Raw genomic sequence first — 55,349 nt, 5'->3', positions numbered from 1 at the left:
ATCGAGCTATGCAGTGGAGTACGCATCGACCGTTCGTACCGCCGGCCGCTCTCGATCGCCGGCGTCTGCGCCGGGCCGCGCTGCGTTACGCGGCGCACGGATGGGCGGTCACCCCGGGTGCGCGACTGACCGGTCACCGCTTCGCGTGCGGCCGTCCCGGCTGCCCGATCATGGCGTGCCACCCGGCGCTCGAGTCCTGGGAGGACACCGCGAGCGCCGACCCGGCCCAGGTGCGGGCCTGGTGGCGTCGCCGGCCGCACAGTGTGCTGCTGGTGACCGGCCGGACCTTCGACGCCCTGGAGGTGCCGGCCCGGCTCGGGCTGCGGGTGCTGGGCGCCGTCCGCCTCAACCGGCGGGCCGAGGCCTGCGGGCCGGTCGGCGTCACCGCCGCCGGCCGCTGGACGTTCCTGGTCGCGCCCGGGACGCCGCTGCGGTCCGAACTGGATCACCGGCTCGATGTCGTCCGCCACGGACTCGGCTCGTGGATCCCGGCCGCGCCCAGCCGGATGCCCGAGGGGCCGGTGCGCTGGGCGGTGCCGCCCGAGCGGACCCACTGGCAACTGCCCGCCGCCGAGGTGGTGCAGGACCTGCTGACCGACGCCCTCGGCACGGTCCGCGAGCCGCGGCTCACCGTGCCCCGGCAGCTGTCGACCGCGCGGCGCGGCGGGTGACGCGGGCGCTGTTGTTCGCCCGGCCACCGAGACGCGGCTGGATGTGGACGGCATATCGAATGACAACGTAGTGCTTCACAGCGTGACGGTCGAGTCACTCAAACGGATGAACTCTTCTTGGGGCGGGCCCGCACATGGATGCGGGCCCCCTGCCGGTCGAAGATCGACAGGAACTCGACCGCCTGGCCCTCGGCGCTGCCGAACCAGTGCGGCACCCGGGTGTCGAACTCGGCCGCCTCGCCCGCCGGCAGCACCAGGTCGTGCTCGCCGAGGACGAGGCGCAGCCGGCCGCTCATGACATAGAGCCACTCGTAGCCCTCGTGCGTCTTGGGATCGGGCTCCGGCGGGCGGCCGGCCTCGATGATGTGCTTGAACGCCTGCGGGCCGCCGGGATTGCGGGTCAGCGGCAGGATCGTCTGGCCGAAGCGGTGGATCGGACGGGCGTACACCCGGGGATCGCCCGTCGGCGGCGCGCCGACCAGCTCGTCGAGGGGCACGTGATAGGCCCGGGCCAGCGGCAGGAGCAGCTCGAGGGTGGCCTTGCGCTGCCCCGACTCGAGCCGCGAGAGCGTGCTCACCGAGATGCCGGTGGTGTCGGCCAGCGCGGTGAGCGTGATGCCGGCGTCGCGCCGCAACGCCCGCAGCCTCGGCCCGACCTCCCGCAGAACGTCCTCGTTGTTTGCCATCATGGCAAAGAAGTTTCTCAAATCCGGGGAATCGTGGCCACCATGAGGACATGACTCATGACGTGATTGTGATCGGCGGCGGACCGGCCGGGCTCAGCGGCGCGGTGGCCCTCGGGCGGGCGTTGCGCTCGGTGCTGGTGATCGACTCCGGCCAGGGCCGGAACGCCCCGGCCGAGGGCATCCACAACTACCTGACCCGCGACGGGATGAGCCCCGCGGAGTTCCGCGCGGCCGGGCGGGCCGAGGTGGAACGGTACGGCGGACAGGTGATCGAGGGCGAGGTGGTCTCGGCCGCGCCCGGCTTCGAGGTCGCTCTGGCCGACGGCTCGGTCCACCACGCCCGGCGGCTGCTGGTGACCGCGGGCGTCGTCGACCTGCTGCCCGAGGTGCCCGGGCTGGCCGAGCGCTGGGGCTCGACCGTGCTGCACTGCCCGTACTGCCACGGCTACGAGGTCCGCGGCCGGGCGATCGGGGTGATCGGGGCGCCGGACGACCCCAAGAACGACGACAAGGTGCGGCTGTGGAGCCAGTGGAGCCCGGACGTCCGCCTGCTCACCCTGGACGAGATCGCCGCGGTCGAGGACGGCGGCGTCCGGATGACCGACGGCCGTCTGGTGCCCCGCGACTATCTGGTCGTCACCACCCGGCTCGAGGCGCGGGCGGGGTTCCTGACGTCGCTCGGGCTCGAGGCGGTCGAGCACCCGATGGGCGTCGGCACCTACGTGCCCGCGGTCGACCCGACCGGGCGTACCGCGGTGGACGGCGTCTGGGTGGCCGGCAACATCGCCGACCCGATGGGGCAGGTGGTCACCTCGGCCGCCGCCGGTCTGATGGCGGGCGCGATGATCAACGTTGACCTGTTGCCGCCGGCTCCCGACAAGCCGTGATCACCTTGCCGCCGGCTCCCGGCAAGCCGTGATCACCTTGCCGCCAGCTCCCGATAAGCCGTGATGACCGCGGCCGTCCGCTCGGCCAGCTCGGGGCCGGAACCGGCTCCCGGCGCGGCGTGCTGGTCGGCCAGGCCGGTCAGCACGAGCTCGGCCTGCCGGGCGGTCTCGCCGATCTCGCGCTCCCGCAGGAACGCCTCGCCGGCCAGCGCGGTCCGGTCCAGGCTGCGCAGGATGCGGTTGGTCCGCACCCCGGTCTCTCGCCACAGCTGATCGGCGCGCTCGCGCTGGGCCACCAGGGCGTGCACGGCCGGGCTGTCGGCGGGGACGTCCTGCCGGCGTACGCCGGCGAGCTCGGCCCGCAGCCGGCGCAGCTCCTGCCGGCGCACCAGCAGGGCGCCCAGGTCGTCGAGGGCACCGGTCAGCGACCGGTCGGCCAGGTCGGGGTCGATCATGCCGGGGAGGGCGGGCCAGGTGCGGCGGATGCGACGGGAGACGCCGACGGCCCGCTGGAGGACGGCGCGCTCCTCGTCGGTGTGGAGCACGTGCACGCCGTCGCCGGCCGGGATCTCGAACGAGGCGGTCCGTGCGGCGCGGTCCTGGCGGTACCAGCGGGTGGCCACGACGGCGACGGAGGCGGCGACGGACAGCCACCACGGCACGCCGGCGGCGTAGAGAGCAGCGGAGACGAAGATCAACGAGAGGCTCAGGCGGGAGGCCGAGGCCAGGCGCGCCTCGCGGCTGACACCGCTCGGCTCGGTGGGGACGACCTCGGTGACCGACCCGGTGCGATGCCGGACGGCCCGGCCGGTGCGCAACCTCAGGGCGTACGGGGAAAGAACGGTCTTTTCGGCATCCATGCCGATGTACAGCTCCGCCGGCATGCGCCCTCCGCCTTCCGATCACGTTGCGGTCGCAGGGCGGGCCCGATCGCCGGGGGGATGCCGACCGGGGCCCGCCCACCGGCGGGACATCCCGCCGGCACTCTCAGCAATCGGTGATCGGAGGGCCGGGTTGAGAATCCGCTCGGGTGCGAACCGGGTGCCTCGGGCGCGTCTTCTCGGGAAGTCGTTGTAGCCTCGCCGCGTGGATCTGGTCGATCTGGTGCTGCGCAAGTTCGACGGGCGGCCGCATCGGCAGGTGACGGCCCGGCTGCTCGGCGAGGACGCGTACGGCATCTGGCTGGCCACCCCGCGCGGCACCACCGTCACCTACCACTACGGCACCCGGCCGACCGGGCGCACCAAGGTGTCGGCCGTTCGGTTGCTGCCGGCCGGGAAGTGGTGGATGGCCATGTTCCTGGCCGAGCCCGCGAAGCGGGAGGTCTACTGCGACGTGATCACGCCGTTGCGGTGGACCGGCGACGCCGAGATCACCGTGATCGACCTCGACATCGACGTCGTCCGCTACCGCGACCGCCGGGTCGAGGTGGAGGACGAGGATGAGTTCGAGCAGCACCGCCACCAGCTGGGCTATCCACCCGAGATCGTCGCCGGGGCGCTGGGCGGCGGGACCGAGCTGCGCGAGGCGCTCGTCCGTGACGACGAGCCGTTCGCCACGCACTACCGCAGGTGGCTGGCCCAGGTCTGAGCCGCCGGTGCGTAGGGTGAGCCGGTGACCGATCCCGTCCGGAAAGCCATCGCGCAGGAACGACACCGGGTGGCCGACCTGATCGACTCGTTGAGCCCGGCCCAGCTGGCCACGCCCAGCCTCTGCGGCGCGTGGACCGTCCAGCAGGTCGCCGGGCATCTGGTGGCCGCGGTCGGGACCCCGCCCGGCGCGATGCTCTCGGCGATGGTCCGCAGTGGATTCCGCCTCCACCGGGCCAATGCCCGGCTGGCCGTCACGACCGCCGCACAACCCGCGGCCGCGCTGGCCGACGCGCTGCGCCGTCACGCGACGGCCGGCTTCCGCCCGCCGATCGTGGGCTACCCGGGGCAGCTCACCGACCTCCAGGTGCACGGGCAGGACATGCGGCGGCCGCTCGGGCTGCCGCACGGGCTCGGCCTCGACCACCTGCGGATGTCGCTGGACTTCCTCACCGGGGGCCGGGCGGTCGGCTTCACGCCGCGCCGGCGGCTGGCCGGGCTGCGCCTCGAGGCGACCGATCTGGACTGGGCGTACGGGGCCGGCGCGGTGGTCAGCGGGCCGGCCGAGGCGCTGATGATGGCGGTGACGGGACGCGGTTCCGTGCTCGGCGAGATCGACGGCCCGGGCGTCCGCGTGCTGGCCGCCCGGATCCCCTGAGACCGCCCGTCCGCCACCGCCGAAAACTGTCGGAGGGTGGCCCTAGGGTCACGGCCATGAATGACACCGCCCTCCAGTCATCCCCCATCACCCTCGACCGCCGGCTCGTGCTCGGCGAGATCGATTACCAGGTCACCGCCTTTCCCACCGACGATCACCGCATCGACCTCTGCATCGTCAGCAGCGACGGCGACGGTCACGTGGTGAGCGAGATCAGCGGCGGCATCTCCCCGGCCGACCTGCCCACGCTCACCGATGTCCTCACCTCGACCCTGGCCGGCCTGACCGCCATGACCCGGGCCCGGCCGGCCCCGGTTCCCGCCGATCCCCCGCCCGACCGGCACGACCGCCACCCCAACCAGGGCGCCCGCTGGAGCCCGGCCGACGACGCACGCCTGATCGAGCGCCATCGGGCCGGCGCGCGCCGGCGCGACCTGGTGGCCGAGTTCGGCCGCAGCGCCGGCGGCATCCGGGCCCGGCTCGAGCTCCTCGGCGAGCTGTCACCCACCGGCGGTCCGCGGCCCGCGGGCACGGCCGGCGCCGGTGGCCCGGCCACCGATTCGCAGCCGGCCACCCTGGCGGCCCCGTCCGAGGCCGCCGGCTGAAAAGGTCGGTGGGGCCGGGCGCGGTGCACGCGCCCGGCTCCACCGGCGCCACCACATCCGGGGCGGGCTGTCGGCCAACAGCCGTCCCCGCGGGGTGACGCGCCGGCGCGGTGACCGGTCGCCGGCGGGCGTGGTGCCCGCAAACGGTCGTTGCGCCGGCGCCGTCTCTCGCGGCCCTATCGGCCGCCGGCCGGCTGTGTTTCGGCCGGCTGTGTTTCGGTCGGCTGTGTTTCGGCCGGCGGTGTTTCGGCCGGGTCTGTGCCGGTCGGGATCAGGCCTTGGCGTGGGCCGGCCAGGCATGCCTCGACCCGGAGGATCTGCCCGTGGGTGAACATCACCATCGCCGCGTCGTCGGTGTAGTCCATGTAGTTCACAAACATGTCGCCGTCCGGCCCGTTGTTGCAGGTGATCGACGGGAAGGCCGGCGTGCCGAAGTTCTGGCCGGCCTGGTTGGGGGTGTCCGACACAAAATCGGTGCCGCTGCAGCCCGTGCCGTCGTCGCCGCCGATGTGGAAGAGGTTGAGCCAGTGGCCGATCTCGTGGGTGGTGGTCCGCCCGAGGTTGAAGGGCGCGGCCGCCGTACCGGTCGTGCCGAAACCGGTGTGGGTGATCACCACACCGTCGGTGGCCGGCGGCCCGCCGGGAAACTGTGCGTAACCGAGCAGACCGCCGCCGAGCTGGCAGACCCAGACGTTGAGATACCGGTCGGCCGGCCAGGCGTCGGCGCCGCCGCGGGCGGTGAACTTCACCGCCTCGTCGTCCGAGAAGGAGCGCTCGCCGGTCCGCCGCCGGGTGACGCCGTCGGTCGGGTTGCCCTGCGGGTCGACGCTCGCCCGGCGGAACTCGAGACGGGCGTCGGCGACCAGGCCCTGCCACACCTTCGGCACATTCTTGACGTCGGCGTTGATCGCGCGGAAATCCTCGTTGAGCACGGCGATCTGACTGTCGATCTGCTCCGCCGAGACGTTCTGCTCGTCGGTGCTGTGGACGACGTGGACCACCACCGGCACGATCACGACCTCGGTCCGCGAGGGCTGATCCTGCCCGGTGGCGTAGGCGAAGGCGAGGTTCTCGATGGCGGCCCGGTTGAGACGGTAGTTCAAGCTTTCGTTGAGCAGCCGGCGGTGCACGTCCTCGCTGCCGCAGCGGCGCCGTGCCGGTGTCTCGACGATGTCGGCGGTGTCCATCGGGCCTCATCTCCTCGCGCTATTTGCGGATCTTCAGCACCTGCTCGTCGTGCGCGACGATGTGCAGCACGCGGGTCCCGGCGCCGGCCCGGACGCGGACGGCGTCTCCCTCTCCCCGCTCCCAGCTGCCCCGGCTGGCGGTGGCCCGGTCGGCCGCCCCGGCGGCGTATTCGACATAGCCCCCGCCCGGCCGCAGCTCGAAGCTGGGCCGCGGCGCCCGGCTGGGCGGGAACGGAAAGTCGGCGGGCCGATAGACGGCCTGGTCGGCGGTGTCCTCCTCGAAGGACCGATACCACCGCCGCAACAGATCCGGCGATATCTCGGGCATCCGGCATCCTTCCGGCGGTGCTTCACGTGTGCTTGTGTGGAGGCCAGGGTGACAGCATCACCGCTGGTGACGCGGCAAGGGTCCGTGATCCGACACGACCGGCGGACGAACGTCCGATGACCCTTGCCGAGGGCCGGGCGCACCCTCGGACGATGAGCTGGCACCGCACCGCCCACCGGCTCGACGCGATCAACACCTTTCGTTTCCCGGCGCTCGTCCGCCAGCGCTTCGCGTCCGAGCACGACACGTTGTCCCAGGCCGGTCTCGACCAGATCGAGTCGGCGACCCGCCAGTGGTTCCGCCTGACCGCCCGCCACCCCCGGGCCCGCCCGGCCATGCCGTCGTCGGCGGCGCACGCCCTGTGGCGCGAGCTGTCCCGGCAGTCCACCGACTACGCCGCTTTCACCACGCGGGCGTTCGGCCGCCCGTTCCCGCCCGCCGACGACCGCCCGCCGGCCGGGCTGGCCGAGACGTTGAAGCTGGCCCGCGAGGACGAGGGCGGCGGACCGGCCACGCTGCCGCTGCTGTTCCGCGTCGACCAGCAGGTGGCGTTCCCCGGCGGCCACCGCTATCTGGCCGACTGCGGCGGCCGCGGCACGTGCCACGACCTGCCCGGCGCCCTGTGCCTGCAACACGCCGGAGGCACCGGCCGCCTCATCCGCGGCCGCAACACCTACGGCCCGCTCCCTCCCGGCAGTTCCTCTCCCGGCGGCGGCTGCGGAGGTGGTTGCGGGGGTGGCGGCATGTGACTCGACACCGGGCGAAAACCGATTGAGTCCGGTGCGACGATCTAGCGCATGAACAAGATTCCTACGCTGTTCCTGCGGGACCCCGACAACCGGAAGCGCCTGCTGGACGAGGTGCACCCCGGCTGCCGATGGGTTCTTGACGGTGAAGGAGTCGCGACCCGCAAATACGACGGCACCTGCGTGCTTCTCGACGAGGACGGCGTGTGGTGGGCCCGGCGCGAGGTGCGGCCCGCGCGCACCCGGCCGCCGGGCTACCGCGCCGTGATGACCGACGAGGTCACCGGCAAGACTGTGGGCTGGGAGCCGATCGCGCAGTCGGCCTACGCCCGCTACCACGACGAGGCGCTGGCCACCGAGCGCCGCGCGTTCAAGCCGGGCACCTACGAGCTGATCGGGGTCAAGGTCAACGGCAACCCCGAGGGCGTACGCGGTCACGCCCTCGTCGCCCACGCCGAGGCCGACCGCTTCGACGTGCCCCGCGACTTCGCCGCCCTGCGCGACTGGCTGCTGGCCCACCCCCAGTACGAAGGCATCGTCTGGCATCACCCGGACGGCCGCCGGGCCAAGCTCAAGCACCGCGATTTCGCCCAGGCCGCGATACTCACGGTGTGAACCTTTCCGCCCGCCCGCAGTTCGCCCGCACCATCCTGGCCGGCTACATCGGCGGCTCCCTCCTCACCGACGGAGTCGCCGACGTAGCCGGCGGCGACCCGTGGGGCTGGCTCTGGGTGACCTTCGGCGCCGCCGCCTTCGTCTTCCTCCTGCAGCACCTACGCGAGCAGGCCCTACGAGGCATGAACCGCCCCGGCGCCGCCTGGTCCCGCACCGACACCGCCAACGTCGCCTTCCTGGCCGCGCTGACCGCTCTGATCCTGATCAACACCCGCGCCGACAACACCATCCAGCCCGCCGAGGCCGCAGCCTGCTACACAGTGGCCGCCATCTACATAGCCTTGATTCTCGACTTCGCCCTACAACGCCGCCAGACCCTGCAAACCTCCGCGCCCCAAAGCGCCCCGCTCCCGTCCTGACCTGCGCCCATCCCGCCCGCCCGGCAGCGCACCAGCCGGCCCTCCGAACGCCATAAGCGAAGGCCGTCGTGGCTCAGCGCTCCGGGACGCAGCGCGGATTCCAGCGCGTCGGCGCAGGGAGGGCACTCCCCATTCGACGGCTCGACGGCTCGACGGCTCGACGGCTCGACGGCTCGACGGCTCGACGGCTCGACGGCTCGACGGCGAAGCCTGCGGCCCGAACAAGCGCGAGTCTCAGCACAACGCACAGACCAGGGCGCGGCTCGACACGAAAGCGCGCCGGCCAAGCGAGGCTCAGCACGCGAGCGCGGCGAAAGTGCGCCGACCATGTGTCGGTCATTGCCAAGGGTGCCGAGGGCCGACGCGAGCCGCGAGCGGACCACTCACCGCGCACTCGCACCGTGGGGTTTCCGGGGGCTCGGCCCCCGGAGCAGGAATGACGAGGCGACACGTCCGCGCACTCCGCGGACACAGTGAGCCCCGACTCGTGGGCGCGGTAGGTTTCGAACCTACGACCCCTCGCTTGTAAGGCGAGTGCTCTCCCACTGAGCTACGCGCCCGGCTTCGGCTGCGCCGGAGTGGTCATCGTACCTTGCCCGATCTCGCCCTCCGCGAGGTGTGAGACCGGCCTGGAGTGGTGAGCTCCCAGCGGAGATCGGCCGCCGGCGCGGAGGCTCAGGCCGGCAGGGCGTCCAGGGCGGCACGCCAGGCTTTTTGGTCTCGGGGCTCACCCGGGCCCTGCATCTCGGCGAAGCGGATCACGCCGTCGCGGTCGATGAGGAACGTGCCTCGGTTGGCCATGCCGCCTTCGGTGTGGAAGACGTCGTAGGCCTGGGCGACCTCGCCGTGCGGCCAGAAGTCGGCCAGCAGGGGGAAGTCGAAGCCCTCCTGCGTCGCCCAGACCTTGTGGGCGTAGACCGAGTCGACGCTCACCGCCAGAACCTGGACCGCGTCGTTCTGGTAGTCGGTCTGGTTGTCGCGGATCTCGGTCAGCTCGCCCTGGCAGGTGCCCGTGAACGTGAACGGGTAGAACACCAGCAGCACCGCCTTGCGACCGCGGAAGTCGGTCAGGCGTACGACCTGGTTGTTCTGGTCTTTCAGGGCGAACTCGGGCGCTGTGGCACCGACGGCGAGCGGCATGGGCACAACCCTAACCGGGTCGGCGTCCTGACGGACGCCGACCGGTGGTGGAGGGCAGTGAGCTACTTCTTCTTGTTGCCCCTGGGGGAAACCAACCGGGCACCGGTCCAGTCCTTGCCCGCGTTGACCGTCGAGGTCTGCTGCAGGCCGGCCGTGGGGGCCGACTCGCTGATCTCGCTCGGTTCGACGTGGTTGTCCCGGCCCGCCTTGGGGGTCAGCAGCCACACCACGCCGTTGTCGGCGAGGGGGCCCAGGGCGTCGGTGAGAATTTCGAAAAGGTCACCGTCACCGTCGCGGTACCACAACAGCACCGCGTCGACGACCTCGTCGGTGTCTTCGTCGACCAACTCGCCGACACGTTCGGTCAGGGCGTCACGGAGGGCCTCGTCGACATCGTCGTCGTAGCCCATCTCCATGACCACCATGTTCGGCTCGAAGCCGAACCGGTCCGCCAGGCTGCGTACGCCGTCGGCCTGACCAGCGGTCGCGCTCACTGTCTAAGTCCTCCTAGCTGTCGATTCGGGGATAAACCTTGGGGTAGTCCACACACTCCCGGCCCCCAGCGCAAGTGGCGCACCGGGTGTGTGGCAATTTACCGTGCCAGCAGGGCGTGGGCACCCTGTGTGATGGCATCTTCCCCTACCAGCACATGCTCTGCTGCCGGACCCAGCGGAATCAGTGAATCGGCCGATGCGATACGGCGGGCCGCTCCGACGAAACCACCGTCCACCAGGGCCGCCAGCACTCCTTCGCCGACGCCGCCGGATCGGCGCGTCTCGTCGACGATGAGCACCCGGCCGGTCGCGGCCGCTTCGCGGACCAGATCGTTGACCGGCAACGGGTTCAGCCAGCGGAGGTCCACTACTCGGGATCCGTAGCCCTGCTCGGCCAGCCGGGCCGCGACCCGCAGCGACATGCGCAGACCGTTGCCGTACGTGATGATGGTCAGATCCGTGGCGTTGCCGACGGGGTAGGTGCGGGCGCGGCCGATCGGCACGTGCTCGCCGGCCCAGGCGCCGGGGCCCGAGTACGGCGCCAGCCATTCGTTGTCGCCCTGCTGGTAGAGGTCGCGGGTGTGGTAGAGCGCGATCGGCTCGAGGAAGACGCAGACCGTGCCGTCGGCCGCCGCCGAGGCCAGACAGGACCGCAGCATCGGCGCCGCGTCACCGGGCCGGCTGGGCACGGCCAGCACCAGGCCGGGGATGTCACGCAGCACAGCGACCGAGTTGTCGTTGTGGAAGTGGCCGCCGAAGGCCTGCTGGTAGGCGAGCCCGGCGACGCGCACGACCATCGGGTTGCGGTAGGCCCCGGACGAGAAGAACGACATCGTGGCCGCCTCGCCCCGCAGCTGGTCCTCGGCGTTGTGCAAGTAGGCCAGGTATTGGATCTCGGGCACGGGGAGCCGCCCGTCGAGCCCGGCCCCCAGGGCGAGCCCCAGGATCGTCGTCTCGTCGAGCAGGGTGTCGAAGACCCGCTCCTCGCCGAACCGCTCCTGCAGGTGTTTGGTGACGCCGTAGACGCCGCCCTTGCGCCCCACGTCCTCCCCGAAGACCTGCACGCCCGGGTGGTAGGCCAGCGCGTCGGTCAGCGTCGCGTTGATCGTCTGGGCCAGGGTGAGCGGCCCGGACTGCTCGGGCAGCTTGCCGCCGAAGGCCCGGGAACGGGCAGCGGCGCCGGGGCCGAGGGCGCGCGAGGCGACCTCGGTGATCTCGTGGGCGGCGCGCAGCGGGCGGCGCGGGGCGAGCGGGGCGACGATCTCGGCGACGGTGGCGAGTTTGGGCTCGCCGAGCACCTCCTCGGCCACTTTGCGCACCTGCCAGCCGACCTCGTCGTACCGGGTGACCACCTCGTCCGGCCCCAGCAGACCGGCCTCGACGAGCAGCCGGGCCGTGCCGATGAGCGGGTCGCGGCCCAGGTCATGGCCGATCTCCTCAGCGGAGCGGTAGGCGACCTCGGCGTCCGCCCCGGCGTGTCCCATGAGCCGTACGGTGGACAGGTGGAGCACGGCCGGCCGGCGCTCCCGCCGCACGTAGCCCACGGCCTCGGTCGCCGCGTCGTAGGTGGCGGCCAGATCACAGCCGTCGGCCGCGCTGTACCGTAGTCCGGGACGCGACCCGAGCATGGCCGCCAGCCATCCGTCGGGCGTGGGCACGCTGATCCCCAGGCCGTTGTCCTCGCAGATCAGGAGCAAAGGCAGCCGTACGCCGGAGTGCTCGAACCAGCCGGCGGCGTTCAGCGCCGCCGTGGCCGTGGCGTGGTTGGCCGAGGCATCGCCGAACGACGCCACGGCGATCGCGTCGCGCACCCACCGGCTGTCCGGGCGCGGCCGCGACAGCGAGAAGGCCAGCCCGACCGCCCGGGGCAGGTGGGAGGCCACCGTGGAGGTGGTCGGGATGATGTTGAGGTCGGCCCCGCCGAAAACCTTGTGTCGGCCGCCGGCGATCGGCTCGCGGGCCGAGGCGACCACGCCGCGCAACACGTCGCGGGCGGCGTCGGTCAGGTTTTTGGCCCGCGCGCAGAAGAACGCGGCCGACCGGTAGTGCAGCAGGGCGGGGTCGGTGGGCAGCAGCGCGGCGGCGACGGCCGCGTTGCCCTCGTGACCGGACGATCCGATGGTGTAAAAGCCCTCGTTGAAGCTGCGCAGCCAGCGGGCCGCGAGGTCGAGGTGCCGGCTGGCCAGCTGGGCGTCGAAGAGCTCGAGGGCCCGGGCGCCGGTGAGCGCCGAGCCGTCGCGGACGGGGTCGCCGGGGGCGCGGCGGTCGCTGGGCGGGGCGAACGCCGACACCGCTTCGCGGAAGCGCTCGTCGAGGTTCTGCGGGGTGGTCACCAGACCAGCATTACCGACCGGGGCGAGCCCCGCCATGCCGGAATCGGCCCGGCCGCCGGTCGGTGGCCTTTGACGTGCGGCGATCACCGAATACACGGAACGGGCCGGACGGGAGATCCCGTCCGGCCCGGACTGTGCTGGCGCTACCGGCTCAGAGGCTGGGCTGCACCGTGGTGCTCACTGTCTTCCACCGGACGACGCCGGTGTTGCCGTACAGGCCACCCGCGACAATCGTGCGGGCCGAGCCGACGGCCACCCCGCTGATCGTCACTGGCACGCTGAACGCGCCATTCGCATTGGTCACCGCGGTGGCCAGCGAGTGGGGTCCCGGATAGATGCCGATGGTGATCGCCGTGTTCGGGGCGAACCCGGTGCCCGAGACTGTCGTCGTGGCCCCCAGCCGCACCGGCGACCCGGCCGAACTGGTCAAGGCACCCACCGTGGCCGGCACTGTGGAAGGCATCGCCGGGGCAACGGCCGTGACCGCCACGACCGGAGCGCTGCTACCCGGCGTCGATACCGCACCGTGGATGCCGTTGGCCACGACGGTGACCGTGTATGTCGTACCCGCCGTGACGCCGGTGATGGTGCACGAGGAGGCGCTGGCCCCTACGGAACACGTCAGCGGCGACGTGCCGCCGGTCGCCGTGGCCGTGAAGCCCGAGACCCCGCTGCCGGCGTTGCCGGCCGTCCACGAGACCCCGAGAGTCAACGCGCCGGCGACGGCCCGCACCTCTGTCGGCGCCTGCGGAGCCACGCTGGGCGTGACGTCGACCGCCGTGCTCGGCGCTGAGTAGCCGCTGGCTGCCCGGCCCTGAGCAGTCACAGTGACTTTGTACGGCGTCCCGTTCGTCAGTCCCGAGATCGGGCAGGTCAGCTCGGTCGTGAAGCAGAGTCGCGATCCGATCGATCCGCTACTGGGTGTCGCCGTGACGGTATAACCGACCACACCGTCGCCGAGGAAGGCCGGAGCCGTCCAGGTGACGGTTGCCCCGCCGTTGCCGCCGGTGGCAAGCACTTCCCTCGGGCTGGACGGCGCACCCGCGGTGGGCCGCACCCGGGCGGACTGCGCGCTGACCGGCGACGTGCCGAGGTCGCCGGTTCCGACGGCGACAACGGTGACCCGGTACGACGTCAGATTGTCCAGCCCGGTGATGACACACTCGGTGGACGTGCTCGTGCAGTACGCACCACCCGGCGTGGCCACGGCCCGGTAGGACGCGACCCGGTCGGCCCCGTACTGAGGAGCGGCCCAGGAGACGGCGATCTGCTGGTTACCGGCGGCCACGTCGACGCTGCCGGGCCGGCCGGGGGCCTGCGGAACGATCATTTCCGAAACCGGGCTGAACGCCGAGTCCCCGGCGCCGGTCACGCCGTTCGCCTGCACCCGGAACCGGTACGGCTCGGTGGCCGTGAGGCCAGTGACCGCGCAAGAGGTGGCACTGCTGCCTGCTGCGACGGCACAACCGTGGCGTCCGGGCACCGACTCGACGGTGTACCCGGCGATGCCGGCGCCGGCGCTGGGTGCGGTCCAGCTCACGACCACGGCGGTGGAGCTGCTCCCAGGCACGACCGTCGGCCGCTCCGGAGCGTCCGGCACACCCACCAGGATCGGCTGGGCCGAACTGCCCCCCGAGACGGTCCGATCGGCCGTGCCGATCGAGGTGACCGCGAAGGTGTACTCGTCGCCGCTGGTCAGGCCGGTGAAGATGCAGCTCAGGCCGGACACGTTGGTGCAGTTCTGGGGCGTGACGAGCGCGGGACTCGAGGTCACCGTGTAGCCGACGACCGGACCACCGGTGGCCGGGGCGGTCCACGTGACCCGCACCGCGTTCGCGCCGGCCAGCGTGACAGTCGGGGTGCCCGGCGCCTCGGGAGCACGCATGTCGACCACGTCGCTGACACCGCTGTCGGCCGTCGCGCCGCCGATCCCCTTGGCGGTCACCACGAACGTGTACGTCTCGGTGAGGCTGAGCCCACCGAAGTCACAGGTCAGGAGGCTGACGTCTTCGCAGGCGAAGGCCGTGATCGCGTTGTTCGGGTCGCCCTCCGCATAGGCGCTGACGGTGTAACCGGCCACGGGTCCTGCACCGGCCGGAGGAGCCTTCCAGGTCAGCTTGACCGTGCCGGTCCCGGCGTTCGTGTCCACCGCGGTGATCTCAGCGGTGGGGGTTCCCGGAGCGTTGGGCTTGTTCGGAATCACCGACTCGCTCGTCGCCGGTGCACCGTCGCCGAGATCGTTCTCACCAGTGACGGTGAAGGTGTAGTGCGCCGTCGTGGTCAGATTGGTGAACGGGCACTCCAAGTCGTCCGCCGGCGTGACCTCGCAGTCCGGCCGGCTCACTCCGCCATCGGTCGAATTCGCCTCGACCGTGTACTTGGTGACCACTACGCCTTCCGGCGCCTCCGGCCAGGTCACAGTCACGTTGCCCGGGATCGAGGTGACCTCGGCGTTCACGCTGGCCGGGGCGAGCGGCTTGCCCGGAACAAGCGGGTCGCTCGGCTGCGAATTCTTGTCGCCGGCGTCGTTGGAGGCGACCACCGTGAAGGTGTATGTCTTGTCCGGGCTGAGCGCGGTGACGTCGCACTCCGTCTCGTTGGCCAAAGCCTCACAGTCGGTGCCCGGCAACGCTCCGGGGTCGGCCGAAGTGGCCGTCACGGTGAAGCCGTCGATCGCACCACCTGTGGTCGTGGCAGTCCAGGACACCGTGGCCTTGCCCTCCGCGTCGCTCAGCGCGACGCCCACGCCGGTCGGAGCGCTCGGAACGTCCGGCACGATGGCCGCGGTTGGGCTTGCCGACGAAGAGCCGGCCGCATTCTTGGCCGTCACTACGAACCGGTACTGCTTGTCCTTCTCAATGCCCTCTGAAAGCGTGCACTCGGTCTGGCTCGCCGTGCGAGTGCAGAGGGTCGCCGGGGTGCCGCCGTTCGGCGACGTGCCAGTGACCTCGAAGCTGTCGGCCGTGCCGCGGTCGATAGGGGCTGACCACCTGACCTTGACCGAGCCGGGCGCGTCCGTGACCAGGGCGGCAGTGACGCCGGTCGGCTCGCCGGGCGCGTCCGGGATGAGCGCATCGGTCGGGTCCGACAGGACGCCCGGGCCCAGCACGTTGACGGCCTGCACCGTGAAGGCGTATTCCTCGTCCAGGTCCAGCGCCAGCATCGTGCAGCTCAGCGCCTCGCCGGGAGCAACTGTGACGGTGCAATCTTCATTGCTCGGTGCGTTGCCACCGTTACCTGTGTCTGAGCTCACCACGTAGCTGGTGGGCGTGCCACCGCCGGTCGGCGCGGACCAGGTCACCTTGATCCGGCCGGGCGTATTCGGGACCAGCTCGGCCTCGACGTCGGCCGGGATGCCGACCACATCGGGGACGATCGGATCGGTCGCGTCGGCCGGGACCGTGCCCAGGTCGTTCTTCGCAGCCACGACGAACGTGTACGTCTTGTCAGAGTCGAGAGTGGTGAAGTCCGCCGTGAGCAGGTTGCCGGCTATCTCCACCACCGCCGGAGGCGTCAGATCGTCGGTCGAAGAGGTCGTGATGATGTATTTGTCCACCGCGGCACCCAAGGGAGCCGTCCAGTCCAGGGTCACGTCGCCAGGGCTATTTAGAGTCACCGTCACCCCGGTCGGCTTGCCGGGCTCGCCCGGCACGATCGCCGGCGTGGCGGCCGCCGAAGTCGTGTCCACTAGGTTCTCCGCGACGACCGTGAACTGGTAGGTCTTGGTCGCTTGCATGCCGCTGAAGGCGCACTCGAACACGGTGGGGCCGACCTCGCACGGGTTTACCGTGGGCAGCGTTCCGCTGTCTGACGTCGTGGCCGTCACTTTGTAGCCCGCGACCGGGCCACCGCCGATCGGCGGACCCCAGGTCACCAACACGCTGCCCTCCGTGGCGCCGATTGCCGCGACGACGTTGTCCGGCGTGCCCGGTGCCGCAGGGATGATCGGATCGCTGTCGGCGGAGGCCGTCGCGCCGAGGTCACCGACCGCGGAGACGGTGAACTTGTACTCGACGGACGGCGTCAGACCGGTGATCTCGCACTCGGGAGCGGTGAGGCTCGTACCGCACAAGGGGTCCTTCGAGCCCAGCGCACCAGCGCTCTGCGGGGCGACCGTTACCGCGTAGTTGGTGACCGTGCCGCCGCCGGATCCCGGGTTCCAGGTCAGCTTCACCGCGCCCGAGGTGCCCTCGACCAAGCTCACTGCGGGCTTCGACGGCTCGGCCGGAAGCTGCGAGATGACCGGGGGCGCACTCCAGCCCGATGTCCTCGCGCCGGCCGTGTTGGTGGCCGTCACATTGAACTGGTAGGACTTGCCGTCCTGCAGACCCGTGAAGTCGCAACTGAAGACGTCCCCCGCCACCTCGCAGGGTGGCGTCGGCGTCGCTGCCCCGAGGTCCGGAGAGAACCAGTCCACCGTGTAGGTGTCCACGTCTCCACCGCTTGCCGGCGGGTCCCAGTAGACCGTAGCCGCGCCGGCGGCGGTCAGCTCCACGCCCGGCGCGTCAGGCACAGCCGGCATACCCGGAATGACCGGGTCGGATGGATCGCTGGCCACGGAGGGTGAAGCCACCACCTCGCCTCTGGCCTTCACCGTGAACGTGTAGGACTTGGCCGGGTTCAGGTTGGTGACCTGGCAGGACGTGTCATTCGCGCCGACGGTGCAACCGGTGGACGTGACGCCGTCGGCCAGAGAGTAGACGGTGAAGCCTGTGATCGTCGGACCACCGACGGGCTTCACCCAGGACACAGTCACCTTGTCCTCGTCGTCGACGGTCAGGGTGGGCTTGCCCGGAGCGGTCGGCACCCCCGCGATCTTCGCGGTGGACGATGGGCTCAGCGTCGAGCTTCCACTGCTGACGGTGCCGTTGGTGACGCCGATGGCGGTCACCCGGAACGAGTAAGACGTCCCCGGGGTCAGGTTGTCGTATTCACACGACGTACCGATCACCAGGTCCGCGCAGGTTCCGGTCAGCCCCGTGGCCGACGGCGTGACCCGGTAAGCGGAAATCGAGGAGCTGTTGCTCGGCGCCGCCCAGGTCACGGCCATCTTGGTCGGGTCGGATCCGTAAGTCACCGTGGGCGCCGCCGGAGTGACCGGCGGTCCCGGCCGGGCGGTCGCTGTCGCAACCGAAGGATCCGAGCAGTCAGTGTCGTTGCCGACATTCGGGCAGACGATGACGCTCGCCGTGTACTCGAGGTTCGAGGTGAGACCGCTGAAGGTACAGGTGTTCGTCGGCGCGTTGACGTTGCATGTGCCGCCACCGTTGTCGAGAGTCACCCGATACCTTGTGACCGTTCCGCCCGGCGTCTGCGGCGCGGTCCAGTTGACCACGAGTTGCTTGCGCCCGGGCAGTGCCGTCACGTTCTCCGGCGGCGCCAAGGCCGCCGCGGCCGGCAATGGATTCGCTAGGACCGTCCCGGCGGACACCAGGACGGCCGCGGCCGTCATGGCCCATCTCGAGATTCTCCGCCGTTGTCGCGGCGCCCTTGCTTGCACTGCACACCCCCGCGTTTCGATACCGCTTGCCTTCCAACAAGGTAGTCATTTCAGGGGTAAATGAGGCTGAAACGGGCCAATAGGGCTTCACCCGGAGGGCGCCTGGTGCTAGAGCGGCTGGCAGACTCCACCCATGCGCTCTGAAGTGATCACGTTCCGGACCGGTAACCGTCCTGTCGTGCGGGACATCACCGCAGAGGCGGCCAGGTTCGTCGAGTCCGAAGCGGACGGGCTCCTGAACGTCTTCGTGCCGCACGCCACGGCCGGCCTCGCGATCATCGAGACCGGCGCCGGCTCGGACGAGGATCTGCTGGCCGCGATCGACGAGCTCCTACCCACCCAGGACAAGTGGCGGCATCGGCACGGGTCGAAGGGGCACGGCCGCGATCATGTGTTGCCGGCCTGGATCCCGCCGTTCGCGTCACTGCCCGTCATCGACGGCCGCATCGCGTTCGGGACCTGGCAGTCCATCTGCCTGGTGGACACCAACGGGGACAATCCGGAGCGCCAAGTAAGGTTCACGTTCCTGCCCGGTTAAATTCGGCCTGCCCGGCTGAGCGGGATGAGGTTACTGGTCAGTACGTGTGGCACGGATCGCGTACCCGGACGGTAGGCGTGACGATGCGCACGGCGAAGGGGCAGGATGGAGTTACACCCGCGCGACTCACACAATGGGCCGCTCGGTTCCGACACCCGACCAAGAGGAATGCCTGTGGCCACGGAGCGCAAGCGCCCGGTGATCAGTGACGGCCTGCCGAGCCAGCTTCCGGACATCGACCCCGAAGAAACCAATGAGTGGGTCGAGTCGCTCGACGGAGTCATCGACGAACGCGGCGCCAAGAGAGCCCGTTACGTTATGTTGCGCCTGCTCGAACGGGCCCGGGAGCGACAGGTCGGCGTCCCGCCCCTGACCTCCACGGACTACATCAACACGATCCCGCCCGAGCAGGAACCCTGGTTCCCCGGCGACGAGTTCGTGGAGCGCCGCATCCGGGCCTACATCCGGTGGAACGCGGCCATGCTCGTGCACCGCGCCCAGCGGCCCGAGATCGGCGTGGGTGGCCACATCTCGACGTACGCGTCGAGCGCCAGCCTCTACGAGGTCGGCATGAACCACTTCTTCCGCGGCAAGGACCACCCGGGCGGCGGCGACCACATCTTCTACCAGGGGCACGCCTCCCCCGGCATGTACGCGCGGGCCTACCTCGAGGGCCGGCTGACCACCGACCAGCTCGACGGCTTCCGCCAGGAGCTGTCGCACGCGCCCAACAGCCTGCCGTCCTACCCGCACCCGCGGCTGATGCCCAACTTCTGGGAGTTCCCCACGGTCAGCATGGGTCTCGGCCCGCTGAACGCGATCTACCAGGCCCGCTACAACCGCTACCTGCAGAACCGCGGCATCAAGGACACCAGCCAGCAGCACGTCTGGGCGTTCCTGGGCGACGGCGAGATGGACGAGGTCGAGTCGCTCGGCGCGATCGGCCTGGCCGCCCGCGAGGAGCTCGACAACCTCACCTTCGTCATCAACTGCAACCTGCAGCGTCTCGACGGCCCGGTCCGGGGCAACGGCAAGGTCATCCAGGAGCTGGAGTCGTTCTTCCGCGGCGCCGGCTGGAACGTCATCAAGGTCGTCTGGGGCCGCGAGTGGGACCCGCTGCTCGCCGCGGACACCGACGGCGCGCTGGTCAACCTCATGAACGTGACGCCCGACGGTGACTACCAGACCTACAAGGGCGAGTCCGGGGCGTACGTCCGGGAGAACTTCTTCGGCCGTGACCCGCGCACCCGCAAGCTGGTCGAGGGCATGACCGACGACGAGGTCTGGAACCTCAAGCGCGGCGGCCACGACTACAAGAAGCTGTACGCGGCCTACAAGGCGGCGACCGAGCACACCGGCCAGCCCACCGTGATCCTGGCCAAGACGATCAAGGGCTGGACGCTGGGTTCGCACTTCGAGGCGCGCAACGCCACCCACCAGATGAAGAAGCTGACGCTGGACGACCTCAAGGGCTTCCGCGACCGCCTCTACCTGGACATCAGCGACAAGCAGCTCGAGGACAACCCGTACCTTCCGCCGTATTTCCACCCCGGTGAGAAGTCCGACGAGATGCAGTACATGCTCGAGCGCCGGCGTGAGCTGGGCGGCTCGATCCCGTCGCGGCGCACCAAGGCCAAGTCGCTGAAGATCCCCGACTCGAAGGCCTTCGGCGACGTCAAGCGGGGCAGCGGCAAGCAGAAGATCGCCACCACCATGGCCTTCGTCCGCCTGCTCAAGGACCTGATGAAGGACAAGGAGTTCGGCGCCCGGTGGGTGCCGATCATCCCGGACGAGGCCCGCACGTTCGGCATGGACTCGCTCTTCCCGACCAAGAAGATCTACTCGCCGCACGGCCAGACCTACACGTCGGTCGACCGCGAGCTCTTCCTGTCGTACAAGGAGGCGACCAACGGCCAGATCCTGCACGAGGGGATCAACGAGGCCGGGTCGACCGCGAGCTTCATCGCCGCCGGCACCTCGTACGCCACGCACGACGAGCCGATGATCCCGCTCTACATCTTCTACTCGATGTTCGGGTTCCAGCGCACGGCCGACGAGCTGTGGGCGGCGGCCGACCAGATGACCCGCGGCTTCCTGCTCGGGGCCACCGCCGGGCGCACCACCCTCAACGGTGAGGGCCTGCAGCACGAGGACGGCCACTCGTTGCTGATCGCGGCGACGAACCCGGCCGTGGTGGCCTACGACCCGGCGTTCGCGTTCGAGATCGCGCACATCGTCGAGGACGGCCTGCACCGCATGTACGGCGAGAAGCAGGAGAACATCTTCTACTACCTCACCGTCTACAACGAGCCGGCCGTGCAGCCCGCCGAGCCCGCCGACCTCGACCGGGAGGGCCTGCTCAAGGGCATCTACCGGTACGCGCCGGCGGCCGAGAGCAGCGGCCCGAAGGCTCAGCTGCTGGCCTCCGGCACCGGTCTGGCCTGGGCGCTCAAGGCCCAGAACCTGCTCGCCCAGGACTGGGGTGTGAGCGCCGACGTCTGGTCGGTCACCTCGTGGACCGAGCTGCGCCGCGACGCGGTCGAGGCCGAGGAGCACAACCTGCTGCACGTCGGCGACGAGCCCCGCAAGCCCTACATCCAGCAGAAGCTGGAAGGCACCGAGGGCCCGGTCATCGCGGTGAGCGACTTCATGCGGGCCGTACCCGACCTCATCTCGCGCTGGGTGCCGAACGCCTACACGTCGCTGGGCACCGACGGCTTCGGCATGAGCGACACCCGGCACGCGCTGCGGCGGCACTTCAACGTCGACGCCGAGTCGGTCGTCGTGGCCACGCTGCGCCAGCTGGCCCTGCGCGGCAAGGTGCCGTCGCACGTGCCGGCCGAGGCGGCCAAGAAGTACGCGATCGACGACGTCAACGCGGCACCGGTCGGCGAGACCGGCGGCGACAGCTGAGTCAGACGCCGGATCCGCCCGCCCGGGCGGGTCCGGCGCTCCCGGTCCCCGTCCCGGATGACCGGGCGAGCTTTTCGAGGTGGGCGTCGAGCCGATCGAAGCGCCGGTCCCAGAAGACGCGGTAGTGGTTCATCCACTCGCTGGCCGCGCGCAGCGGCTCGGCCTCCAGCGTGCACGGCCGCCACTGGGCCTGCCGCCCCCGGGAGATCAACCCGGCCCGTTCGAGGACCTTGAGGTGTTTGGAGACGGCCGGCAACGTCATGGCGAACGGCTCGGCGATCTCGTTGACCGTGGCCGGCCCCTCGGCCAGCCGGGCCAGGATGGCCCGGCGGGTGGGATCGGCGAGCGCCGCGAAGACGACGCTCAGCTGATCCGTGGCCACCGGGGCCATCAGGCGGGGACGTAGGTGACCACGTCGACGCCCGTCTTGGTCTGCCAGGTGCCGGTGAGCGACAGGGCGATCCGGGTGCCCTCGGCCCAGAGCTTGCGGCCCTCACCCTGCACGACCGGGAAGACCATGATGCGGTACTCGTCGATCAGGTTGTGCCGGGTCAGATAGTTGACCAGGTCGGCGCTGCCGTTGATGAGCAGCGACGCGGGTCCGGCCTTGAGCTCGCGCACGGCGTCGGCGACCTCACCGGGCAGGAACGTCGCGTTCCACTCCGGCTCGGTGAGCGTGGTGGTGGCCACGTGCTTGGGCATCGCGTTCATCTTCACGCCGAAGTGGCCGGTCTCGGCCTCCATCTGCGGCCAGGCGGCCTTGAACCCCTCGTACGTCTTGCGGCCGAGCAGCAGCGCGTCGGCCTCACGAAGATTCGCGTCCTGCCAACCGGCCAGTTCGTCGTTGAAATACGGCCCGCTCCAGCCCGGCTCCTCGAAGACGCCGTCGAGAGTCACATATTCAACTGCCACGATCCTGCCCATGTCCCCGGCTCCCAGCTCGATGTTTTACCAAATGGTTAATTAGCTGAGGGGTAAATTACGGCTACGCTGTGCGGCTGTCAAGCCACGCAGGGTCTGGACCCGGCCTGTCCACTTTCCGTAAGCTCCGGGGCAAGGGGCCTTCCCGAGGGGACAGCGATCCTCTAATCTCCGAGGAAATTTCGCTTTTCGAGGAGGCCGGATGGCCGTCGCTCATGGAGTTCCGGTCCTCGCCACTCCGGTCGATCCGGTGCGTCGTTCGTGGATCGGTCTGCTCTTCGCGGCCAATCTCGGTCTCTGGATGGCCTATTTCACGCCGATCCAGATCCTGCTCCCCCTGCAGGTCGCCGAGCTCGCCCCGCAGAACAAAGAGCTCTGGCTGGGCGTGGTCACCGGCATCGGCGCGGTCGTCGCGATCGTCGTCAATCCCTTGGCCGGGGCACTGTCCGACCGCACCCGCCTCAAGCTGCTCGGCCGCCCGTACGGCCGTCGCCACGTCTGGACCCTGGCCGGCTGCATGGTCTCGGTGCTCTCCATCGCCGTGCTGGCCGAGGCACCCAACCTGCTGACCGTGACACTGGCCTGGTGCTTCGTCACCGTCGGGATCAACACGATGCTGGCCTCGCTGACCGCGGCGGTGCCCGACCGCGTCCCGGTCGTGCAGCGTGGCCTGGTCTCCGGCTGGATCGGCATGCCGCAGGCGCTCGGCCTGGTGATCGGGGCCATCCTGGTCACCGCCGTCTTCACCGACATCGGTACGGGCTACATCGCGCTCGGGCTGGGCCTGGTCGTCCTCACCACCCCGTTCGCGCTGCTCACGCAGGACGATCCACTCCCGCCGGGGCACCCGGTCAAGGTCCGCTGGAAGATCGACCTGCGCGGCAAACCCGACTACCTCTGGGCCTGGGGCACCCGTTTCCTGGTCCAGCTCGGCAACGCGCTCGGCACGCTCTACCTGCTCTACTTCCTCACCGACGCGGTCAAGCTCGAGGATCCGGACACCGGCCTGCTCTACATGATCCTGCTCTACACGGTGGGCATGATCGGCACGGCGATGCTCGGCGGCTGGCTCTCCGACCGCCTCGGCCGCCGCAAGATCTTCGTGGTCTGGTCGGGGGTGCTGATCACGATCGCCGCGACCCTGCTGGCGATCTGGCCCACCTGGGGAGTCTCGATGGTCGCGGCGCTGCTGTTCGGCGCCGGTTACGGGGTCTATCTGGCCGTCGACACCGCACTGATCACCCAGGTGCTGCCGTCCGACGGTGACCGCGCCCGCGATCTGGGCGTGGTGAACATCGCCAGTGCCGCCCCGCAGGCGCTCGGCCCCCTGCTGGCCGCCCCGATCGTGACTCATCTGGGCGGCTATCCGGCGCTGTTCGGCCTCACCGGCATCGTCACCCTGGCCGGAGCGGTGGCGGTGCTGAAAATCCGTTCAGTGGCCTAGGTACCCTTGACGGGTGACTGTTCGAGTACGCTTCGCCCCCTCCCCGACCGGGATGTTCCACGTCGGCGGCGCCCGTTCCGCACTGCAGAACTGGATCTACGCCAAGCAGCACGACGGCGTCTTCGTCCTGCGCATCGAGGACACCGACGCCGCCCGTAACCGTCCCGAGTGGACCGAGGGCATTCTCTCGGCGCTCGACTGGATCGGTATCGAACGGGGATCGTACGAGGGTCCGTACTATCAGTCCTCCTACGCCCAGGACCACACCGCCGCCGCCACCCGCCTCTACGGCGAGGGCAAGGCCTACTACTGCGACTGCAAGCGTGAGGACGTCATCGCCCGCACGGGCAACCAGCACACCGGCTACGACGGCTTCTGCCGCGACCGGGGCCTCGGGCCGGGCGAGGGGCGCGCGCTGCGCTTCCGCACGCCTGACGAGGGCGAGACCGTGGTGGAGGACCTCGTCCGCGGCAAGCCCACGTTCGAGAACAAACTGATCGAGGACTTCGTCATCGCCCGCAGCGACGGCTCCCCGCTGTTCCTGCTGGCCAATGTCGTCGACGACATGACCATGGGCATCACCCACGTGATCCGGGCCGAGGAGCACCTGCCCAACACGCCGAAGCAGCAGATGCTGTGGGAGGCGCTGGGCCACACGCCGCCGATCTGGGCCCACGTGCCGGTCATCGTCAACGAGAAGCGGCAGAAACTGTCCAAGCGCCGCGACAAGGTGGCTCTGGAGAGCTACCGCGACGAGGGCTACCTGGCCGCCGCGATGAAGAACTACCTGATGCTGCTCGGCTGGGCGCCCAGCGGCGACCGGGAGATCGTCCCGTGGCAGGTCGTCGAGGACGAGTACCGGCTCGAGGACGTCAACCACGCGTCCGCCTTCTTCGACATCAAGAAGCTGCGGGCCTTCAACGGCGACTACATCCGGGCTCTCTCGACCGAGGAGTTCATCCAGCTCTGCACGCCGTGGCTGAGCGGCACCGACACCATCCCGGCCCCGCCGTGGAGCCCGGCCGCCTTCGACGTCGACGTGTTCACCGCTGTCGCGCCGCTGGCGCAGACCCGCATCGCGGTGCTGTCCGAGATCGTGGAGTACGTCGACTTCTTCTTCCTCGACGAGCCGCCCTTCGACGAGGCGTCGTGGGCCAAGGCCATGAAGGAGGGGGCCGGCGACATCTTGGACGCCACCGTGACCGCGTTCGAGGCGCTCGAGGAGTGGGCGGCCGAGCCGCTCAAGGGCGCGCTCGAGGCGGTCGGCCTGGCCCGTGAGCTCAAGCTGGGCAAGACCCAGGCTCCCGTACGCGTCGCGGTGACCGGCCGGTCGGTCGGGCTGCCGCTGTTCGAGTCGATCGAGGTGCTCGGGCGGGAGCGCACGCTGGCCCGGCTCCGGGCCGCCCGGGAGCGCCTGAACGCCTGAAACATCCCTGTTTATCGCATAGGGGGCCCGGTCGGCCATTCGCCCGCCGCCGTAACGGTGGTGAAATCCGCTGAGCGGGTGACCGGGCCCCCCAAGCCTTGCGGGCAGTAGGTACTATTCGGCCCGCTGATCAACGGCCGTCGTCGTGTCGAACGTCATCCCCCAGATGGCACCAATTCGTCCGGCCCGAGATGCGCCCGGGCGTCCGCTCGGGAAGGCTGAAGGCCTGGGTCGCCCCACGACTGACTGTCGCGGGTGCGGTCAGCGGTGCGCGAAGCCATGTCCACCACGGGGCGGGGAGGCCGGACGATGGTTCGAGGGGCGATGACACGGTTGGTGTCGGCAGCGGGGGCGTTGGCAGTCGGTGCCGTGCTCGCGATCGGGCTCGCGCCCAGCGCCGCCCAGGCCGCACCGAAACCGGCCCCCAAGCCGACCAACGTCCAGATCGCCGGCAAGGGCATCGACAAGACGATCGTCATCACCGTGATCGAGAGCAAGCGGCTCTTCGGCAGCCTGCTGAGCGAGGTCAACTGGATGGCGTCGGCGCGGTCGCAGACCACGGCGCTCAAGGCCGACAAACTCGGCCCCAAATACACGGTCACCGTGCTGGCCAACAAGACGGCCCTGCAGACCTACGAGCTCTTCCCGATGGCGGCCGGTGGCCCGCGGGCGCACCGCCCGGTCAAGCAGCCCGGCAACAAGAAGGCCGTCGACGGCTGGTTCTACGGCCGGCTGACGATGCCCGAGACTCTGCGGGTCAGCGGCGTGCCGCTCAAGGCGAAGCCCGACGTCGTCGGCGGGGGCATCGGCGGCGGTGTCGGCGAGGATCTGGACACGACCGCCGAGAAGGCGGCCGGGGCCGGCGAGGTCCTGGGCGAGATGCGCCGGCTCTTCCTGCTCAACGGTGGCGTGCTGATGATCATTCTGGTCGGCCTGGCCGGCATCGCGTTCCTGATCCGCCGCCGGGTCTGAGGCCTGCGCCTCGCCTCGCTCCCCCGCGATCGGCAGGACGGACCTCAGTCGACGGGCGTCGGGAAGTCCGGGCACCCGTCGTCGCAGTCCTCACCGGCGTCGAAGGCGTCCAGCACCCGCTCGTCGGTGGCCACCTGCTCGACCTGCGCGCCGGTCAGCGCCGGCCGGCCACGCTGGGCGCCGGCATCGACCTCCCCCGCGGCCAGCACGGCCAGCACCTGATCCTCGCCGTTGCGCCGGGTGACGGTCTGCCGCACCTGCCGGTCCGGATCGCTCACGTCGTCATAGCGGACGAACTCCAGGCCACCCGTCCGGTCCGGCCGCGCGCACGCCTCCGGGTCGGCCGCCACGGGAAAACACCACTTCTTGCGTACGTCGAAAACGGCCACCCGGACCGTGCCGCGCGACCGCCCCTGGGCGTCGGCGATCCGGTACTGCCGCCAGCCGTCGCCCCGCCGCGCGGACGCGGGCACGATCCGCAGCCGGCGGCCCTCGAGCAGCGGCTCGACGACCGTGCGGACCCCGTCGGTCACCGGCGCCGGGGCCGGCACCCCGCTGGGCATCGGCGGTGCCGTGGCCGCGACGACGTCCCCGGGGTCGGCGGTGCCGGGCGAGATGGTGGCCGGCGGCGAGCTCAGCAGGGTGGCGGTCAGCGCGTAGCCGAGCACGACGATCAGGCCCGCGGTGCCGGCCCCGGCCAGCAGCACCGCCTGGGTCCGGCGCCGGCGCAACCGGGCAGCCCGGCGGAAGACCTCGTCGACCTCGTCGCCCAGCGGAGGCTCGCCCTCCAGCACGTGCTCGAGCAGCCGGTTCAGCGGCGCGCTCATCCGGCCATCGCTGCCTCGGACTCGCCGAGCATCTTCTCCAGCGCCGCCAGCCCGGCCCGCTCGTAGGCGGCCACCTGCTCCTCGTCGAGGTCCAGCATCGCGCCGGTGGCGTCCACGTCGAAGCCGTCCCAGTGGCGCAGCACCAGAACGGCCCGGCAGCGCGGCGTCAGCTTGTGCAGGGCGTCGAGCAGCAGGATCGACTCGGCCTCGACGCCGGCCGCACCGGGCGAGGCCACGAAGACGTGCTCGCGGCGGCGGTTGCGGCGGCGGCAGGCCTCCATGAGGTCGGCGTAGGCGTAGACGTCCGGGTCGGCCACCACACCACGCCGGCTGTCGGTCACCATGCGGGCCAGGGTGGCGCGGGTCAGCTCGGTGGCCATCCGCCAGTCGCCGCACATCAGGAACGCCGAGCGGCGCAGCTGAGGCAGACGGCTGGTCACGAAGTCGCGCAGGGCCGTGTCGTTCTCGCCGGACATAGGCCCTTTATAGGTCCCGGAATCCCCTCTTCGGTGCCGAACGGCGTTACGCCACCCGGACGGCGGCCTCCACCAGGCGTACCAGGTCGGAAAGGTCGTCCTCGAACTCGTCGTCACCCGGCCCGGGGGTCGCCGGGGCGGGCAGGCCGCCGGTGACCTCGCCGGTGACGTAGCCCAGCAGGAAGGCCAGAATCATCCGGGCCAGGCGCGGGACGTGCTCGCCGGGCACGTCGGCGTCGTGCAGGATCCCGCGCAGCGCGGCGGTCAGCCACGAGGTCGAGGCGCCGGCCGCCGAGCGGTTGAGCAGCAGCGGGAACGCGCCCGGATGACGAGCGGCCAGCCCGCGCACGGCTCGTCCCAGGGCCCGCAGGCGGCGCCGCCAGTCCGGCTCGCCCCCGTTGTCGCCGACGTCGTCCCCGAGTTCCAGGTTGAGCAGGTCGACCAGACCGTCGAGCAGGGCGTCCTTGCCGCCGACGTACGGGTAGAGGGCCATCGAGGTGAGCCCGACCCGCTCGGCCACCGCCCGCATCGACATGGCGGCGAGCCCGCGCTCGTCGACGAGAGCCAGCGCCTGGTCGAGGATCTGCCGTCTCTTGTCGTCCACCGGTTCACCGTTCCGGCTCCGGGCCCCGGCCGATGAGGACGCGCCCGGGAGCGGGCGCCCGGCTCACCCGACCGGGGTACTCAGCATGCGGTCAGCACCAACGGCCCGGCGGCCGGCCGCGGCCGGCCGCACGGCGGCGGGGTCGGACGGCGCCGTGCAGGTGACCACCGGCCCAGCCGTGCAGTTCGGTGCGGCAGCCGCCCCGGCTCGGCCCCGGGTCGTCCTGGATCATCGGAGCCGGAAGCTCCTCCACTGCCGGCACGGCGATCGCGGGAACCGGCAGCGTCTCGGCCGGCTGCGCGGGCTCGTTCTCCCGTTCCGTCATCTCGCCTCCCCTCAAGCTGTCGCGGTCTTTCATCGGCAATTCGTGGCCCGCCCTTACCCCGGACGGGTGCGAGTCTGCCGACGCTAGGACGACACCCTGCCAGGTCACCGACCGAAATCACGGCAGGGGCGCACCGCTACACCGGACTAAGAGCCCAAATCGGTATAAAACTCACCCGCTCCACGCTCGTGGCACGCTAAGGACGTGTCAGAGACCGCACGGGCCGGTGCCGCGAAGCCGCCTCCGGCCGCCACCCTGCGCCGGATCGAGCGGCACGCCGGCGCGCTGGCCACCTCGGCCGTCGCCCGGATGGACGAGACGCTGCCCTGGTTCCGCGCGCTGCCGGCCGACCAGCGGTCCTGGGTCATGCTCGTCGCCCAGGCCGGCGTCCGGTCCCTGGTCGAGTGGCTGCGCTCGGGCGGCGTGGTCGCCGAGACCACCCAGGAGATCTCCGACGACGTCTTCGCCGCGGCCCCCCGCGCCCTGGCCCGGTCACTCACGCTGACCCAGACCGTGCAACTGATCAAGGTGACCATCGACGTCGCCGAGACCGAGGTGGCCGCCCTGGCCGCACCGGGCGAGGAGGAGCCGCTGCTGCAGGCCATCCTCAAGTTCTCGCGGGAGATCGCGTTCTCGGCGGCCCGGGTCTATGCCCGCGCGGCCGAGTCGCGCGGCGCCTGGGACGCCCGCCTGCAGGCCCTGCTGGTCGACGCGCTGCTGCGGGGCGACTCGTCCGACGTGCTGGCCAGCCGGGCCGCCGCGCTGGGCTGGGCCGACGCGCCGCCGGTGGCCGTGGTGGTCGGCCGCTCGCCGGGCGGCGACATCACCGCCGTGCTGCACGCGGTCTACCGGGCGGCTCGCCGCGCCCGCATCGAGGTGATCGGCGGCGTGCACGGCGACCGCCTGGTCGTGGTCATGGGCGGCGCGACCGACCCGGTGGCCACGGCCGAGACGCTGGCGGCCAGCTTCGGCGACGGCCCGATCGTGGTCGGCCCGGCCGTGCCGTCGCTCGACCAGGCCACCGAGTCGGCCCGCGCGGCCCTGGCCGGGTTCCGGGCGGCGCCCGCCTGGCCCGGCGCCCCCAACCCGGTGGCGGCCGACGACCTGCTGCCCGAGCGGGCCCTGGCGGGCGACATGGAGGCCCGTCGGACGTTGCGGCACGACGCGTACGGGGCACTGGTCCGGGCCGGCAGCGGCCTGATCGAGACCCTGGACGCCTTCTTCGCCTCCGGCGGCGTCCTGGAGAGCGCGGCCCGCGAGCTCTACGTGCACCCGAACACGATCCGCTACCGCCTCAAGCGGGTCACCGAAGTGACCGGCCTGTCGCCGCTGGACGGGCGCGACGCGTTCGCGCTGCGCATCGCTCTGACCGTGGGCCGGCTCGATCCTGCGACGTAACTCACGGATTCCGATGAAAGATCGTTCAGGTTCCGAAGCCCCCTCGAAACGGGACTATCTGGGGCGATTCGCGGGCACGTTTGTAGGATTCCTCCAAACGCTGTCGTAGGGTTTGGTGGCCGCCGTCAACCCCGCAATCGCGACCGATCCGGAAGAGTCGAGGACGTGCTCGCCGTACTCTCCCCCGGCCAGGGTTCCCAGAAGCCCGGCTTCCTGTCCCCCTGGCTCGATCTGCCCGGCGCCGAGGCCAAGTTGCGCTGGTGGTCGGCTCTGGCCGGCGTCGACCTGGTGCACCTCGGCACCGCGGCCGACGCCGACGAGATCAAGGACACCGCCCGCACCCAGCCCCTGCTGGTCGCCGCGTCGCTGCTCGCCGCGAGTGAGCTGCCGCTGAGCGGCGTCGACGTGGTCGCCGGGCACAGCGTCGGCGAGCTGGGCGCCACCGCCATCGCCGGGGTGCTGCCCGCCGAGGCCGCGATCGCGCTGGCCGGCGTGCGGGGCCGCGAGATGGCCGCCGCCTGCGCCCTCGAGCCGACCGGCATGAGCGCCGTGCTGGGCGGCGACCCCGACGAGGTGCTGGCCGCGATCGAGAAGCACGGGCTGCACCCGGCCAACTTCAACGCCACCGGTCAGGTCGTCGCGGCGGGCTCGCTCGACGGGCTGGCCGCCCTGGCCGAGGAGCCCCCGGCCAAGGCCCGGGTCCGGGCCCTCGAGGTGGCCGGGGCCTTCCATACGCCCTACATGGCGCCCGCCGAGGCCGCGCTGTCCGCGCTGGCCGGCGGCGTCACCGTGGCCGACCCGGTCCGCACCCTGCTGTCCGACCTCGACGGCACCGCCGTCGCCGGTGGCCGCGACATGGTCGAGCGCCTGGTCCGCCAGGTGACCGCGCCGGTCCGCTGGGACCTGGTGATGCGGACGCTGGCCGGCCTCGGCGTCACCGGGGTGCTCGAACTCCCGCCCGCCGGCACCCTGGCCGGCCTGGTCAAGCGCGAGCTCAAGGGCGATGGGGCCCCCGAGATCGTCACCCTCAACACGCCGGACGACCTGCCCGCCGCCCAGGATCTGATCGCCCGGCACGGTGGACACCCGATCGAAGGAGCAACACGATGACCGCGGGCACCCGCATTCTTGCGATGGGGCACTATCAGCCCTCGCGCGTCGTCACCAACGACGACCTGGCGTCGACGATCGACACCAACGACGAGTGGATCAAGAGCCGGGTCGGCATCGCCGAGCGGCGCATCGCCGACGGCGAGTCGGTGGCCGACATGGCCACGTTCGCCGCCGAGAAGGCGCTGGCCGCCTCGGGCCTGACCGCCGCCGACATCGACCTGGTCACCGTGGCCACCTGCTCGGCGATCGACCGCTGCCCCAACGTGGCCACCCGGGTCGCGGCCCGCCTCGGCATCACCGCCCCGGCCGCCTACGACCTCAACACGGCCTGCTCCGGCTTCTCGTACGCCCTGGGCACGGCCGACCACGCCATCCGGGCCGGCGCCTCGCGCAACGCCCTGGTCATCGGGGCCGAGAAGCTGTCGGACGTCACCGACTGGACCAACCGCACCACCGCCGTCCTGTTCGGCGACGGCGCCGGCGCCGCGATCGTCACCGGTGTGGCCGACGGCGAGCAGCCCGGCATCGGCCCGGTGCTGTGGGGCTCGGCCCCCGACAAGGGCGACGCGCTGCGCATCGAGGGCTGGCAGCCCTACATCGAGCAGGACGGCCAGACGGTCTTCCGCTGGGCCACCACCGCGCTCGCCCCGTTCGCGCTCGAGACCTGCGAGAAGGCCGGCATCAAGCCCTCCGAGCTGGCCGCCTTCGTGCCCCACCAGGCCAACACCCGGATCATCGACGGCATCGTCAAGCGGCTCGGCCTGGGCCCCGAGGTCGTCGTGGCCAAGGACATCGTGCACTCCGGCAACACCTCCGCGGCCAGTGTGCCGCTGGCCCTGTCCAAGATGATCGAGAGCGGCGAGGTGGCCTCCGGCGCCCCGGTCCTGCTCTTCGGCTTCGGCGGCGGCCTCACCTACGCCGGCCAGGTCATTCGCTGTCCGTAAGCGTCTACCGGCCGGAACAGTCCCCACCATTGAGAGGAACTACCAGTAATGGCTACTCGCGAAGAGATCACCTCGGGCCTCGCCGAAATCCTCGAGGAGGTCGCCGGGGTGAACCCGGATGACGTCGCCGAGGAGAAGTCCTTCACCGACGACCTGGACGTCGACTCGCTCTCCATGGTCGAGGTCGTGGTGGCCGCCGAGGAGAAGTTCGGCGTCAAGATCCCCGACAACGAGGTCCAGAACCTCAAGACCGTCGGCGACGCCGTGACCTACATCGAGGCGAACCACTGACATGAGCAACGTCGACGTCGTCGTCACCGGGCTCGGCGCGACCACCCCGTTGGGCGGGGACGTCGCGTCCACCTGGGACGCCTTGCTCGCCGGCCGCTCCGGGGTGGGACGCCTCACCCTGGAGTGGGCCGAGCAGCTCACAGTGAAGATCGGGGCCCAGCTCAAGGTCGACCCGTCCGAGGTCATCGAGCGGGTGCGGATGCGCCGGCTCGACCGCTCCGAGGCGATCGCGCTGATCGCCGCGAAGCAGGCCTGGGCCGACGCCGGCCTCGAGGATGCCGGTCTCGACAAGGAGCGCCTGGCCGTCAGCTTCGGCAGCGGCATAGGGGGTGCGCTCACGCTGCTCAACCAGGACGACATCCTCGAGGAGTCGGGGCAGCGTAAGGTCAGCCCGCACACGGTGCCGATGCTCATGCCCAACGGCCCCGCGGCCTGGGTCGGCATCGAGCTCGGCGCGCAGGCCGGGGTGCACGCCATGGCCAGCGCCTGCGCGACCGGCGCCGAGGCCATGTCGCTGGGCCTCGACATCATCCGGTCCGGCCGGGCCGACGTGGTCGTCGCCGGCGGCACCGAAGCGGTGATCCACCCGCTGCCGTACGCGGGGTTCGCCAACATGCGGGCCATGTCGACCCGCAACGACGAGCCGGAGAAGGCCTCCCGCCCGTGGGACAAGGGCCGCGACGGCTTCGTGTTCGGCGAGGGCGCGGGCGCGCTGGTGCTCGAGCGGGCCGACCACGCCCAGGCCCGCGGCGCGCGGATCTACGCGCGTCTGGCCGGGGCCGGCATCACGTCGGACGGCTACGACATCGTGCAGCCGGACCCGGAGTGCAAGGGCGGCGCCCGAGCGATGGCCAAGGCGATCCGCGACGCCGGGCTCACCGGCGCCGACATCGTTCACGTCAACGCGCACGCCACCTCGACCCCGGTCGGCGACATGGGCGAGATCATCGGCATCAAGTCGGCGATCGGCACCCACCCGGTGATCACCTCGACCAAGTCGATGTCCGGCCACCTGCTGGGCGCGGCCGGGGCGCTCGAGTCGATCGCCACCATCCTGGCCATCCGGGACAGCGTGGTTCCCCCCACGATCAACCTGGACGACCCGGACGACAAGCTCGACCTCGACGTGGCGGCGCACAAGGCCCGCCAGCTCGACATCCCCGCCGCCATGAACAATTCGTTCGGCTTCGGCGGTCACAACGTGGCGCTGGTCTTCACCCGCGCCTGAGCCGCACCATCGAGGGCCCGGTCGCTTCGCGCGGCCGGGCCTTTCGGCTCTCCGACAGACAAGGACGGGCGCGAGCCGCCCGGTCACCACGGAGCGCGGGCGGCCGGTCACGACGGAGCGCGGGCCGCCCGGTCACCACGGAGCGCGGGCGCAGGCCGCCCGGACACGACGGAGCGCAGGCGCAGGCCGCCCGGTCACTACTGAGCGTCAGCAGGCCGTACGAGGCAGGCCGGTGACCGCCACCGGGGACTTGCCGGGGGCCTTGGCCCGGCCGGCCAGCACGGCGGCCAGGGCGGTCAGCGAGAGCTTGCTGGACGAATACGTGGCGACCAGCACCGGCGACTTGGCCGAGGCCAGCAGGTGCGGGGTGTCCATCATGACCGTGACCCGGGCGGCCGGGTCGAGGTCGACGGACTTGTCCCCGTACCCGACGAGCCGGACCACCGTCCCACCCGCCGCCCGTACCTGGACGCCCTGAGCCTGCAGCGCGCGGACCAGGTTGACCCGCGCCACCTCGCGTCCGCCGGACGCGGTGACCGTGACCGGGCCGGTCAGCAGCGGCCCCGAGCAGGGCCCGCGCAGCACGGTGATCGAGGCCGCGTCGAGGGCCCCGACCGCCTTTTGGTGCTCGGGTGAGCCGACCACGGCCAGCTCGGGCCGGGGGGCCGGGGCGGTGCGGAACTTCAGGGTGAGGATGCGGGTGACCGCCTCGAGCAGGCGCTCCTTCGTGAGCGAGCCGTCCTTGAGCGCGGCCAGGATGCCGTCGCGGGCGCCGCCGATGCTGGGAGGCATGAGCAGCATGTCGTTGCCGGCGTTGAGGGCGCGCACCGCGGCCTCGCCGGGCGCCCACTTCATCGCGGGCGGCATGTTCATCGCGTCGGTCATCGCCACGCCGTTGAACTTCAGCTGCCCGCGGAGCACGTCGGTCATGATCTTTTTGGAGAAGGTGGCCGGCACGCCCTTGTCCAGCGCCTGCAGGTCGAGGTGGCCGGACATGACCACACCCGCCCCCGCGCCCACGCCGGACCGGAAGGGCGGCAGGTCCTGGGTCGTCCAGGCGGCCTTGCTCTGGGCCACCACCGGAAGGCCCTCGTGGCTGTCACCGCTGGTGTGCCCGTGGCCCGGGAAGTGCTTGAGGCCGGCCGCCACGCCGGCGCCCTCGAGCCCGCGGACGGCCGCGGCGACCTGCTGGGAGTTCGCCCCGGGGTCGGAGCCGAAGGCGCGCGAGCCGATCACCGTGTTGGCCGGCGGGCCGAGCGTGTCGGCGACCGGCGCGAAGTCCACCGTGATACCCATCGCGGCCAGTTCCCGGCCGGCCGCCCGCCAGGCCGCCTCGGTCAGCTTCGGCTGCGCCGCGGCGCCCGCCCCCATCGCCGACGGCAGCATGGTGACGCCCTCGGTGATGCGCGTGACCACCCCGTACTCCTGGTCGGTGCCGATCATCAGCGGGACCCCGCCGGGCAGGGCGAGCGCGGCCGCCTGGAGGCCGTCGGTGAGCTCGCGCACCTGCTTCGGGTTCTCGACGTTCGTGGTGGGGTTGGTGGCGCCGGTCGGGTCCTTCGCGGTGAAGCCGACGAGGATCAGGCCGCCCAGGTGATATTTGGCGATCATCTCGGCCGGTGTGCTCACCCCGGCCAGGCTCTGATTGCCGGCCGCCGAGCCTTTGTCGACGGCCGTGGCGGAGCTGCCGTAGGCGTACGGCATCAGCACCTGACCGGCCAGGTCGGCGTCGCTCATGGCGGCCACAGCGGCGGCGGCCCGCGCCGACGGATCACCCGCCGGGCTCGGGCTGCCGGTCGAGGCGGCGATCGAGGGCGGCGGCGCGGCCGGGGCGCTCGCCACCGGGCCGGGCTCGTCGTCCGAGCCGCACGCGGTCACTGTGAACAGCAAGGATGCGACCAGGGCGGCGCGCACGACCGCCGACTTCTTCACGCCCGCCGGATTCATCACGCCCGCCATCGAATCAGGACACGGGCGACCCGGCACCCCGGGGGCCCGGATCACACCCGTACGGCGTGGCGAGCACACCGGGGCCACCGAAGTGGATCATGATCAGGACGCGGTCAGCCGACCCGGGTCAGCAGCGTCACCGGGGCGCCGTCGCCGGCGTACCGGTACGGCTCCAGCTCGGCGTCCCAGGCCGTGCCGAGCGCTTTCTCCAGGGCGTGCGAGAGCGCCTCCGGCGCCCGCGCGGAGGCCATGATGGAGCGCAGCCTGTCCTCGCCGATCTGGATGTCGCCCGACGCGCCCATGATCCCGTGAAAGAGGCCGCGACCGGGAACGTGCATGAAACGCTCGCCGTCGACGCCCGGACTCGGTTCCTCGGTCACCTCGAAACGGATCATGGGCCACTGCCGTAGGGCAGCAGCCAGCTCGGCGCCAGTACCGGCGCGTCCGGTCCAGCTGCACTCGGCGCGCCGCATGCCGGGATCGACCGGCTGCGCCGTCCAGTGCAGGGTGACCGGCGCGGTCAGTACGCGCGCGATCGCCCACTCGACGTGCTGGCACACGGCGAGTGGAGTCGAGTGGACGTATACGACGCCACACGTTGGCACGGTGACCTCCCGGAGACCGAGGTGCGTCTTCCCCTACGACCTCGACCGCGGTTGATCGTGTCCCATGATGCCGGTTGGTACGGATGGTGCGCCAGAGAATCGGCAACATCGACATCGGCTCGGCCGTAGTGGCACACCCTGACCAACGCTTCAACCTGCTCGGACGGCACGGTCCCGCAGACATCGTGTAGAGTTACGAGGGCCTTTTTTCTGCTTTTCTCAAGGAGTCCCGCCGTGGCGAGCAACACCTCAAAGACCGCCCGCGCATCAGTCCGCGCGGGCCAGGGATCCGGCGGCGCGCTCAGCGTGCTCGGCGAGTACAAGTACGTCATCCCGCTCGCCCAGGGTCGCTTCGCGTATGTGCGGAACCTGACCAATGGCAAGACCGCGCACCTCAAGACCGACTCGGACGCCTTCGTCGAGGAGATCCGCGTGCTGGCGGCCGCCGGCCACGGCACCAAGATCCGGGCCGAGCTGTCCGCTCTCGACGAGGCTCACCCGCAGGACGGCTGGGGCGCAACCGAGAAGCGCCTCGCCGACGCCGGCGTCTTCGAGGGCTGAGCGTTCCCTCACCGACAGGCGCCTGCCGGCCTCCGGGTCGGCGGGCGCCTTTTCGCACGCTCCGAAGATCGGCGCATGGAGATCAACGGGGCATCTTCACGACTTAACGGACGATCAGGGCAGTAGGTCGACCAGGCCCGTGTCGAGGTCGTAGACGGCCCCCACGATGCCGGCCCGCCCGGTGGTCACCGCGTCGGCCACCACGTCGACGGCCTGCAGGCGGCGCACTGTGCGCCCCACGTGGGCCCGCATCGCCTTCTCCGGAGCGTCGGCATCCTCGACTCCCACGGCGCGGACGGCCGGGGCGATCTCGTCGACCAGGTAGCCGATGTCGCCGGCCGGCACCTCGCCCGCCCGCAGGGCGGCAACCGTGGCTTTCACGGCCCCGCAGCGCTTGTGGCCCAGCACCATGATCAGCGGCACGCCCAGCTCGGCGACCGCGAAGCCGACCGAGCCCAGCACCGCGCGGTCGACCACGTGCGCGCCCGAGCGCACCACGCAGATCGACCCGAAAGTCTGGTCGAAGATCGCCTCGAGCGGCACCCGCGAGTCGATGCACCCGAGGACCACGGCGTGCGGCTGCTGGCGGCCGGAGGCCGCGGCGGCCGCCGACACCTGATGCCCGTGCTCGGGGCGGCCGCTGACGAACCGTTTGTTTCCCGCGATCAGCTCGGCCAGAGCTTCGTCGGCATTCGCGATCGGCACGGAGGGCCCCGTCGACGGGTCGGTCGTCATACGAGTGATTCTCACCCAATTCGGTCCCATGGACAGCGAGTGCGAGCCAACTCACGTTCAGCTAGCCACTTTCCGCCCTGGCGGCCCCTGTGGGCCGAATCTCCCAGTGGCTTTTCGGGTGATCGCGAGTGATGCTTATTACCCGTGGGTACAACGGGGTCGTGCGGATCTCGGAGGTGCCCATGTCGGAGTTCACTCTTTCCGACGGCGTCGGGTTGCACGTCGACGTGCACGGCCCGGCGGACGCGCCGGTCACGGTGGTGCTGATGCACGGCTGGTGCCAGGACAGACGGACGTGGCAGCGCCAGGTCGCCGCCCTCCGGGTGCTCGGCGTCCGCCGCCCCCGCGTGATCGCTTACGACGCCCGCGGCCACGGCCGCTCGGGCGCCACCCGGCTCGCCGGCGCCACCCTGGGCCGGCTCGGCGACGACCTGGCCGAGGTGCTGCGCCACTACGCCCCCACCGGCCCGATCGTGCTCGGCGGCCACTCGCTGGGCGGCATGACGATCATGGAATTCGCGCACGCCCACCCCGAGCTCTTCGCCGAACGGGTGGCCGGCCTGCTCTTCGTCTCCACCACCGCTGAGGGCCACACGCACACCCAGTACGGCCTGCCGACCCGGCTCGCGGCCCTGCTCCGGGCCGGCGAGACCGTCGGGGCGGGCCTGCTGGCCCGATCCGGGCCGTGGTGCCCACACCGGGCGCTGGCCCCTGTCCTGCGGCCGGCGGTGCGCTGGCTGCTCTTCGGCGACGAATACGACGAGGCCGACCTCGACCTGGCCATGCACGCCTTCGGCCGGGCCCCGCTGCGCTCGATCGGCGCCTTCCGCCCCTCGATCGGCGCCCAGCAGCGCCTGGACACCCTGGCCCAGCTCGGCGACGTGCCGGCCGCGGTGCTGGTCGGCCGGCGCGACCGCCTCACCCCACCAGCGTGCGCCGAGTCGATCGCTCAGGCCCTGCCCTACGCCGACCTGAACGTCCTGCCCGGCGCCGGTCACATGCTGCCGCTGGAGCGGCCGCACGAGGTCTCGGCCGCGCTGACCGCCATCGTCGAGCGCGTCACCCCGGCCAAGAGCCGCCGCCGGACCAGGACGCGGTCGGCCGCCCAGCTCAAGAAGGCGGCGTAGCGGACCTCAGTCGGTCAGCGACTTGCCCAGGGCGTCCATCAGATACTCCGTGCCGGCCCGGCGCTGCTCCGGCTTGTCCAGGCCGTCCAGATAGACGCCCTGCTCGGTGATCGCGAAGTCGGTGCCGCCGGACGCGCCGGGCCGGAACTCCACGGTCACCACCGAGACCGAGATGCGGACGCCGTTCAGGGCCATCTCGTACGTGTAGACCAGGCGCTCGGCCGGGACGATCTCGGTGTAGGTGGCGGCGAAGCCGTACCGGTTGCCGTCGGGCGACACCGTCGTGGCCGTCTCCCGGCCGCCCTCGCTGAAGTCGAAGGAGACGCCCTCCTGGGTGGCCGCCGGGTCGGGCGAGCCGAACCATCGGGCCTTGGCCTCCGGATCGGCGAAGGCCCGGAACACCCGGTCCGGCGTGGCCGCGAAGTGGCGCTCGATCCGGAACGTGTCGTGCTGGGCTGTGCGGGTGGTCATGAGTCTTCTCCTTGCAGGAAGTCGTCGAGGCGGTCGAGGCGGCTCATCCATCCGGCCCGGCGGTCGGCGATCCACTGCTCGGCGGCGGTCAGCGCGGCCGGCTCGAGGTAGCACGTGCGCACCCGGCCGGTCTTCTGCGAGCGCACCAGCCCGCTCTCCTCGAGCACGCGCAGGTGCTGCAGGACCGCCGGCAGCGACATGACCAGCGGCTCGGCCAGTTGTTTGACCGTGGCCGGGCCGTGGCTGAGCCGGTCGACCATGCTGCGGCGGTTGCCGTCGGCGAGGGCCGCGTACATCAGATCGAGCGGGGACGAATGGTTAAGCACCTGCTTAAGTATTGGGTCAATCACGCCGATGTCAAGGCCGGGTGAGACGCGACCGCCTCGGGAGGAGTAGGTTCGAGTGCTCCCTTTGTGCGAGCACGCTGCCCGAACGCGTGCACCGGGGGCCGGAAAGAGAGATTCACTTCAGTTGAGCGACGCCACCGTTCTTCAGCAGGAGATCGCGGTCGAGCAGCAGCACGTCGACCGCGTCTATGCCCGGCTCGCCGAGCTCCGCCGCGACGCCTCACGCGCCGAGAAGGAGGGCTATCAGCTCGCCGGGGTGGGCACGTTCGGTGCCCTGGTCGAGCGGGACGCGATGGTCTTCCATGCCGCCCGCCGCCGGCACGCCCTCGACACCGAGTACGAGGGCCTGGTCTTCGGCCGCCTCGACCTGGGCACGGGGGCCACCCACTACGTCGGCCGCATGGGCATCCGCGACGACAGCTCGCAGCCGCTGGTCGTGGACTGGCGCGCGCCGGCCGCCGCCGCCTTCTACCGCGCCACCCCGGCCGACCCGCTCGGCGTCGTCCGGCGCCGGATGATCCAGTCGAGCCGCGAGCGGGTCACCGGCATCGAGGACGACCTGCTCGACCCGGAGGCGGCACCGCCCGACATGCGGGTCGTGGGTGACGGCGCCCTGCTGGCCAGCCTGTCCAAGGCCACCGGGCACGGCATGCGCGACATCGTCTCGACGATCCAGCGGGAGCAGGACGACGCGATCCGCTCCCCCGCCTCCGGGGTGACCATCGTCACCGGCGGCCCGGGCACCGGCAAGACCGCGGTCGCCCTGCACCGGGCGGCCTACCTGCTCTACTCCGACCGCAGCCGGTTCGCCGGCGGCGGCATCCTGGTGGTCGGGCCGTCCGGCGTCTTCGTCGGCTACATCGCGACCGTGCTGCCCTCCCTCGGCGAGGACAGCGCCACCCTGCGCTCGCTCGGCTCGATGGTGCCCGGTTTCGACGCCACCCGGGTCGACTCGACCGACGTCGCCGCGATCAAGGGCTCGCTGCGCATGCGGCGGGTGCTCGAGCGCGCCTCGCACGACGCCGTGCCCGGCGCCCCGAGCGAGCTGCGCCTGCTCTACCGCGGCACGCTGCTCAAGCTCGACGCGGCCGACCTCGACCGCATCCGGCGCGCGGCCCTGCCCCGCGGTGCCCGGCGCAACGAGGTCCGCGGCGCCGGCTTCGACCGCCTGTTCGACGCGCTCTGGGCCCAGGCCCGGCAGCACAAGGTCAGCGGCCTGCCCGAGAAGCGCGAGTTCGAGGCGGAGCTGGCCGACCGGAACGACTTCCGCGCGTTCCTCAAGGCCTGGTGGCCGCGGTTCACGCCGATGCGGGTGCTGCGGTGGCTGGCCGATCCGGCCCGCCTCCGGGCGTACACAAATGGTCTGCTCTCCAAGGACGAGATCGGGCGCCTGCAGGGGTCGTTCGACCGGCTGGCCGACCAGGGCCCGACGATCGCCGACGTGGCCCTGCTCGACGAGCTGGACGAGCTGATGGGCCGTCCCCGGCAGCCGCAGCGCAAGTCGAAGAACCCGTTCCACGTGCGCGACGGCGTCCAGGAGGTCAGCACGTTCGCCGACCGCCAGGCGGCCCAGCGGGTCCAGCACGCGCAGCGCGAGGAGGACTACCGCGATTACGCGCACGTGGTGGTGGACGAGTCGCAGGACGTCTCGCCGATGCAGTGGCGCATGATCGGGCGCCGCGGCTCGTACGCGTCCTGGACGATCGTCGGCGACCCGGCGCAGACCGCCTGGTCGGGCGACCCGGAGGAGCTCGACCGGGCCCGGGAGCGCGCGCTCGGCTCCCGTAAGCGCAACAGCTACGCGCTGACCACCAACTACCGGAACTCGTCGGAGATCTTCGAGGTGGCCGCCTCGGTGATCCGGGTGATCATGCCGGATCTGCCGCTGCCGACCGCCGTACGCAGCACCGGGGTGGACCCGGTCGACCTGGTGACCGACGCGGCCAGGCTGCCCGGCCTGGTGCGCGAGATGACCGAGAAGCAGCTGACCGACGTCGACGGGACGATCGGGGTGATCACTCCGGTGGCGCGTCGTGACGAGATGGCCGGCTGGGTGGCCGGCCTGCCGGAACGGGTCCAGGTGGTCACGGCGCTGGAGGCCAAGGGCATGGAGTACGACGCGGTGGTGCTGGTCGAGCCGAACTCCCTGACCAGGGATCCGGCCGGCATTCGCACCCTCTACGTCGCGCTCTCCCGGGCCACCCAGCGCCTGACCACCATCGGAACCGATCGGGACTGGCGCCCCTAGGGGATGGGCACGGCCACGGCGTTGTAAGCAGTGGTCGGCGTGGGCGTGGTCGTGAAGCGGGCGTTCGGCAGGTAGAACCGCTTGCCGTACTCCGCGATCGTGGTCGGCACGTCGAACGAGGCGCTGCCGGTCCGCGAGACGACCAGGCCCACGGTGGCCTTGTGGTCCAGCGCGACCTTGGCGATCACGTTGAGCCGGTTCTGCACCACATAGAGCGTGCGGCCCTTCAGCCACAGGCCGTCGCCGTTCACGACTGTCTCGGCGCCGAGCTTGATCTCGGTGCTGCGGCCGTCGTAACCGACCCGGAAGAGCTTGCCGAGGTTGGACTGCACGACGATCAGGCCGCGGCCGTCGGGCGTACGGGAGATGCCGTTGGCGTTGTTGCCCTCGGCGTATTCGATGTCACCGCTGAGCGGCACGGCGACCGCCTGGGCCGGGAGGCTGCCCTTCTTGCCGAGCGGCAGCTTCCAGAGCACCGGGTTGGCCGAGTCGGTGAACCAGGCGGCGTCGCGGGTGAGCACGACGTCGTTGATGAACCAGGCCGAGGTGCCCGGGGCCTTGAGCGTGTAGGACTTCAGGATCCGGCCGCTGCGCAGGTCGATCACGCGGGCGCTGCCCGCGCTGCCGCCGGCCACGAACAGCCGGTGGTCGTCGATTTTGAGGCCGAGTGACGGGTTGCCGGCGCCCGGGCCCTGGCTGAACACCGAGCCCTGACCGGTGCGCAGGCTGACCCGGTAGATGTCGCCGTCGACGCGGGAGCCGAAGTAGGCGTACGGCTTCTCCCCGATGGCGATGCCCTCGGGCTGGAAGCCGGCCGGCAGCGCCAGTGCGGCGGGCCATCGCTGAGCGGAATGGGCCGAGGCCGGTGCGGCGCCGGCCACCACGGCGAGGACAGTGGAGATGACAATCGCGAGAGTACGTCTGGACACGGATTTCCTTTCCAGGCGGAACGTGCTGTCAGTCACTCCATACCCCGGTTTCGACAGCTGAGTTCAACTTGCACACATAGCGATGTACGCATACATTGGCCGGGGCGCGCAGCTCGGACGGAAGGTTGAGACATGGGAGCCGGGCACGACCACGGAGGGCAGGCGCTGCGAGCGGGAGCCAAGCACCGCAAGCGGCTCTGGTGGGCGGCCGGCCTGCTCGCCGGCTTCATGATCGTCGAGGCGGTCGCCGCCCTGGCCACCGGCTCACTGGCCCTGCTCTCCGACGCCGGGCACATGTTCACCGATGTGCTCGGCATCGCGATGGCCCTGGCCGCCATCACCGCGGCCGGGCGCGCCGCCACCGACTCGCAGCGCACCTTCGGGCTCTACCGCCTCGAGGTGCTCGCCGCGCTGGCCAACGCCGTCCTGCTGACCGGGGTGGCCGGCTTCGTGGTCGTGCAGGCGCTGCGGCGTTTCACCGACCCGCCCGACGTGCCGGCCGGCTCGATGCTGATCGTCGCCGTCGGCGGTCTGATCATCAACCTGATCGCCTTCGGCCTGCTGCGCGGCGGGGCCAAGGAGAGCATCAACGTGCGCGGGGCCTACCTCGAGGTGGTGGGTGACCTGCTCGGGTCGGTCGGCGTCATCGTGGCGGCGGCGATCATCGGGTTCACCGGCTGGGCGTACGCGGATCCGATCGTCGCCGTGATCGTCGCGCTGATGATCCTGCCCCGCACCTTCGCCCTGGGGCGTTCGGCCGTCCGCATCCTCGTGCAGGCCGCCCCCGAGCACCTCGACATCACCCAGGTCCGCGCCCGGCTGGCCGCCGTCCCGGGTGTCTGCGACGTGCACGACCTGCACGTGTGGACGCTCACCTCGGGCATGGACGTGGCGTCGGCCCACCTGAGCCTGGAGCCCAAGGCCGAGCTGGGCACCGTGCTCTCCACCGCCCGTGAGGCGCTGCACGACGACTTCGACATCGACCACGCCACCCTTCAGGTCGAGCCGGTGGCGGCGGCCGGAGGGTGTTCTCCCGCCGGGTGGTGAGCCCGCGTCCGACTATGGCGATCATCACACCTCAGGGTGCACGATGATCACACCGGTCACCGCGTGTGCCGACTTCCGTCCGGGTCTCGGCTTCCTCTCTACGCTTGGTGACCATGTCATCACGGGAGGACACCAGCATGACCACCGTCATCCACCAGCCGAGGGTCGCGTGGGACGCCGCCCGCGCGTTCGTGCGAGCCGCGGGCAGCGCACACTCCGAGGCCTTCGCCGCGCGCGTGCTGAGCCGGCTGGGCAGCGAGATGTACGGCCACTTCGCCGACACCCGCCAGCGGCTGCTCACCGCCCTGGTCGAGACCGGCGGCGACCGGTTTGCGTCCGACCTCGAGGCGGGCAAGTGGCGGATCCGCATGGAGGAGATGCTGCGGACCAAGCCGGAGCTCACCGGGGCCGTGATCGAGCTGACCGGCGAGGGATTCGAGGTCTGACGGCTTTTGCGGTAATCCGCCCCTAACGGGCGCCCAGCGATAACAATGCCCTATATGGGCGACGCTCGGGTGATGGTCTTTGCGCCGGCACCGCAACTCACGGTGACCATTGAACAGCAACACAACCAGCCGGAACTGCACGTCCACCCGGGCGGTCAGGGCATCTGGCAGGCCCGCATGATCACCTCGCTCGGCGCCGAGGTGACCCTGTGCACCGCGGTCGGCGGTGAGGTGGGCCGCGTGCTCAAGCCGCTGCTCGACTTCAAGGGCGTTCAGCTGCGCACCATCCCCCGCGAGAGCGGCAGCGGCTGGTATGTGCACGACCGCCGCAACGGCAACCGGCAGGAGCTCGCCGAGCAGCCGGGAGCGCCGTTCACCCGGCACGAGCTGGACGAGCTCTACAACCTGGCCCTGGCCGAGGGCCTGCGCTGCGGCAACGCGATCCTGAGCGGCCCGGCGCACCCGTCGGTGATCCGCGCCGAGGTCTACGGCCGGCTCGCCCACGACCTGCGCGCCCACGGCTGCCGGGTGATCGCCGACCTGTCCGGCGACCACCTCAAGGCGGTGCTGGAGGCCGGGCTCGACGTGGTCAAGGTGAGCCACGAGGAGCTGCTCCGGGACGGTGTGATCAAGGACGACTCGGAGAAGACCCTCACCGAGGCGCTGATCAAGCTGCACGAGAGCGGGGCCGAGATGGCGCTGCTGTCGCGGGCCGACGCGGGCGCGCTCGCCCTGTTCAACGAACAGATCTACCGGGTCGGCATCCCGAAGCTCACCATCGCCGACCACCGTGGCGCCGGGGACTCGATGACCGCCGGGGTCGCCGCCGTGCTGGCCAAGGGCGGCGAGATGACGCAGGCGGTCCGCACCGGGGCCGCCGCCGGCGCGCTCAACGTGACCCGGCACGGGCTCGGCACCGGGCACATGGACGCCGTCCAGGTGCTCACCGAGCGGGTCAAGCTCACCCCGATCAAGAAGGCGCGATGACAAGAATCCTGGTCACCAACGACGACGGCATCGACGCTCCGGGCCTGCGCTGGCTGGCGCGGGCGGCGGCCCGGGACGGACACGAGGTCGTGGTCGCCGCGCCCGTCACCGAGGCGAGCGGCAGCAGCGCCGCGATGACCGCGGTGGAGGAGCACGGCAAGATCATCCTGCACAAGCGCGAGCTGCCCCAGGCCAAGCACATCCCGGCCTACGCGGTGGCCGCCTCCCCCGCGTACATCGTGCTGCTCGCCCTGCGGGAGGCCTTCGGCGAGCCGCCGGAGATGATCCTCTCGGGCATCAACCGCGGGGCCAACGCGGGCGCCGCGGTCGTGCACTCGGGCACGGTCGGGGCCACCCTCACCGGGTCGTACGCGGGGCTGCACGGGCTGGCTGTCTCGCTGGACGTGCTCTCGCCGCGGGTCTCCTCGGCTCGCAGCGGCGGGGCCGCGCTGGCCGCCCTCGACCACGACGAGGACGAGAAGCGCCATTGGGGCAGTGCGGCCGAGCTCGCGGTACGCCTCGTGCCGACGCTGATGCACACCCCGGCCGGCACGATCTTCAACCTCAACGTGCCCGACCTGCATCTGGACGGGATCCGCGGGCTGCGGCGGGCGTCGCTGGCCCAGTTCGGGCAGGTGCAGGTGAGCATCGCCGAGGCCGGTGAGGGCTTTGTCCGCACGGCCGTGCAGGCGGCGGACGACACACTGCAGCCGGACACCGATCTGGCGGCCCTGGCCGAACACTTCGCCGTGGTCACGCCGATCCGGCCGCCGCACGAGATGACCGAGGTGAAGATCAACCTGGAAGCGATCCCGCTGCACGCGTCGGCGCTGCTCTGAGGCCTGTCCTGCCGATCACGTGGGAGCGAGGCCCAGGCCCAGGACTCAGGGCTCCGGGAACAGAAGAAGGCGGCCGGGTCGAGGACCCGGCCGCCTTCGTTCGTTGATCGGATCAGGTGCCGGAGACGGCCGGCTCAGCCGTGTCGGCCCCGCCGAACGGCTGCGGGTTGCCGAACAGGCCGAGCAACCCGGTCACCCAGAGCTGACGGTGCGCGAAGCGGCTGGGCCGGGTCACCACCAGCTTTACCTCGCTGACCTGGGCGAGCTGGAACGCGGCAACGAGCGCGCTGATGCCCACCGAGTCGATGAAAGTCACATTCTGCAGGTTGAGCTCGATGCGTGCGAGCCCTCCGGCGGCCAGCCGTGTCGCCACGGCTTCGCGGATCTCGTATGCGTTCTCGACGTCGATCTCACCGCTCGGCGAGACCTCCACCACGTCGTCGGCAAGCGTCGACGTCATTATCGACAGCGTCACGCCAATTCCCTCCACCCGCCCAGGATCTCCGGGCGTCGTTCCTGGTGCGCAAGCCGCTCCGACGAGCCGATCCCGCCCGACGCTGCCCGCACCCAGGGGCGGTCGAACTACCCCTGGAAGGTTCGGTGAAACTGACCAAAAGGCTAGGACCCGAACCTGTCAGGCACCTGAGTGCCTTATGTGAACCGGGTCAAGAGTACCGGTGGGTGGCAACTTGTTTCCGAAACGTGATGGCGTCCACACCGGACACGTTTGCTGAACGGGACGCCAGGGCAGGGTTAAGGGCGAACGAGCCGGGAGGTAAAAGGGGATGTTCTCCAGCAAGAGCAAGACGGAACGCACGGCCACGCAGGCCTGGGAGTATCTGACGGCCGCGATGGCGGCGGCGACCGACACCGCCAAGGACACCAGCGACAAAGCCACCAAGCTGGCCGGCAAGGCCAGTGACCAGAGTCACAAGCTGGCCGGCCGGAGCCAGCAGTTCGCGGGCAAGGCGAGCGGCAAGGCCGACCTGGCCTGGGGCCGGGCCAACGCGGCGGCGGCCGCCCTGGCCGGGCGCAAGCCGTCCCGCCCGTGGGGCCTGATCGCCGGCGTCGGCCTGCTCGGCGTCGCGGTCGGCTGGGCCGTGGCGACCTCGGCCCGGGCCGCGCTCGAGCGTCAGGCCGAGCAGGAGGAACTGGAGCTGGCCGAGACCGCGGTCGTGGTCACTCCCACGTACGACAGCTGAGACGTGATCTCCGGGCGGCACCCCTGACCGCCCGGAGATGTCGTACCCCCGGCCTGGGCTTGATCAACGGCGGCCGGCAGTCCCCCGCTGAGCGCCGCGGGCAGCTACAGTTTCGCCGTTGCTCCGCTGTGGCTCAGCCACCCGATTAGATAAGGTCCGTTGGTGCTTGCTGCCGGTCACCTCCTGGGCAACCGTTATCGGTTGGATGAGCGCATCGCCACGGGCGGGATGGGTGACGTCTGGCGCGGCACCGATGTCGTGCTGGGCCGCGTCATCGCCGTAAAGGTGCTGCGCTCCAACATGATGTCCGACCCCGAGTTCGCCGCCCGTTTCTACGGCGAGGCGCGCATGATGGCCGCCTTCCGTCACCCCGGTGTGGTCGAGGTCTACGACTACGCGAGCGCCGACGAGTCCGGCGGCGACGACGGCATGGCCTACCTGGTGATGGCCTACGTCGAGGGCGAGCCGCTCTCGACCCGGGTCAAGCAGGGCCCGATGCCGGTCGCCGAGGTCATGTCGATCGTCGGGCAGGCGGCCGACGCGCTGCACGCCGCCCACCAGGCCGGCACGGTGCACCGCGACGTCAAACCGGGCAATCTGATCGTCAAGCCCAACGGCACGGTCGTGCTGGTCGACTTCGGCGTGGCCCGCTCGGCCGCGGTCACCAGCGTCACAGCGGTCAACGCGATCGTCGGCACCGCGCTCTACATGGCGCCCGAGCAGGTCGCCAAGGGCAACGTCAGCGCCGCCACCGACATCTACGCGCTCGGCGCGGTGGCCTACCACTGCATTGCCGGCCACCCCCCGTTCGACGGCGACAACGCGCTGCAGGTCGCCCTGCGCCACCTCGAGGACGAGCCCGAGCCGCTGCCCGAGCACGTGCCGCTCGAGGTGCGCGAGCTGATCCAGCGGGCCATGGCCAAGCAGCCGGGTGACCGCTTCCAGAGCGGTGAGGAGCTCGCCGAGGCGGCCTTCGCCGCGGCCGGTCCGCTCGACTGGAAGAGGATGACCGGCACCACCATGGTCGCGCCGCTGAGCCCGGCCGCGCCCACCCGGGCCGTCCCGATGCCCCGCGACCTGCCGCCGCGGGTGCCGCCCACGCCGCCGACGTCGCTCACCTCGACCTCGCTGGGGGCCAAGCGCCCGCCGCGCAGCCAGACCGCGCTGCTGGTCGCGGTGATCGCCCTGCTCGTGCTGGCCGGCGGTCTGACCTTCGCGATCGCCCTGAACAAAGGCGACGACGACAAGCAGACGGTCGACAACTCGGTGCCCGGCCCCTCGCTCGACCCGACCACCGACGCCCCGAGCTCCGAGGTCTCGACGACGCCGGGCGTGGAGCCGACCAGTCGTTCGGTCACCCGCGGCAATGTCCCCAACCGGACCCGCACCCCGAGCTCCCCGGCGACCACCACGGCCCCGACCACGGCCCCCACCACGACGCCGGCGACCACCCAGCCGACCACCACTCCCCCGACGACGCGGCCGACCACGACGCCCCCGACCACCCCGCCGACAACGCCGCCGACCACGACCACGCCACCCCCAGTCGACCCGCCCGTCGAAGGCGGAGCCGTTCCGTAACGCTCGGGCGTTGACTCTCACACTGTGTCAGGGCCGAGGGTGAGGGGACCATGTTCAGTATCGGAGAGTTCGCGGGACTCGGCCGGGTGTCGGTGCGCATGTTGCGGCATTACGACGCCATCGGACTGATACGCCCCGCCCACGTGGATCCGCACAGCGGCTACCGGTTCTACACGGCTGTCCAGCTTCGGCTGCTCAACCGCGTGACCGCCCTCAAGGATCTCGGCTTCAGCCTGCAGCAGGTGCAGACGCTGATCGACGAGAAACTCGACTCGCAGGAGCTGCGCGGCATGCTGCGGCTGCGGCGGGCCGAGCTGGCGGCCCGGATGGAACAGGACACCGCCCGCCTGGCCCAGGTCGACGCGCGCCTCCGGATGATCGAGAGTGAGGGACACATGGACACCGGAGATGTTGTTCTCAAGAGCGTTCCGGCCCTGCGGGTGGCGATGCTCGAGGCCACCGCCACCAGCTACGACGATCCGAGTTCGATCACCGAGAACCTCAGTCCGCTCTATCCGCGGCTGATGGAGCTCATGGAGAAGCACGGCGTCGCGATGACCGGTCCGCCGATCGCCTACTACCTCCCGGCGCCGACCCGGCCGGGCGACGAGACGATCACGGTGCATGCCGCGTTCCCGATCGGCGACGCGACGGTGCCCGCGAACGCAGGATTCGACGCGGTGGTGCTGCCGGCCGTCGAGCAGGCGGCGACCGCGGTGCATCACGGCTCGATGGCCGAGGCGTTCCGCACCGGGCAGAAGATCGCCAACTGGATCGACGACAACGGCTACCGTGCGGCCGGCCCGGGGTTCGCGGTCGAGATCTACCTCGACTGCCCGCCGGACGACTTCGACAAGTGGGTCACCGAGATGCAAGTACCGGTGCGGATCGCCACCGGGAACTGACTTTTCTCAAGTCCGCGCAGGGGTGACCGATGCTGTCGGGCGGCACGGAATTGCAACCGAGCCGCTACCGAGAGGTTCGCGACATGACTGCCCCGATTCCGTACGCGCAATACCCCACCACCCCGCCCTGGGTGACGCCGGCGACGCCGCCGGCCCCCACCGCGGCGCCCGGCCCGCACACGCCCCACGGCCGGCTGCTCGTGCGCTTCCCCGAGGAGATGGCTCGAGCAGCCCGGCCGCAGGCGCCGTCGTGGGCACCGGTGGTCTTCTGGACGCTGCTGTTCGGCGTACCGGGACTGGTGTCGGCGGTACGCCGGGGCGGGGAGGCCCACCGCGGCGGTCACGAGAGCTACCCGTACTGGATCGCCTTCGGCACCGTGCTGACCGCCGCCGTCGTCGTCTTCCTCACCCTGATGACCGGCTGACCCGGGGCGGTCAGAACTCGATGGGCACCCCGGCCCGCACGAGCTGCCAGTTCTTGACGAAGAAGTCGGCCGGGTCGATCGCCCCCCGGGCCTGGGCCCAGTCGATCAGCAGCTGGCGGATCTCCTGCTGGGCGTTGTAGACCTGCGTCTTGACGATCCCCGGGAAGTTGCCACCGCCGGAGCGGCGGTAGTTGTTCACCGCGATCACGAAACGCGCGCCCGGGTCGACGTCGACGCCGGCGATCTGCAGCCGGGTGATGCGGGAGCCGACCGGCCGGCTGATGTCGATGTCGTAGTCGACGCCGGAGAGGACGTCGTAGTTGTAGTCGGGCACGGCCGGGTCGCTGATCGTGGCCGGATCGGCCGGGGCGCCGGGAGCGAGCGTGACGAAGTACTTCGCCGAGTACTCCAGATAGGCCTTCACCTCGGCCCCGGTCAGGACGACGGCCTCGAGGGTGTTGTCGTAGATGTAGAGTCCGGCCACGTCCTTGATCTTGACGTCGCCCTGCGGGAAGACGGCGGTACGGCTGAACGGGGCGGCGATCGACAGCACCGGCAGGCTCGCGTACTCGGTGCCGGCCAGGGCCGCGGTGACCGTGTCGGTCTGCACCTTGTTGATGTAGTCGAGGATCGGCGTGTCCTCGTACCGCGACGACGCCGCCGACAGCTCCTCGGTCGAGGTGGCCACGACCTGGTTCACGTACGCCACGGTCTTCTCGTGCTGCGACCGGACCGCCGCCAGCACCCTGGGGTCGGCCTCGACGGTGTTGGTGTTGAGGGTCGTCGCCGACTTCGTGGTGACCGCCCAGCGGCCGCCCCGGCGGACGAGCTCGAAGTCCATCTTGGTCAGGCGCTGACCCCACTTCGACGGCTCGGAGAGCAGCACCGGGCGGCCGGTGCGGGCATTGGTCACGAACCGCTGCGGCACCTCGGCGTGCGCGTGCCCGAACAGGATCGCGTCGATGCCGGGCACCTGCTCGGCGATGAGGGCCGACGGGTTCTCGTTGGGCAACTCCGGGCCGTAGCTCGACGTGCCGCTGTCGCCGCCGTGCGCCGAGATCAGCACGATGTCGGCCCCGCGGTCCCGCATGATCGGCACCCACTTCGCCGCGGTCGCCACCATGTCGAGGAAGGTCAGCTTCCCCTCGACGTTCGCGCGGTCCCAGATGGCCACGCCCGGGTTGGTGAGCCCCAGGATGCCGACGCGCAGCGTGGGCGCGTGCCGGCCCGGGGAGACCTTCTTGATGACGTACGGGGTGAAGGCCGGCTTGCCGGTCCTCGCGTTCACCGCGTTGGCCGCCAGCGCCGGGAACCCCAGCTGCCGGATCCACCGGTCGAGCAGCGGCAGACCGTAGTTGAACTCGTGGTTCCCGAGCGTCACAGCGTCGTACTGCAGGACGTTCATGGCGCGGGCCATCGGGTGCTTGGCGCCGGTCGTGGTGATCGGCTCCTGCTTGGCGTAGTAGGTGGCCAGCGGCGTCCCCTGGATCGTGTCGCCTGCGTCGAGCACCAGCGTGGCCCCGATCGCCTCGGCCCGCAGCTTGGTCACCAGGGCGGCCAGCTTGGCCACCCCGACGTCGTTGTGGGCGCTGTCGTCGTATTCGGCGTCCTTGTAGTAATCCCAGTTGTAGACGTTGCCGTGGGTGTCCGAGGTGCCGAGCACGGTGAGACGGTAGGTCTTGTCCTCCGGGTGGGCCTGAGCCGTACCGGCGCCGACGATCGGGGCCGCCACCGAGGCGGCCCCCGCGGCCAGCAATGTCCTGCGGGTGAGGGTCATGTCGGGCCTTTCTGGCGAAAATACGCGCGCCTCGTGGGCACGCCCAGGAGGCACCCTAGTCGTCGATATAACGCGTGGTCGATGCCCGGCCCGAGCAGGATCGGGCAAGAGTCGGCGACGATCGTTCTACCTGGTGGCCGGGGCCGGGCGGCCTACTTGAGGCATGACACTCGACTCGTACCGCACGCTCGGCCGCTCGGGGTTGCGCGTCAGCCCGTTCGCCCTGGGAGCGATGAACTTCGGCGTGAAGGGCAGCTGGGGCTGCGACGCCGCCGAGGCCGGGAAGATCCTCGACGGGTACGCCGAGCGCGGCGGCAACTTCATCGACACCGCCAACTTCTACGCCAACGGGCACTCCGAGGAGATCGTCGGCGACTACTTCGCCGCGCGGCCCGGGCGGCGCGACCGGGTGGTGCTGGCCACGAAGTTCTTCGGCAACCTGCACCCGGGTGACCCCAACGGCGGTGGCGCCGGACGCAAGGCGATCATCGACCAGCTCGAGCAGTCGCTGCGCCGGATGAGGACGGACTACCTCGACCTCTACTGGCTGCACAACTGGGATGCGCACACCCCGGTCGACGAGACGATGCGGACGCTCGACGATCTCGTACGGTCGGGAAAGATCCGCTATCTCGGGTTCTCGAACACGCCTGCCTGGTACACCGCGCAGGCGCACACCACGGCGCTGCTGCGCGGGTGGCCGCCGGTCATCGCGCTCCAGGTCGAATACTCCCTTCTCGCCCGTACGGTGGAAGGCGAGCTCGCGCCGCTGGCGCTGGACGCGGGGATGGGCCTCACGCCGTGGAGCCCGCTCGCCGGCGGCTTCCTGTCCGGGAAATACCAGCGCGGCACGGCCGGCGGCGACACCGGGCGCGGCCTGATCACCGGCGGGCCCAGCGAGGATCAGTACCAGGTGATCGACGTGCTGACCGCCGTGGCCGGCGAGATCGGCGTGAGCCCGGCCGCCGTGGCCCTGGCCTGGCTGCGCGGGCGACCCGCGGTGACCGCACCCATCCTCGGGCCGCGCCGCCTCGACCACCTCACCGCCAACCTGGCGGCCCTCGACGTGACACTGACGCCGGAGCAGGTCACGGCGCTCGACGAGGTGTCCCGTCCCCGGCTCAACTACCCCCACGACCTCAACGAGCAGACCGGGGCCATGCTCCAGTTCGCCGGGACCACCGTGGACGGGGTCACCTCGACCGTCTATCCGCCGCTGCTGAGCGATCCGGTCCGCTGAGTCACATCGCCTCGGGTACGGGCAGGCCGAGCAGGTCGAGGCCGAGCCGCAGGGTCTCGCCGGTGCGGGCGGTCAGTGCCAGCCGGCTCGGCGAGGCCAGGATCGGGCAGCGCTCGTAGAAGGCCGAGAACGCCACCGCCACCTCGTGCAGGTGGACGGCGAGCCGGTGCGGCTCCCGACATTCGAGGGCGGCCGCCACCGCGGGCTCGAAGCCGAGCACGGTCAGCGCCAGGCGCCGCTCGGCCGGGTCGCCCAGCGTGATCGCGCCCAGCTCGATCGACGCCTTGCGCAGCACGGAGCGGATCCGGGCCACGGCGTACTGGAGATAGGGGCCGGTGTTGCCGGTGGCGGCCAGCATGCGGTCCCAGTCGAAGACGTAGTCGCTGCGCCGGTCCGAGGACAGGTCGGCGTACTTGATCGCGCCGATGCCGACCTCGGGCGACGTGGCCCGGGTGTCCGCCTCGTCGAGCAGGTCGGACAGCCGGATCGTGTCGCCCGACCGGGTCTTGAGCATCTTGCCGTCGGGGCCGAGGATCGAGCCGAAGCTGACGTGCTCGGCGGTGGCCGGGCCGGTCAGCCAGCCCGCGTCGCGGCCGACGGCGAAGACCATCCGGAAATGCATGCTCTGCGGGGCACCGACGACGTAGAGCAACCGGTCGGCCTTCACCTCGACCACCCGGTGCCGGAGGGCGGCGAGGTCCGTCGCCGCGTACCCGAAACCGCCGTCGCTCTTGCGCACGATCAGCGGCAGCGGCTCGCCGTCGCGGCCGGTGAACCCGGCGGGGAACGCGCACAACGCACCCTCGCTCTCGACCAGCAGGCCCCTCGCTCTCAGCTCGTCGACCACCGATCCGAGTTGGTCCTGATAGGAGCTCTCGCCGGCGAAATCGTCCCGGCCCAGGGTGATGCCGAGCCGCTCGTAATCGGCCACGAACAGCCGCTCGGACTGCTCGACCAGCCGCCGCCACATCGCCCGGCTCGGCTCGTCGCCGCCCTGCAGGGCGACCACCCGCAGCCGGGCCCGGGTGCGGAAGTCGTCGTCGCTGTCGAACTTGACTCGGGCCTGCCGATAGAAGTCGGTCAGATCGCCGAGGCTGAACTCACTGGTGGGGCCGCCGAGGTCGGCCAGGTGCTCGATCAGCATGCCGAACTGGGTGCCCCAGTCGCCCAGGTGGTTGACCCGCACCACGTCGTGACCGGCCCAGCTGAACAGCCGCGCCAGCGCGTCCCCGATGATCGTCGACCGCAGGTGCCCCACGTGCAGCTCCTTGGCCACGTTGGGCCCGGAGTAGTCGATGAGGACCCGCTCGGCCGTGATCGGCGGTGGGGCGTCGGGTTCGGCGAGCAGCGACACCAGCACCTCGTCGGCCACGGTCAGGTTGAGGAAACCGGGACCGGAGATCTCCACCTCGGCCAGGCCCGCGAGGCCGGCCCGGGCGGCGACCTCGGCCGCTGTCTCCCGCGGGGCCCGGCCCAGCTTGCGGGCCACGGCGAGTGCGGCCCCGGACTGGAAGTCGGCGTGCTGCGACGCCCGCACGGCGGGGTCGACCGGCTCACCGGCGACCGCCTCGAAGGCGGCGGCCAGCGGGGTGGACAGAAGAGTTTCGAGATTCATGAGCAGACCCATCGACGGACGCGAAAAGCGGGTCGACCGGATCAGCGAGCAGGACCGGCGGGATCGACCCGCCGGAGGACAGCACTCAGCGGCGGACGAAACGCCGGCGTCGCTCGCTGAAGGTGTGCATGGGCAACACGGTAGCGCACGCGGCAAGATGAATTCCGTGACGACGCGGTTGTGGGAGACCGGGGAGACCGGCGTGCTGCGGTTGCCGTCCGGGCGGCTCGTGCGTGGCCGGGGGCTGCGTGAGCCGATGCCGTCGGGGCACCCGCCGGCCTTCGGGGTCTATCTGCTGGGTTCGGCGCCGCCGGAGTTCGGGTGGGTCAGCCGGTGGGTGCGGTGGCCCGACTTCCGGCTGCCGGGCGATCCCGCGTACGCGGAAGAGGTTTTCCACGAGGCCTGGCTGCGGGCGGCGTCGGAGCGGGTGGAGATCGCCTGCGGTGGCGGGCGCGGGCGCACCGGGACGGCGCTGGCCTGCCTGGCCGTGCTCGACGGGGTGCCTCCTGGTGAGGCGGTGGCTTTCGTACGCGAGCACTACCACCCGCGGGCGGTCGAGACACCGTGGCAGCGTCGCTATGTGCGGGACTTCCGCCCGACCGCGCCGCCTTCCCCTTCGCCGGGCGCCGTGGCGTCCACGCCGCCGCCGGGCGCCGTGGCGCCCAAGAAAACAGGGCAGTGATCAGAAGCGGCCACTACGCTGGAGCAGCATGCCGACGCCCTGGGGGGACTCATGATCGTCGTGGAGCGCACGCTCGCCGTGCGTGTTGATGCTGCTGTGGCGTTCGGCTATCTGAGTGATTTCAGCAATACCGCTCGGTGGGATCCGGCCGTGCGCGAGGCGACCCGCAACGACGCCGGCCCGATCGCGCCCGGGGCGAGCTGGCATCAGACCTGCCGGCTGCTCGGCATCACGACCGAGATGACCTACACGCTGGCCGAGGCGGCGCCCGGCCGGCTGGTCTTCCACGGGCGCAACGAGGGCGCCACCTGCATCGACACGGTTGTGGTGCGGCCGGTCGAGACGGGGGCCG

55 protein-coding genes and 1 tRNA gene (1 of these 56 only partly in view) are annotated in these 55,349 nt (G+C 71.1%); 32 read left to right on the top strand and 24 right to left on the bottom strand.

What is annotated here, in order from left to right; translation table 11 throughout:
• Positions 1 to 8 precede the first annotated feature (8 nt).
• Positions 9 to 671 (top strand): bifunctional DNA primase/polymerase, encoded by a 663-nt coding sequence (locus tag NAG42_RS34490; RefSeq protein WP_250036223.1) that lies wholly within the window; start codon positions 9 to 11, stop codon positions 669 to 671.
• Between the two features lie 98 nt (positions 672 to 769).
• Here NAG42_RS34490 and NAG42_RS34485 read toward each other — a convergent pair whose 3' ends face one another.
• The gene (locus tag NAG42_RS34485; RefSeq protein WP_250036222.1) at positions 770 to 1,357 is read right to left on the bottom strand and encodes a helix-turn-helix domain-containing protein; all 588 of its coding nucleotides are present in this window, start codon (positions 1,355 to 1,357) and stop codon (positions 770 to 772) included.
• A gap of 50 nt (positions 1,358 to 1,407) precedes the next feature.
• Between NAG42_RS34485 and NAG42_RS34480 the strand changes: the two genes are divergently transcribed.
• Positions 1,408 to 2,244, top strand: coding sequence for an NAD(P)/FAD-dependent oxidoreductase (locus NAG42_RS34480; protein ID WP_250036221.1), 837 nt, complete (start codon positions 1,408 to 1,410; stop codon positions 2,242 to 2,244).
• A gap of 32 nt (positions 2,245 to 2,276) precedes the next feature.
• On the opposite strand, the gene NAG42_RS34475 is transcribed toward NAG42_RS34480, so the two are convergent.
• Complete coding sequence (locus tag NAG42_RS34475) at positions 2,277 to 3,128, bottom strand: hypothetical protein (protein ID WP_250036220.1); 852 nt, start codon at positions 3,126 to 3,128, stop codon at positions 2,277 to 2,279.
• 202 nt (positions 3,129 to 3,330) lie between these two features.
• On the opposite strand from NAG42_RS34475, the gene NAG42_RS34470 reads away from it, so the two are divergent.
• From NAG42_RS34470 to NAG42_RS34460, 3 genes are read left to right on the top strand one after another with little or no spacing between them, the layout of a single operon-like run.
• Positions 3,331 to 3,834: a DUF402 domain-containing protein gene (locus NAG42_RS34470; protein WP_250036219.1), complete on the top strand. Its 504-nt coding sequence runs from the start codon at positions 3,331 to 3,333 to the stop codon at positions 3,832 to 3,834.
• A gap of 24 nt (positions 3,835 to 3,858) precedes the next feature.
• On the top strand, positions 3,859 to 4,491 hold the full coding sequence (locus tag NAG42_RS34465; protein WP_250036218.1) for a maleylpyruvate isomerase family mycothiol-dependent enzyme: 633 nt from the start codon (positions 3,859 to 3,861) through the stop codon (positions 4,489 to 4,491).
• Between the two features lie 56 nt (positions 4,492 to 4,547).
• On the top strand, positions 4,548 to 5,096 hold the full coding sequence (locus NAG42_RS34460; RefSeq protein ID WP_250036217.1) for a hypothetical protein: 549 nt from the start codon (positions 4,548 to 4,550) through the stop codon (positions 5,094 to 5,096).
• Between the two features lie 176 nt (positions 5,097 to 5,272).
• Here NAG42_RS34460 and NAG42_RS34455 read toward each other — a convergent pair whose 3' ends face one another.
• Together NAG42_RS34455 and NAG42_RS34450 are read right to left on the bottom strand one after the other, a co-directional pair.
• Positions 5,273 to 6,283, bottom strand: coding sequence for a zinc metalloprotease (locus NAG42_RS34455; RefSeq protein WP_250036216.1), 1,011 nt, complete (start codon positions 6,281 to 6,283; stop codon positions 5,273 to 5,275).
• Between the two features lie 19 nt (positions 6,284 to 6,302).
• Positions 6,303 to 6,611: a hypothetical protein gene (locus NAG42_RS34450; protein WP_250036215.1), complete on the bottom strand. Its 309-nt coding sequence runs from the start codon at positions 6,609 to 6,611 to the stop codon at positions 6,303 to 6,305.
• A 152-nt stretch (positions 6,612 to 6,763) separates the two neighbouring features.
• Here NAG42_RS34450 and NAG42_RS34445 point away from each other — a divergent pair, with 152 nt between their 5' ends.
• Genes NAG42_RS34445 through NAG42_RS34435 form a run of 3 tightly spaced genes read left to right on the top strand, consistent with a single transcriptional unit; the run spans position 6,764 to position 8,391 of the window.
• Complete coding sequence (locus NAG42_RS34445) at positions 6,764 to 7,360, top strand: UCP032817 domain-containing protein (RefSeq protein ID WP_250036214.1); 597 nt, start codon at positions 6,764 to 6,766, stop codon at positions 7,358 to 7,360.
• A 48-nt stretch (positions 7,361 to 7,408) separates the two neighbouring features.
• Positions 7,409 to 7,972, top strand: coding sequence for an RNA ligase 1 family protein (locus tag NAG42_RS34440; RefSeq protein WP_250036213.1), 564 nt, complete (start codon positions 7,409 to 7,411; stop codon positions 7,970 to 7,972).
• Positions 7,969 to 8,391 (top strand): hypothetical protein, encoded by a 423-nt coding sequence (locus tag NAG42_RS34435; protein ID WP_250036212.1) that lies wholly within the window; start codon positions 7,969 to 7,971, stop codon positions 8,389 to 8,391. Before NAG42_RS34440 ends, NAG42_RS34435 begins: the two co-directional genes overlap by 4 nt.
• Positions 8,392 to 8,879: 488 nt before the next feature.
• Here NAG42_RS34435 and NAG42_RS34430 read toward each other — a convergent pair.
• The 5 genes from NAG42_RS34430 to NAG42_RS34410 all read right to left on the bottom strand — a co-directional run bounded on the left by NAG42_RS34430 (position 8,880) and on the right by NAG42_RS34410 (position 17,810).
• Positions 8,880 to 8,951, bottom strand: a tRNA-Val gene (locus NAG42_RS34430).
• A 115-nt stretch (positions 8,952 to 9,066) separates the two neighbouring features.
• Positions 9,067 to 9,531, bottom strand: a complete 465-nt coding sequence (locus tag NAG42_RS34425) for a peroxiredoxin (protein ID WP_250036211.1) — start codon at positions 9,529 to 9,531, stop codon at positions 9,067 to 9,069.
• A 62-nt stretch (positions 9,532 to 9,593) separates the two neighbouring features.
• A complete protein-coding gene (locus NAG42_RS34420; protein WP_250036210.1) occupies positions 9,594 to 10,025 on the bottom strand; it encodes a DUF3052 domain-containing protein in 432 nt (143 codons plus the stop codon).
• Between the two features lie 98 nt (positions 10,026 to 10,123).
• Entirely contained in the window at positions 10,124 to 12,394 is a 2,271-nt protein-coding gene (locus NAG42_RS34415) for a thiamine pyrophosphate-dependent enzyme (RefSeq protein WP_250036314.1), read from the bottom strand.
• Positions 12,395 to 12,509: 115 nt separating this feature from the next.
• Positions 12,510 to 17,810 carry a fibronectin type III domain-containing protein gene (locus NAG42_RS34410; RefSeq protein WP_250036209.1) on the bottom strand — a complete coding sequence of 1,767 codons (5,301 nt, stop codon included), beginning with the start codon at positions 17,808 to 17,810 and terminating at the stop codon, positions 12,510 to 12,512.
• A 181-nt stretch (positions 17,811 to 17,991) separates the two neighbouring features.
• Here NAG42_RS34410 and NAG42_RS34405 point away from each other — a divergent pair, with 181 nt between their 5' ends.
• The gene (locus NAG42_RS34405; protein ID WP_250036208.1) at positions 17,992 to 18,396 is read left to right on the top strand and encodes a YjbQ family protein; all 405 of its coding nucleotides are present in this window, start codon (positions 17,992 to 17,994) and stop codon (positions 18,394 to 18,396) included.
• 174 nt (positions 18,397 to 18,570) lie between these two features.
• The gene (aceE, locus tag NAG42_RS34400) at positions 18,571 to 21,309 is read left to right on the top strand and encodes a pyruvate dehydrogenase (acetyl-transferring), homodimeric type (RefSeq protein WP_308201224.1); all 2,739 of its coding nucleotides are present in this window, start codon (positions 18,571 to 18,573) and stop codon (positions 21,307 to 21,309) included.
• A gap of 1 nt (position 21,310) precedes the next feature.
• Here aceE and NAG42_RS34395 read toward each other — a convergent pair whose 3' ends face one another.
• Positions 21,311 to 21,691 carry an ArsR/SmtB family transcription factor gene (locus NAG42_RS34395; protein WP_250036207.1) on the bottom strand — a complete coding sequence of 127 codons (381 nt, stop codon included), beginning with the start codon at positions 21,689 to 21,691 and terminating at the stop codon, positions 21,311 to 21,313.
• 8 nt (positions 21,692 to 21,699) lie between these two features.
• The gene (locus NAG42_RS34390) at positions 21,700 to 22,221 is read right to left on the bottom strand and encodes a dihydrofolate reductase family protein (RefSeq protein WP_250036206.1); all 522 of its coding nucleotides are present in this window, start codon (positions 22,219 to 22,221) and stop codon (positions 21,700 to 21,702) included.
• A 211-nt stretch (positions 22,222 to 22,432) separates the two neighbouring features.
• Here NAG42_RS34390 and NAG42_RS34385 point away from each other — a divergent pair, with 211 nt between their 5' ends.
• From NAG42_RS34385 to NAG42_RS34375, 3 genes are all read left to right on the top strand, one after another.
• Positions 22,433 to 23,674, top strand: coding sequence for an MFS transporter (locus NAG42_RS34385; protein ID WP_250036205.1), 1,242 nt, complete (start codon positions 22,433 to 22,435; stop codon positions 23,672 to 23,674).
• Positions 23,675 to 23,687: 13 nt separating this feature from the next.
• Complete coding sequence (gene gltX, locus NAG42_RS34380) at positions 23,688 to 25,100, top strand: glutamate--tRNA ligase (protein ID WP_250036204.1); 1,413 nt, start codon at positions 23,688 to 23,690, stop codon at positions 25,098 to 25,100.
• A gap of 324 nt (positions 25,101 to 25,424) precedes the next feature.
• Positions 25,425 to 26,072, top strand: coding sequence for a hypothetical protein (locus NAG42_RS34375; RefSeq protein ID WP_250036203.1), 648 nt, complete (start codon positions 25,425 to 25,427; stop codon positions 26,070 to 26,072).
• A gap of 44 nt (positions 26,073 to 26,116) precedes the next feature.
• On the opposite strand, the gene NAG42_RS34370 is transcribed toward NAG42_RS34375, so the two are convergent.
• The 4 genes from NAG42_RS34370 to NAG42_RS34355 all read right to left on the bottom strand — a co-directional run bounded on the left by NAG42_RS34370 (position 26,117) and on the right by NAG42_RS34355 (position 28,304).
• A complete protein-coding gene (locus NAG42_RS34370) occupies positions 26,117 to 26,899 on the bottom strand; it encodes a hypothetical protein (protein WP_250036202.1) in 783 nt (260 codons plus the stop codon).
• On the bottom strand, positions 26,896 to 27,375 hold the full coding sequence (locus NAG42_RS34365) for an RNA polymerase sigma factor (RefSeq protein WP_250036201.1): 480 nt from the start codon (positions 27,373 to 27,375) through the stop codon (positions 26,896 to 26,898). Before NAG42_RS34365 ends, NAG42_RS34370 begins: the two co-directional genes overlap by 4 nt.
• A 46-nt stretch (positions 27,376 to 27,421) precedes the next feature.
• On the bottom strand, positions 27,422 to 27,979 hold the full coding sequence (locus NAG42_RS34360) for a TetR/AcrR family transcriptional regulator (protein WP_250036200.1): 558 nt from the start codon (positions 27,977 to 27,979) through the stop codon (positions 27,422 to 27,424).
• A 91-nt stretch (positions 27,980 to 28,070) separates the two neighbouring features.
• On the bottom strand, positions 28,071 to 28,304 hold the full coding sequence (locus NAG42_RS34355) for a hypothetical protein (protein WP_250036199.1): 234 nt from the start codon (positions 28,302 to 28,304) through the stop codon (positions 28,071 to 28,073).
• Between the two features lie 309 nt (positions 28,305 to 28,613).
• Between NAG42_RS34355 and NAG42_RS34350 the strand changes: the two genes are divergently transcribed.
• From NAG42_RS34350 to fabF, 5 genes are all read left to right on the top strand, one after another.
• Positions 28,614 to 29,702, top strand: coding sequence for a PucR family transcriptional regulator (locus tag NAG42_RS34350; protein ID WP_308201228.1), 1,089 nt, complete (start codon positions 28,614 to 28,616; stop codon positions 29,700 to 29,702).
• Positions 29,703 to 29,867: 165 nt separating this feature from the next.
• Positions 29,868 to 30,812 carry an ACP S-malonyltransferase gene (locus tag NAG42_RS34345; protein ID WP_250036195.1) on the top strand — a complete coding sequence of 315 codons (945 nt, stop codon included), beginning with the start codon at positions 29,868 to 29,870 and terminating at the stop codon, positions 30,810 to 30,812.
• Positions 30,809 to 31,759, top strand: coding sequence for a beta-ketoacyl-ACP synthase III (locus tag NAG42_RS34340; protein WP_250036194.1), 951 nt, complete (start codon positions 30,809 to 30,811; stop codon positions 31,757 to 31,759). Before NAG42_RS34345 ends, NAG42_RS34340 begins: the two co-directional genes overlap by 4 nt.
• Before the next feature lie 48 nt (positions 31,760 to 31,807).
• Complete coding sequence (locus NAG42_RS34335; RefSeq protein ID WP_203788909.1) at positions 31,808 to 32,050, top strand: acyl carrier protein; 243 nt, start codon at positions 31,808 to 31,810, stop codon at positions 32,048 to 32,050.
• Position 32,051: 1 nt separating this feature from the next.
• Complete coding sequence (gene fabF / locus NAG42_RS34330) at positions 32,052 to 33,278, top strand: beta-ketoacyl-ACP synthase II (RefSeq protein ID WP_250036192.1); 1,227 nt, start codon at positions 32,052 to 32,054, stop codon at positions 33,276 to 33,278.
• A gap of 207 nt (positions 33,279 to 33,485) precedes the next feature.
• On the opposite strand, the gene NAG42_RS34325 is transcribed toward fabF, so the two are convergent.
• Both NAG42_RS34325 and NAG42_RS34320 read right to left on the bottom strand, forming a co-directional pair.
• On the bottom strand, positions 33,486 to 35,237 hold the full coding sequence (locus tag NAG42_RS34325; protein ID WP_250036190.1) for a glycoside hydrolase family 3 protein: 1,752 nt from the start codon (positions 35,235 to 35,237) through the stop codon (positions 33,486 to 33,488).
• Between the two features lie 104 nt (positions 35,238 to 35,341).
• Positions 35,342 to 35,833: a DUF3145 domain-containing protein gene (locus NAG42_RS34320; RefSeq protein WP_250036188.1), complete on the bottom strand. Its 492-nt coding sequence runs from the start codon at positions 35,831 to 35,833 to the stop codon at positions 35,342 to 35,344.
• A gap of 234 nt (positions 35,834 to 36,067) precedes the next feature.
• Here NAG42_RS34320 and NAG42_RS34315 point away from each other — a divergent pair, with 234 nt between their 5' ends.
• On the top strand, positions 36,068 to 36,394 hold the full coding sequence (locus NAG42_RS34315) for a hypothetical protein (RefSeq protein ID WP_250036186.1): 327 nt from the start codon (positions 36,068 to 36,070) through the stop codon (positions 36,392 to 36,394).
• A 114-nt stretch (positions 36,395 to 36,508) separates the two neighbouring features.
• On the opposite strand, the gene NAG42_RS34310 is transcribed toward NAG42_RS34315, so the two are convergent.
• The gene (locus NAG42_RS34310; RefSeq protein ID WP_438872493.1) at positions 36,509 to 37,129 is read right to left on the bottom strand and encodes a carbonic anhydrase; all 621 of its coding nucleotides are present in this window, start codon (positions 37,127 to 37,129) and stop codon (positions 36,509 to 36,511) included.
• Between the two features lie 131 nt (positions 37,130 to 37,260).
• Between NAG42_RS34310 and NAG42_RS34305 the strand changes: the two genes are divergently transcribed.
• Positions 37,261 to 38,256: an alpha/beta fold hydrolase gene (locus tag NAG42_RS34305; RefSeq protein WP_438872492.1), complete on the top strand. Its 996-nt coding sequence runs from the start codon at positions 37,261 to 37,263 to the stop codon at positions 38,254 to 38,256.
• 6 nt (positions 38,257 to 38,262) lie between these two features.
• Here NAG42_RS34305 and NAG42_RS34300 read toward each other — a convergent pair whose 3' ends face one another.
• Together NAG42_RS34300 and NAG42_RS34295 are read right to left on the bottom strand one after the other, a co-directional pair.
• The gene (locus tag NAG42_RS34300; protein ID WP_250036183.1) at positions 38,263 to 38,727 is read right to left on the bottom strand and encodes an SRPBCC domain-containing protein; all 465 of its coding nucleotides are present in this window, start codon (positions 38,725 to 38,727) and stop codon (positions 38,263 to 38,265) included.
• On the bottom strand, positions 38,724 to 39,053 hold the full coding sequence (locus tag NAG42_RS34295) for an ArsR/SmtB family transcription factor (protein WP_250036182.1): 330 nt from the start codon (positions 39,051 to 39,053) through the stop codon (positions 38,724 to 38,726). The genes NAG42_RS34300 and NAG42_RS34295 overlap by 4 nt, the downstream gene beginning before the upstream one ends.
• 145 nt (positions 39,054 to 39,198) lie before the next feature.
• On the opposite strand from NAG42_RS34295, the gene NAG42_RS34290 reads away from it, so the two are divergent.
• Positions 39,199 to 41,322, top strand: a complete 2,124-nt coding sequence (locus NAG42_RS34290) for a HelD family protein (protein WP_250036181.1) — start codon at positions 39,199 to 39,201, stop codon at positions 41,320 to 41,322.
• Here the strand turns inward: NAG42_RS34290 and NAG42_RS34285 are convergent.
• A complete protein-coding gene (locus NAG42_RS34285) occupies positions 41,319 to 42,251 on the bottom strand; it encodes an SMP-30/gluconolactonase/LRE family protein (RefSeq protein WP_250036180.1) in 933 nt (310 codons plus the stop codon). The two genes, NAG42_RS34290 and NAG42_RS34285, sit on opposite strands and share 4 nt — an antisense overlap.
• Before the next feature lie 132 nt (positions 42,252 to 42,383).
• Here NAG42_RS34285 and NAG42_RS34280 point away from each other — a divergent pair, with 132 nt between their 5' ends.
• From NAG42_RS34280 to surE, 4 genes are all read left to right on the top strand, one after another.
• Entirely contained in the window at positions 42,384 to 43,298 is a 915-nt protein-coding gene (locus NAG42_RS34280) for a cation diffusion facilitator family transporter (protein WP_250036179.1), read from the top strand.
• A 113-nt stretch (positions 43,299 to 43,411) separates the two neighbouring features.
• Positions 43,412 to 43,744 carry a hypothetical protein gene (locus NAG42_RS34275; protein ID WP_250036178.1) on the top strand — a complete coding sequence of 111 codons (333 nt, stop codon included), beginning with the start codon at positions 43,412 to 43,414 and terminating at the stop codon, positions 43,742 to 43,744.
• 54 nt (positions 43,745 to 43,798) lie between these two features.
• Positions 43,799 to 44,731, top strand: coding sequence for a 1-phosphofructokinase family hexose kinase (locus tag NAG42_RS34270; RefSeq protein ID WP_250036177.1), 933 nt, complete (start codon positions 43,799 to 43,801; stop codon positions 44,729 to 44,731).
• Positions 44,728 to 45,570, top strand: coding sequence for a 5'/3'-nucleotidase SurE (gene surE, locus NAG42_RS34265; protein WP_250036175.1), 843 nt, complete (start codon positions 44,728 to 44,730; stop codon positions 45,568 to 45,570). Before NAG42_RS34270 ends, surE begins: the two co-directional genes overlap by 4 nt.
• A 112-nt stretch (positions 45,571 to 45,682) precedes the next feature.
• On the opposite strand, the gene NAG42_RS34260 is transcribed toward surE, so the two are convergent.
• Positions 45,683 to 46,045 carry an STAS domain-containing protein gene (locus NAG42_RS34260; RefSeq protein WP_250036311.1) on the bottom strand — a complete coding sequence of 121 codons (363 nt, stop codon included), beginning with the start codon at positions 46,043 to 46,045 and terminating at the stop codon, positions 45,683 to 45,685.
• 310 nt (positions 46,046 to 46,355) lie between these two features.
• Here NAG42_RS34260 and NAG42_RS34255 point away from each other — a divergent pair, with 310 nt between their 5' ends.
• The 4 genes from NAG42_RS34255 (at position 46,356) to NAG42_RS34240 (ending at position 49,683) form a co-directional block, all read left to right on the top strand.
• On the top strand, positions 46,356 to 46,772 hold the full coding sequence (locus tag NAG42_RS34255) for a hypothetical protein (protein WP_250036173.1): 417 nt from the start codon (positions 46,356 to 46,358) through the stop codon (positions 46,770 to 46,772).
• Positions 46,773 to 46,934: 162 nt separating this feature from the next.
• Positions 46,935 to 48,353 carry a serine/threonine-protein kinase gene (locus tag NAG42_RS34250; protein ID WP_250036171.1) on the top strand — a complete coding sequence of 473 codons (1,419 nt, stop codon included), beginning with the start codon at positions 46,935 to 46,937 and terminating at the stop codon, positions 48,351 to 48,353.
• 50 nt (positions 48,354 to 48,403) lie between these two features.
• Positions 48,404 to 49,258: a MerR family transcriptional regulator gene (locus NAG42_RS34245; protein ID WP_250036169.1), complete on the top strand. Its 855-nt coding sequence runs from the start codon at positions 48,404 to 48,406 to the stop codon at positions 49,256 to 49,258.
• An 83-nt stretch (positions 49,259 to 49,341) separates the two neighbouring features.
• Positions 49,342 to 49,683 (top strand): hypothetical protein, encoded by a 342-nt coding sequence (locus NAG42_RS34240; protein ID WP_250036167.1) that lies wholly within the window; start codon positions 49,342 to 49,344, stop codon positions 49,681 to 49,683.
• A gap of 10 nt (positions 49,684 to 49,693) precedes the next feature.
• On the opposite strand, the gene NAG42_RS34235 is transcribed toward NAG42_RS34240, so the two are convergent.
• Positions 49,694 to 51,460 (bottom strand): bifunctional metallophosphatase/5'-nucleotidase, encoded by a 1,767-nt coding sequence (locus NAG42_RS34235; protein ID WP_250036165.1) that lies wholly within the window; start codon positions 51,458 to 51,460, stop codon positions 49,694 to 49,696.
• Positions 51,461 to 51,623: 163 nt separating this feature from the next.
• Between NAG42_RS34235 and NAG42_RS34230 the strand changes: the two genes are divergently transcribed.
• Positions 51,624 to 52,700, top strand: coding sequence for an aldo/keto reductase (locus tag NAG42_RS34230; RefSeq protein WP_250036163.1), 1,077 nt, complete (start codon positions 51,624 to 51,626; stop codon positions 52,698 to 52,700).
• A 1-nt stretch (position 52,701) separates the two neighbouring features.
• Here NAG42_RS34230 and argS read toward each other — a convergent pair whose 3' ends face one another.
• On the bottom strand, positions 52,702 to 54,315 hold the full coding sequence (gene argS / locus NAG42_RS34225) for an arginine--tRNA ligase (RefSeq protein ID WP_250036161.1): 1,614 nt from the start codon (positions 54,313 to 54,315) through the stop codon (positions 52,702 to 52,704).
• 166 nt (positions 54,316 to 54,481) lie between these two features.
• Between argS and NAG42_RS34220 the strand changes: the two genes are divergently transcribed.
• Together NAG42_RS34220 and NAG42_RS34215 are read left to right on the top strand one after the other, a co-directional pair.
• Positions 54,482 to 54,997, top strand: a complete 516-nt coding sequence (locus NAG42_RS34220) for a protein-tyrosine phosphatase family protein (protein WP_369077119.1) — start codon at positions 54,482 to 54,484, stop codon at positions 54,995 to 54,997.
• 51 nt (positions 54,998 to 55,048) lie between these two features.
• On the top strand, positions 55,049 to 55,349 hold the 5' portion of the coding sequence (locus NAG42_RS34215; protein ID WP_250036159.1) for an SRPBCC family protein. The gene runs 221 nt beyond the window's last position; 301 of the gene's 522 nt are visible here — the first part of the coding sequence; its start codon is at positions 55,049 to 55,051; its stop codon lies off the right edge, out of view.

Source organism: Paractinoplanes maris (assembly GCF_023544465.1).
In the GTDB taxonomy this organism is placed as follows: domain Bacteria; phylum Actinomycetota; class Actinomycetes; order Mycobacteriales; family Micromonosporaceae; genus Actinoplanes; species Actinoplanes maris.
This window is presented reverse-complemented; position numbering and strand designations above follow the sequence as displayed.

Bases quoted from the DNA above. Each gene is read 5' to 3' on its own strand.
- NAG42_RS34490 (WP_250036223.1), top strand. From the start codon at position 9: ATGCAGTGGAGTACGCATCGACCGTTCGTACCGCCGGCCGCTCTCGAT.
- NAG42_RS34485 (WP_250036222.1), bottom strand. From the start codon at position 1,357: ATGGCAAACAACGAGGACGTTCTGCGGGAGGTCGGGCCGAGGCTGCGG.
- NAG42_RS34480 (WP_250036221.1), top strand. From the start codon at position 1,408: ATGACTCATGACGTGATTGTGATCGGCGGCGGACCGGCCGGGCTCAGC.
- NAG42_RS34475 (WP_250036220.1), bottom strand. From the start codon at position 3,128: ATGCCGGCGGAGCTGTACATCGGCATGGATGCCGAAAAGACCGTTCTT.
- NAG42_RS34460 (WP_250036217.1), top strand. From the start codon at position 4,548: ATGAATGACACCGCCCTCCAGTCATCCCCCATCACCCTCGACCGCCGG.
- NAG42_RS34455 (WP_250036216.1), bottom strand. From the start codon at position 6,283: ATGGACACCGCCGACATCGTCGAGACACCGGCACGGCGCCGCTGCGGC.
- NAG42_RS34450 (WP_250036215.1), bottom strand. From the start codon at position 6,611: ATGCCCGAGATATCGCCGGATCTGTTGCGGCGGTGGTATCGGTCCTTC.
- NAG42_RS34445 (WP_250036214.1), top strand. From the start codon at position 6,764: ATGAGCTGGCACCGCACCGCCCACCGGCTCGACGCGATCAACACCTTT.
- NAG42_RS34440 (WP_250036213.1), top strand. From the start codon at position 7,409: ATGAACAAGATTCCTACGCTGTTCCTGCGGGACCCCGACAACCGGAAG.
- NAG42_RS34425 (WP_250036211.1), bottom strand. From the start codon at position 9,531: ATGCCGCTCGCCGTCGGTGCCACAGCGCCCGAGTTCGCCCTGAAAGAC.
- NAG42_RS34415 (WP_250036314.1), bottom strand. From the start codon at position 12,394: ATGGCGGGGCTCGCCCCGGTCGGTAATGCTGGTCTGGTGACCACCCCG.
- NAG42_RS34410 (WP_250036209.1), bottom strand. From the start codon at position 17,810: ATGACGGCCGCGGCCGTCCTGGTGTCCGCCGGGACGGTCCTAGCGAAT.
- NAG42_RS34405 (WP_250036208.1), top strand. From the start codon at position 17,992: ATGCGCTCTGAAGTGATCACGTTCCGGACCGGTAACCGTCCTGTCGTG.
- NAG42_RS34385 (WP_250036205.1), top strand. From the start codon at position 22,433: ATGGCCGTCGCTCATGGAGTTCCGGTCCTCGCCACTCCGGTCGATCCG.
- NAG42_RS34375 (WP_250036203.1), top strand. From the start codon at position 25,425: ATGACACGGTTGGTGTCGGCAGCGGGGGCGTTGGCAGTCGGTGCCGTG.
- NAG42_RS34370 (WP_250036202.1), bottom strand. From the start codon at position 26,899: ATGAGCGCGCCGCTGAACCGGCTGCTCGAGCACGTGCTGGAGGGCGAG.
- NAG42_RS34365 (WP_250036201.1), bottom strand. From the start codon at position 27,375: ATGTCCGGCGAGAACGACACGGCCCTGCGCGACTTCGTGACCAGCCGT.
- NAG42_RS34355 (WP_250036199.1), bottom strand. From the start codon at position 28,304: ATGACGGAACGGGAGAACGAGCCCGCGCAGCCGGCCGAGACGCTGCCG.
- NAG42_RS34350 (WP_308201228.1), top strand. From the start codon at position 28,614: ATGGACGAGACGCTGCCCTGGTTCCGCGCGCTGCCGGCCGACCAGCGG.
- NAG42_RS34340 (WP_250036194.1), top strand. From the start codon at position 30,809: ATGACCGCGGGCACCCGCATTCTTGCGATGGGGCACTATCAGCCCTCG.
- NAG42_RS34335 (WP_203788909.1), top strand. From the start codon at position 31,808: ATGGCTACTCGCGAAGAGATCACCTCGGGCCTCGCCGAAATCCTCGAG.
- fabF (WP_250036192.1), top strand. From the start codon at position 32,052: ATGAGCAACGTCGACGTCGTCGTCACCGGGCTCGGCGCGACCACCCCG.
- NAG42_RS34325 (WP_250036190.1), bottom strand. From the start codon at position 35,237: ATGGCGGGCGTGATGAATCCGGCGGGCGTGAAGAAGTCGGCGGTCGTG.
- NAG42_RS34310 (WP_438872493.1), bottom strand. From the start codon at position 37,129: ATGACGACCGACCCGTCGACGGGGCCCTCCGTGCCGATCGCGAATGCC.
- NAG42_RS34305 (WP_438872492.1), top strand. From the start codon at position 37,261: ATGCTTATTACCCGTGGGTACAACGGGGTCGTGCGGATCTCGGAGGTG.
- NAG42_RS34300 (WP_250036183.1), bottom strand. From the start codon at position 38,727: ATGACCACCCGCACAGCCCAGCACGACACGTTCCGGATCGAGCGCCAC.
- NAG42_RS34280 (WP_250036179.1), top strand. From the start codon at position 42,384: ATGGGAGCCGGGCACGACCACGGAGGGCAGGCGCTGCGAGCGGGAGCC.
- NAG42_RS34275 (WP_250036178.1), top strand. From the start codon at position 43,412: ATGTCATCACGGGAGGACACCAGCATGACCACCGTCATCCACCAGCCG.
- NAG42_RS34270 (WP_250036177.1), top strand. From the start codon at position 43,799: ATGGGCGACGCTCGGGTGATGGTCTTTGCGCCGGCACCGCAACTCACG.
- surE (WP_250036175.1), top strand. From the start codon at position 44,728: ATGACAAGAATCCTGGTCACCAACGACGACGGCATCGACGCTCCGGGC.
- NAG42_RS34255 (WP_250036173.1), top strand. From the start codon at position 46,356: ATGTTCTCCAGCAAGAGCAAGACGGAACGCACGGCCACGCAGGCCTGG.
- NAG42_RS34245 (WP_250036169.1), top strand. From the start codon at position 48,404: ATGTTCAGTATCGGAGAGTTCGCGGGACTCGGCCGGGTGTCGGTGCGC.
- NAG42_RS34240 (WP_250036167.1), top strand. From the start codon at position 49,342: ATGACTGCCCCGATTCCGTACGCGCAATACCCCACCACCCCGCCCTGG.
- NAG42_RS34235 (WP_250036165.1), bottom strand. From the start codon at position 51,460: ATGACCCTCACCCGCAGGACATTGCTGGCCGCGGGGGCCGCCTCGGTG.
- NAG42_RS34230 (WP_250036163.1), top strand. From the start codon at position 51,624: ATGACACTCGACTCGTACCGCACGCTCGGCCGCTCGGGGTTGCGCGTC.
- argS (WP_250036161.1), bottom strand. From the start codon at position 54,315: ATGAATCTCGAAACTCTTCTGTCCACCCCGCTGGCCGCCGCCTTCGAG.